At 72.5% G+C, this 56,023-nt stretch carries 59 protein-coding genes and 1 tRNA gene (2 of these 60 only partly in view); 30 read left to right on the forward strand and 30 right to left on the reverse strand.

The annotated features are described in order from the left end of the window. Both G7072_RS19230 and G7072_RS19235 read left to right on the forward strand, forming a co-directional pair. Positions 1-427: the final stretch of a transketolase gene (locus G7072_RS19230; protein ID WP_166089251.1), read on the forward strand. Its footprint begins 473 nt before the window's first position; only the last 427 of its 900 coding nucleotides appear in the window; the start codon falls outside the window, past its left edge; its stop codon occupies positions 425-427. A gap of 91 nt (positions 428-518) precedes the next feature. After that, positions 519-869 (forward strand): metallopeptidase family protein, encoded by a 351-nt coding sequence (locus G7072_RS19235; protein ID WP_166089253.1) that lies wholly within the window; start codon positions 519-521, stop codon positions 867-869. Here the strand turns inward: G7072_RS19235 and G7072_RS19240 are convergent. Both G7072_RS19240 and G7072_RS19245 read right to left on the reverse strand, forming a co-directional pair. Further along, positions 860-1,207, reverse strand: coding sequence for a CrcB family protein (locus G7072_RS19240; RefSeq protein ID WP_166089255.1), 348 nt, complete (start codon positions 1,205-1,207; stop codon positions 860-862). The two genes, G7072_RS19235 and G7072_RS19240, sit on opposite strands and share 10 nt — an antisense overlap. Next, entirely contained in the window at positions 1,204-1,614 is a 411-nt protein-coding gene (locus G7072_RS19245; RefSeq protein ID WP_206063219.1) for a CrcB family protein, read from the reverse strand. The genes G7072_RS19240 and G7072_RS19245 overlap by 4 nt, the downstream gene beginning before the upstream one ends. Before the next feature lie 177 nt (positions 1,615-1,791). Here G7072_RS19245 and G7072_RS19250 point away from each other — a divergent pair, with 177 nt between their 5' ends. After that, complete coding sequence (locus tag G7072_RS19250) at positions 1,792-3,255, forward strand: NAD(P)/FAD-dependent oxidoreductase (RefSeq protein WP_166089257.1); 1,464 nt, start codon at positions 1,792-1,794, stop codon at positions 3,253-3,255. A gap of 76 nt (positions 3,256-3,331) precedes the next feature. On the opposite strand, the gene G7072_RS19255 is transcribed toward G7072_RS19250, so the two are convergent. Then, positions 3,332-4,693 (reverse strand): FAD/NAD(P)-binding protein, encoded by a 1,362-nt coding sequence (locus tag G7072_RS19255; RefSeq protein ID WP_166089260.1) that lies wholly within the window; start codon positions 4,691-4,693, stop codon positions 3,332-3,334. Between the two features lie 100 nt (positions 4,694-4,793). Then, positions 4,794-5,471 (reverse strand): PaaI family thioesterase, encoded by a 678-nt coding sequence (locus tag G7072_RS19260; RefSeq protein ID WP_166089262.1) that lies wholly within the window; start codon positions 5,469-5,471, stop codon positions 4,794-4,796. Positions 5,472-5,574: 103 nt separating this feature from the next. Between G7072_RS19260 and malQ the strand changes: the two genes are divergently transcribed. The 3 genes from malQ (at position 5,575) to G7072_RS19275 (ending at position 9,316) form a co-directional block, all read left to right on the forward strand. Further along, positions 5,575-7,089 (forward strand): 4-alpha-glucanotransferase, encoded by a 1,515-nt coding sequence (gene malQ / locus G7072_RS19265; RefSeq protein ID WP_166089264.1) that lies wholly within the window; start codon positions 5,575-5,577, stop codon positions 7,087-7,089. Between the two features lie 107 nt (positions 7,090-7,196). Continuing rightward, the gene (locus G7072_RS19270; protein WP_166089267.1) at positions 7,197-8,636 is read left to right on the forward strand and encodes a PAS domain-containing sensor histidine kinase; all 1,440 of its coding nucleotides are present in this window, start codon (positions 7,197-7,199) and stop codon (positions 8,634-8,636) included. A 116-nt stretch (positions 8,637-8,752) separates the two neighbouring features. Continuing rightward, complete coding sequence (locus G7072_RS19275) at positions 8,753-9,316, forward strand: type 1 glutamine amidotransferase domain-containing protein (protein ID WP_166089271.1); 564 nt, start codon at positions 8,753-8,755, stop codon at positions 9,314-9,316. Between the two features lie 433 nt (positions 9,317-9,749). Here the strand turns inward: G7072_RS19275 and G7072_RS19280 are convergent, their stop codons facing one another. Further along, positions 9,750-10,697, reverse strand: coding sequence for a TauD/TfdA family dioxygenase (locus G7072_RS19280; protein WP_166089273.1), 948 nt, complete (start codon positions 10,695-10,697; stop codon positions 9,750-9,752). A gap of 186 nt (positions 10,698-10,883) precedes the next feature. Between G7072_RS19280 and G7072_RS19285 the strand changes: the two genes are divergently transcribed. The 9 genes from G7072_RS19285 (at position 10,884) to G7072_RS19325 (ending at position 21,834) form a co-directional block, all read left to right on the forward strand. After that, positions 10,884-12,059: an ROK family protein gene (locus G7072_RS19285; RefSeq protein WP_166089275.1), complete on the forward strand. Its 1,176-nt coding sequence runs from the start codon at positions 10,884-10,886 to the stop codon at positions 12,057-12,059. 110 nt (positions 12,060-12,169) lie between these two features. Next, positions 12,170-13,780, forward strand: a complete 1,611-nt coding sequence (locus G7072_RS19290) for an ABC transporter substrate-binding protein (protein ID WP_166089277.1) — start codon at positions 12,170-12,172, stop codon at positions 13,778-13,780. Positions 13,781-13,799: 19 nt separating this feature from the next. After that, positions 13,800-14,759, forward strand: a complete 960-nt coding sequence (locus G7072_RS19295) for an ABC transporter permease (RefSeq protein ID WP_166089279.1) — start codon at positions 13,800-13,802, stop codon at positions 14,757-14,759. Then, the gene (locus G7072_RS19300; protein WP_166089281.1) at positions 14,756-15,679 is read left to right on the forward strand and encodes an ABC transporter permease; all 924 of its coding nucleotides are present in this window, start codon (positions 14,756-14,758) and stop codon (positions 15,677-15,679) included. The genes G7072_RS19295 and G7072_RS19300 overlap by 4 nt, the downstream gene beginning before the upstream one ends. 67 nt (positions 15,680-15,746) lie before the next feature. Beyond that, positions 15,747-17,462 (forward strand): ABC transporter ATP-binding protein, encoded by a 1,716-nt coding sequence (locus G7072_RS19305; RefSeq protein WP_166089283.1) that lies wholly within the window; start codon positions 15,747-15,749, stop codon positions 17,460-17,462. Further along, the gene (locus G7072_RS19310) at positions 17,459-18,415 is read left to right on the forward strand and encodes a formylglycine-generating enzyme family protein (RefSeq protein ID WP_166089285.1); all 957 of its coding nucleotides are present in this window, start codon (positions 17,459-17,461) and stop codon (positions 18,413-18,415) included. Before G7072_RS19305 ends, G7072_RS19310 begins: the two co-directional genes overlap by 4 nt. A 125-nt stretch (positions 18,416-18,540) precedes the next feature. Then, positions 18,541-20,892 carry an arylsulfatase gene (locus G7072_RS19315; protein ID WP_166089287.1) on the forward strand — a complete coding sequence of 784 codons (2,352 nt, stop codon included), beginning with the start codon at positions 18,541-18,543 and terminating at the stop codon, positions 20,890-20,892. After that, positions 20,889-21,071: a hypothetical protein gene (locus G7072_RS19320; RefSeq protein ID WP_166089289.1), complete on the forward strand. Its 183-nt coding sequence runs from the start codon at positions 20,889-20,891 to the stop codon at positions 21,069-21,071. The genes G7072_RS19315 and G7072_RS19320 overlap by 4 nt, the downstream gene beginning before the upstream one ends. Before the next feature lie 7 nt (positions 21,072-21,078). Then, entirely contained in the window at positions 21,079-21,834 is a 756-nt protein-coding gene (locus G7072_RS19325; protein WP_166089291.1) for a pirin-like bicupin family protein, read from the forward strand. A 5-nt stretch (positions 21,835-21,839) separates the two neighbouring features. Here G7072_RS19325 and G7072_RS19330 read toward each other — a convergent pair whose 3' ends face one another. Next, positions 21,840-22,493, reverse strand: a complete 654-nt coding sequence (locus G7072_RS19330; RefSeq protein WP_166089293.1) for a DUF305 domain-containing protein — start codon at positions 22,491-22,493, stop codon at positions 21,840-21,842. Further along, entirely contained in the window at positions 22,490-23,140 is a 651-nt protein-coding gene (locus G7072_RS19335; RefSeq protein WP_206063220.1) for a DUF3105 domain-containing protein, read from the reverse strand. The genes G7072_RS19330 and G7072_RS19335 overlap by 4 nt, the downstream gene beginning before the upstream one ends. Before the next feature lie 134 nt (positions 23,141-23,274). Here G7072_RS19335 and G7072_RS19340 point away from each other — a divergent pair, with 134 nt between their 5' ends. The 3 genes from G7072_RS19340 (at position 23,275) to G7072_RS19350 (ending at position 26,517) form a co-directional block, all read left to right on the forward strand. Then, entirely contained in the window at positions 23,275-25,086 is a 1,812-nt protein-coding gene (locus tag G7072_RS19340; protein WP_166089295.1) for an ABC transporter ATP-binding protein, read from the forward strand. A gap of 175 nt (positions 25,087-25,261) precedes the next feature. Then, a complete protein-coding gene (locus tag G7072_RS19345; protein WP_166089297.1) occupies positions 25,262-25,972 on the forward strand; it encodes an HAD-IA family hydrolase in 711 nt (236 codons plus the stop codon). Positions 25,973-26,031: 59 nt separating this feature from the next. Further along, positions 26,032-26,517, forward strand: coding sequence for an inorganic diphosphatase (locus G7072_RS19350; RefSeq protein WP_166089299.1), 486 nt, complete (start codon positions 26,032-26,034; stop codon positions 26,515-26,517). A gap of 2 nt (positions 26,518-26,519) precedes the next feature. Here G7072_RS19350 and G7072_RS19355 read toward each other — a convergent pair whose 3' ends face one another. Next, positions 26,520-27,191: a lysophospholipase gene (locus tag G7072_RS19355; protein WP_166089301.1), complete on the reverse strand. Its 672-nt coding sequence runs from the start codon at positions 27,189-27,191 to the stop codon at positions 26,520-26,522. Between the two features lie 55 nt (positions 27,192-27,246). After that, a complete protein-coding gene (locus G7072_RS19360; protein WP_166089303.1) occupies positions 27,247-28,767 on the reverse strand; it encodes a hypothetical protein in 1,521 nt (506 codons plus the stop codon). Between the two features lie 111 nt (positions 28,768-28,878). Here G7072_RS19360 and G7072_RS19365 point away from each other — a divergent pair, with 111 nt between their 5' ends. Further along, positions 28,879-29,325 carry a hypothetical protein gene (locus tag G7072_RS19365; RefSeq protein WP_166089305.1) on the forward strand — a complete coding sequence of 149 codons (447 nt, stop codon included), beginning with the start codon at positions 28,879-28,881 and terminating at the stop codon, positions 29,323-29,325. Positions 29,326-29,394: 69 nt separating this feature from the next. On the opposite strand, the gene G7072_RS19370 is transcribed toward G7072_RS19365, so the two are convergent. From G7072_RS19370 to G7072_RS19390, 5 genes are all read right to left on the reverse strand, one after another. Continuing rightward, the gene (locus G7072_RS19370; protein WP_166089308.1) at positions 29,395-30,138 is read right to left on the reverse strand and encodes a hypothetical protein; all 744 of its coding nucleotides are present in this window, start codon (positions 30,136-30,138) and stop codon (positions 29,395-29,397) included. After that, positions 30,135-30,629, reverse strand: coding sequence for a hypothetical protein (locus tag G7072_RS19375; protein ID WP_166089310.1), 495 nt, complete (start codon positions 30,627-30,629; stop codon positions 30,135-30,137). Before G7072_RS19375 ends, G7072_RS19370 begins: the two co-directional genes overlap by 4 nt. 7 nt (positions 30,630-30,636) lie before the next feature. Further along, positions 30,637-31,974 carry a hypothetical protein gene (locus G7072_RS19380; protein ID WP_166089313.1) on the reverse strand — a complete coding sequence of 446 codons (1,338 nt, stop codon included), beginning with the start codon at positions 31,972-31,974 and terminating at the stop codon, positions 30,637-30,639. Beyond that, positions 31,971-32,267, reverse strand: coding sequence for a hypothetical protein (locus G7072_RS19385; RefSeq protein ID WP_166089315.1), 297 nt, complete (start codon positions 32,265-32,267; stop codon positions 31,971-31,973). The genes G7072_RS19380 and G7072_RS19385 overlap by 4 nt, the downstream gene beginning before the upstream one ends. A 114-nt stretch (positions 32,268-32,381) precedes the next feature. Continuing rightward, positions 32,382-32,615 (reverse strand): hypothetical protein, encoded by a 234-nt coding sequence (locus tag G7072_RS19390; protein ID WP_166089317.1) that lies wholly within the window; start codon positions 32,613-32,615, stop codon positions 32,382-32,384. Between the two features lie 181 nt (positions 32,616-32,796). Here G7072_RS19390 and G7072_RS19395 point away from each other — a divergent pair, with 181 nt between their 5' ends. Then, a complete protein-coding gene (locus G7072_RS19395; RefSeq protein WP_166089319.1) occupies positions 32,797-33,096 on the forward strand; it encodes a hypothetical protein in 300 nt (99 codons plus the stop codon). Between the two features lie 59 nt (positions 33,097-33,155). Here the strand turns inward: G7072_RS19395 and G7072_RS19400 are convergent, their stop codons facing one another. From G7072_RS19400 to G7072_RS19450, 11 genes are all read right to left on the reverse strand, one after another. Continuing rightward, entirely contained in the window at positions 33,156-33,917 is a 762-nt protein-coding gene (locus G7072_RS19400; protein ID WP_166089321.1) for an alpha/beta fold hydrolase, read from the reverse strand. 54 nt (positions 33,918-33,971) lie between these two features. Further along, positions 33,972-34,550 carry a GNAT family N-acetyltransferase gene (locus G7072_RS19405; protein ID WP_206063221.1) on the reverse strand — a complete coding sequence of 193 codons (579 nt, stop codon included), beginning with the start codon at positions 34,548-34,550 and terminating at the stop codon, positions 33,972-33,974. Positions 34,551-34,667: 117 nt separating this feature from the next. Further along, positions 34,668-35,309: a hypothetical protein gene (locus G7072_RS19410; RefSeq protein WP_166089326.1), complete on the reverse strand. Its 642-nt coding sequence runs from the start codon at positions 35,307-35,309 to the stop codon at positions 34,668-34,670. 17 nt (positions 35,310-35,326) lie between these two features. Further along, positions 35,327-35,857: a hypothetical protein gene (locus G7072_RS19415; protein WP_166089328.1), complete on the reverse strand. Its 531-nt coding sequence runs from the start codon at positions 35,855-35,857 to the stop codon at positions 35,327-35,329. A 118-nt stretch (positions 35,858-35,975) separates the two neighbouring features. Beyond that, complete coding sequence (gene ugpC / locus G7072_RS19420) at positions 35,976-37,142, reverse strand: sn-glycerol-3-phosphate ABC transporter ATP-binding protein UgpC (RefSeq protein WP_166089330.1); 1,167 nt, start codon at positions 37,140-37,142, stop codon at positions 35,976-35,978. A gap of 3 nt (positions 37,143-37,145) precedes the next feature. Then, on the reverse strand, positions 37,146-37,976 hold the full coding sequence (locus G7072_RS19425; RefSeq protein ID WP_166089332.1) for a carbohydrate ABC transporter permease: 831 nt from the start codon (positions 37,974-37,976) through the stop codon (positions 37,146-37,148). Then, positions 37,976-38,929: a sugar ABC transporter permease gene (locus G7072_RS19430; RefSeq protein ID WP_166089334.1), complete on the reverse strand. Its 954-nt coding sequence runs from the start codon at positions 38,927-38,929 to the stop codon at positions 37,976-37,978. Before G7072_RS19430 ends, G7072_RS19425 begins: the two co-directional genes overlap by 1 nt. Positions 38,930-38,941: 12 nt before the next feature. After that, complete coding sequence (locus G7072_RS19435; protein WP_166089336.1) at positions 38,942-40,252, reverse strand: extracellular solute-binding protein; 1,311 nt, start codon at positions 40,250-40,252, stop codon at positions 38,942-38,944. Between the two features lie 79 nt (positions 40,253-40,331). Next, a complete protein-coding gene (locus G7072_RS19440; protein WP_240917062.1) occupies positions 40,332-40,859 on the reverse strand; it encodes a gluconokinase in 528 nt (175 codons plus the stop codon). A 1-nt stretch (position 40,860) separates the two neighbouring features. Next, entirely contained in the window at positions 40,861-42,279 is a 1,419-nt protein-coding gene (locus tag G7072_RS19445; protein ID WP_166089338.1) for a GntP family permease, read from the reverse strand. A 96-nt stretch (positions 42,280-42,375) separates the two neighbouring features. Further along, a tRNA-Lys gene (locus tag G7072_RS19450) sits at positions 42,376-42,451 on the reverse strand. A gap of 241 nt (positions 42,452-42,692) precedes the next feature. Here G7072_RS19450 and G7072_RS19455 point away from each other — a divergent pair. Then, positions 42,693-43,760 carry a calcium-binding protein gene (locus G7072_RS19455; protein ID WP_166089340.1) on the forward strand — a complete coding sequence of 356 codons (1,068 nt, stop codon included), beginning with the start codon at positions 42,693-42,695 and terminating at the stop codon, positions 43,758-43,760. A 21-nt stretch (positions 43,761-43,781) separates the two neighbouring features. On the opposite strand, the gene G7072_RS19460 is transcribed toward G7072_RS19455, so the two are convergent. Then, positions 43,782-44,369 carry a hypothetical protein gene (locus G7072_RS19460; protein ID WP_166089343.1) on the reverse strand — a complete coding sequence of 196 codons (588 nt, stop codon included), beginning with the start codon at positions 44,367-44,369 and terminating at the stop codon, positions 43,782-43,784. Positions 44,370-44,440: 71 nt separating this feature from the next. Here G7072_RS19460 and G7072_RS19465 point away from each other — a divergent pair, with 71 nt between their 5' ends. After that, on the forward strand, positions 44,441-45,640 hold the full coding sequence (locus G7072_RS19465; protein ID WP_166089346.1) for a hypothetical protein: 1,200 nt from the start codon (positions 44,441-44,443) through the stop codon (positions 45,638-45,640). A 29-nt stretch (positions 45,641-45,669) separates the two neighbouring features. Continuing rightward, the gene (locus G7072_RS19470; RefSeq protein ID WP_166089348.1) at positions 45,670-46,653 is read left to right on the forward strand and encodes an FAD-dependent oxidoreductase; all 984 of its coding nucleotides are present in this window, start codon (positions 45,670-45,672) and stop codon (positions 46,651-46,653) included. 32 nt (positions 46,654-46,685) lie between these two features. Here G7072_RS19470 and G7072_RS19475 read toward each other — a convergent pair whose 3' ends face one another. Continuing rightward, a complete protein-coding gene (locus G7072_RS19475) occupies positions 46,686-47,546 on the reverse strand; it encodes a metalloregulator ArsR/SmtB family transcription factor (RefSeq protein WP_166089350.1) in 861 nt (286 codons plus the stop codon). 83 nt (positions 47,547-47,629) lie between these two features. On the opposite strand from G7072_RS19475, the gene G7072_RS19480 reads away from it, so the two are divergent. The 3 genes from G7072_RS19480 to G7072_RS19490 all read left to right on the forward strand — a co-directional run bounded on the left by G7072_RS19480 (position 47,630) and on the right by G7072_RS19490 (position 50,915). Then, positions 47,630-48,997 carry an FAD-dependent oxidoreductase gene (locus G7072_RS19480; protein ID WP_166089352.1) on the forward strand — a complete coding sequence of 456 codons (1,368 nt, stop codon included), beginning with the start codon at positions 47,630-47,632 and terminating at the stop codon, positions 48,995-48,997. Positions 48,998-49,022: 25 nt separating this feature from the next. After that, entirely contained in the window at positions 49,023-50,357 is a 1,335-nt protein-coding gene (locus G7072_RS19485; protein ID WP_166089355.1) for an MFS transporter, read from the forward strand. Between the two features lie 114 nt (positions 50,358-50,471). Continuing rightward, positions 50,472-50,915: a low molecular weight phosphatase family protein gene (locus G7072_RS19490; RefSeq protein WP_166089357.1), complete on the forward strand. Its 444-nt coding sequence runs from the start codon at positions 50,472-50,474 to the stop codon at positions 50,913-50,915. Between the two features lie 7 nt (positions 50,916-50,922). Here G7072_RS19490 and G7072_RS19495 read toward each other — a convergent pair whose 3' ends face one another. After that, a complete protein-coding gene (locus G7072_RS19495; RefSeq protein WP_166089359.1) occupies positions 50,923-51,126 on the reverse strand; it encodes a DUF6458 family protein in 204 nt (67 codons plus the stop codon). A 377-nt stretch (positions 51,127-51,503) separates the two neighbouring features. On the opposite strand from G7072_RS19495, the gene G7072_RS19500 reads away from it, so the two are divergent. From G7072_RS19500 to G7072_RS19515, 4 genes are all read left to right on the forward strand, one after another. After that, complete coding sequence (locus G7072_RS19500; protein ID WP_166089361.1) at positions 51,504-51,707, forward strand: cold-shock protein; 204 nt, start codon at positions 51,504-51,506, stop codon at positions 51,705-51,707. A 156-nt stretch (positions 51,708-51,863) separates the two neighbouring features. Beyond that, complete coding sequence (locus G7072_RS19505) at positions 51,864-52,472, forward strand: DUF47 family protein (protein WP_240917063.1); 609 nt, start codon at positions 51,864-51,866, stop codon at positions 52,470-52,472. Between the two features lie 2 nt (positions 52,473-52,474). Next, on the forward strand, positions 52,475-53,476 hold the full coding sequence (locus tag G7072_RS19510; RefSeq protein WP_166089366.1) for an inorganic phosphate transporter: 1,002 nt from the start codon (positions 52,475-52,477) through the stop codon (positions 53,474-53,476). A 175-nt stretch (positions 53,477-53,651) separates the two neighbouring features. Continuing rightward, positions 53,652-54,752, forward strand: coding sequence for an ArsO family NAD(P)H-dependent flavin-containing monooxygenase (locus tag G7072_RS19515; RefSeq protein ID WP_166089369.1), 1,101 nt, complete (start codon positions 53,652-53,654; stop codon positions 54,750-54,752). 128 nt (positions 54,753-54,880) lie between these two features. On the opposite strand, the gene pstB is transcribed toward G7072_RS19515, so the two are convergent. Both pstB and pstA read right to left on the reverse strand, forming a co-directional pair. Next, positions 54,881-55,660, reverse strand: coding sequence for a phosphate ABC transporter ATP-binding protein PstB (gene pstB / locus G7072_RS19520; protein ID WP_166089371.1), 780 nt, complete (start codon positions 55,658-55,660; stop codon positions 54,881-54,883). A gap of 39 nt (positions 55,661-55,699) precedes the next feature. Further along, positions 55,700-56,023 carry the 3' portion of a phosphate ABC transporter permease PstA gene (gene pstA / locus G7072_RS19525; protein ID WP_166089373.1) on the reverse strand. It continues 780 nt past the right edge of the window, so the window shows 324 of its 1,104 coding nt (coding positions 781-1,104); the start codon falls outside the window, past its right edge; the stop codon is at positions 55,700-55,702.

Genomic DNA, 56,023 nt, shown 5'->3' on the forward strand with positions numbered 1-56,023 from the left:
CGTGCGGGTGGTCGAGCAGGTCAACGACGCCGCCTTCCCCGCCGACGGCCACCTGCACGTCGTACGTCGCGGGGCGGGCGCGACCGTGGTGGCCCTCGGACCCGTGCTCGACGCGGTGCTGGCCGCTACCGCCGACCGCGACGTGAGCGTGCTCTACTCCGCCACGGTCCGGCCCCTCGACGTCACCACGCTGGTCTCCGTCGCGGGAGCGCAGCCGGTGCCGGAGGTCGTGCTGGTCGAGCCGTGGTACGCCGGCACGTCGGCCCGGGTGGTCGCCGACGCGCTGCGCGACCGCCCGTCGCGGCTGCTCGCCCTCGGCGTCCGGCGCGAGGAGGTGCGTCGCTACGGCACCCCGGCCGAGCACGTCGCGGCCCACGGCCTCGACGCCCCGGGGCTGCGTGCCTCCCTCGACGCGTTCCTCGGGTGACGGCCGGAAGGACCGGCCGGGAGGACCGGCTGGAAGGACCGCCCGGGTGACGGGTGGCGCGACCGCTGGGGCGACCCGTCATGATGGCGACATGGTCGAGGTCAGCCGCGAGCGGTTCGAGGAGCTGGTCTCCGACGCGCTCGACCTCGTCCCGCCCGAGCTGACCGCCCTCATGGACAACTGCGTGGTGGTCGTCGAGGACGAGGCCCCGGCCGACGACCCCGAGCTGCTGGGGCTCTACGAGGGCATCCCGCTGACCGAGCGCGACAGCACCTACGTGATGGCGCTGCCCGACCGCATCAGCATCTACCGCAACCCGACGCTGGCGATCTGCGAGACCGAGCAGGAGGTCGTCGACGAGGTCGGCATCACGGTCGTGCACGAGATCGCCCACCACTTCGGCATCGACGACGCCCGGCTGCACGACCTCGGCTACGCCTGAACGGCCGCCGTCACGGCGTACCCGAGCGCGCAGGCCAGCAGCGCCGGCGGCAGCGTGAGCAGCACGACCAGCGAGCCGAGCCGCGGGCCGCGGTCGTGGGTCTGCACCGCGAAGGCCGAGTAGGTCGTCAGCCCGCCGCAGAAGCCGGTCGCCAGCGGCACCGCCACCGCCTCGGGCAGCCCGGCACCGGCCACGGCGCCGATGACGAACGACCCGACCACGTTGACGCCGATCGTCCCCCACGGGACGCGGCCATCGAGGTGGTGGCCGGCCAGCAGCCGCAGCACCGAGGCGAGCCCGGCCGCGAGGGCCACCGTGACGGCGGAGAGCGGAGTCACGGGTCCTCCTCCGCCCGGTGCGGCCGCCCCAGGCGCTCGGCCGCGACCACCGCCAGCAGGCAGGCCACCAGCGTCCCTCCCGCGTACGTCGCTGCGGTCACGATTCGCTCGTCGGCCAGCAGCGACCGGGTCTGCTCGGACACCGCCGAGAGGGTGGTGAAGCCGCCCAGCACGCCCGGGCCGAGGAAGGGTGCGAGCAGGGGCGAGCGGCGTACCCGGGGGAGGGTCGGCAGCACACCGAGCAGGAACGAGCCCACCACGTTGATGCCGAAGGTCGTCCACGGGAAGCCGGCTGACGACCCCTCGGACGTCCAGGTGTCGAGGGCGTACCTCAGCAGCGCCCCGGTGGCTCCGCCCAGCGCGACGACGAGCAGCACCGCGGTCGTGGGGCGGGGTCGGGCGGGCACGCGAGCACCCTAGGCGCGGGCCCGGGGCGGGTGTGAGGGGGACGACAGCCTGCGGACGCTACCCACGGGAAACATCGGGGTGCCAGCATGGTTGAGACAATGAGCGGGTAGATCCACCCGTTGTGGGTCGGACGGCGCCGGACCGGTGCCGCCGACATCTGGAAGAGGTGACAGGGCGTGACGGAGAACAAGCACCAGGTGGTCGTGATCGGCTCCGGTTTCGGCGGGCTGTTCGGCACCAAGGCGCTGAGGCGGGCGGACGTCGAGGTGACGATGATCGCCAAGACGACGCACCACCTGTTCCAGCCGCTGCTCTACCAGGTGGCGACCGGCATCCTGTCGCAGGGCGAGATCGCCCCGCCGACCCGCGAGATCCTCGCCGACCAGCGCAACGCCCGCGTCATCCTCGGTGAGGTCTCGCGCATCGACATGGAGCGACGCGTCGTGACCTCCCAGGTGCTCGGACGCGTCACCGAGACGCCGTACGACTCCCTGATCGTGGCTGCCGGCGCCGGTCAGTCCTACTTCGGCAACGACCACTTCGCCGAGCACGCGCCCGGCATGAAGAGCATCGACGACGCCCTCGAGCTGCGCGGGCGCATCTTCGGCGCCTTCGAGCTCGCCGAGCTCGCCGAGACCGAGGAGGAGATCGAGCGTCTGCTCACCTTCGTCGTGGTCGGCGCCGGTCCCACCGGCGTCGAGATGGCCGGACAGATCGCCGAGCTGGCCCACCGCACGCTGCGCAAGGACTTCCGCAGCATCAACACCCGTGCGGCCAAGGTCATCCTGCTCGACGCCGCCGGCCAGGTGCTCCCGCCCTTCGGCGCCAAGCTGGGTGAGAAGACCCGCCAGTCGTTGGAGAAGCGCGGCGTCACCGTCCGCCTCGGCGAGATGGTCACCGACCTCGACGAGTACGGCATCGTCGTCAAGCGCAAGGACGGCTCCTCCGAGCGCATCGAGGCCGTCACCAAGGTGTGGGCCGCGGGCGTGCAGGCGTCGCCGCTGGCCAAGACGCTGGCCGAGCAGTCCGGCGCCCCGCTCGACCGCGCCGGCCGGATCGGCGTCAACCCCGACCTGACGCTGCCGGGTCACCCCGAGGTGTTCGTCGTCGGCGACATGATCTCGCTCGACAACCTGCCCGGCGTCGCGCAGGTCGCGATCCAGGGCGCGAAGTACGCCGCCAAGGAGATCAAGGGCCGCGTCGAGGGCAGCCCGCCGCAGAAGCCGTTCAAGTACTTCGACAAGGGCTCGATGGCGACCATCTCCCGCTTCAGCGCGGTCGCGCTGGTGGGCAAGATCCGCATCACCGGCTTCATCGCGTGGCTGATGTGGTTGGCGGTCCACCTCGTCTACCTGACCGGCTTCAAGAACCGGCTCTCGGCGCTGGGGCACTGGTTCGTCAGCTTCCTCGGCTCGGGGCGCTCCGAGCGGGTGGCCACCGAGCAGCAGATCTTCGGCCGGCTCGCGCTGGACCGTCTCGACCACGGCGCGGCCGACCTGGTCTCCAACCCGGGCGTCTACGACGCGACGCGGGCGATGATCGAGGAGACCCGACGCGCCGAGCTGGTCGAGCGGGCGCTCGAGGAGGCCCGGCTCACCGACGCCGGCGAGCGCGGCCTCAAGGTCGACGCCGCCCCCTGACCACCTCCTGACACGACGTCACGACGGGCCGGCCGCAGCAGCGACCGGCCCTCGTGACGCTCGGACGACGGGGGTCTCAGGCGGTCACGGAGTGCCCGCCGCGCCCCTCGAGGGCCGGCAGGATCTCCTCGGCCACCTCGAGCGCCTGCACCCGCAGGTCGGGCACGGCGGTGACCTCCCAGTCGAGTCCCCGGCGGGCCGGGCCCACGGCGAAGACGTCGGGCAGCGGCTCCCCGGTGCTGTCGACGACGCGGCCCGTCGGGTCGAGGTCGAGGCCCAGCCCGAGCCGGTGGGGCCGGATCGTGCCCCGGTCAAGCAGGGCGTCGACGAGCGGGTTCCAGCCCCGCGTCGTCACCGGGGCGGGGCCGCTGCAGTTCACGACGCGGTCGAAGGCGACCGGGTCGACCTCACCGGGCGTCCTCACCACGAGGCGGCCGGAGGCCTTCAGCTGACGGACGAACTCCGCCTGGGCCGGCGGCATCCGGTGGCGCGCGACCTCCCAGGCGCGGCCGTGGTCGCGCACGAAGGTCGCCTGCTCCTCCTCGTCGAGCCCGCGCCACAACCGGTTGGCCGAGGCCCGCAGGGTGTCGACGACGTCGCGCCAGTCCTCGCCGTCGGTGGCGGCCTGGTCGACGAGCGCCCGCACCTGGGTCACCATCTCCTCCAGCCGGCCGGCCGGCACGTCGACGGTCTGGCGCATCGGGCTCGGGTCGGTGCGGTGGGTCCGCGGCAGCAGGCCGTGGCGCGAGACCAGGGTGAAGCGGGTCATCGGGGTGCTGTCGTGCAGGACCGAGACCACGTCGAGCGCGGTCAGCCCGCTGCCGACCAGGAGCACCTCGGCCGGCTCCCCGACCTGCTCGGCCAGGTCCGGCACCCACGGGTCGGGCAGGTAGCCGGCGTGCGCGGCGTACTTCATGAGGCGGGCGGGCGGCGGGTTGCCGAGCGCGAGCACGACGGCGTCGGCGACCACGCTCCACCCGCCGGTCAGGTGCACGTGCACCCCGTCGTCCTCACGCAGCACGTCGCGCACCGTGCCGCGGACGCGTCCCAGGGCGCTCCCCGTGGGCACGGGTGCGTTCTCCACCAGGTCAGTGAGGTAGTCGCCGTACAGGGTGCGGGGCAGGAAGTCGGTGGGGTCGACGTCGTACCCGGCCGCACGGCACCAGCGCACCAGGTGGTCGGGGTCCTCCGCCACCGCGCTCAGCCGCCCGGCGTAGTTGTTCAGCGTGTGGCGCGGGTGGTCGTGGCGGTAGGCCAGGCCGGGCCCCAGGCGGGCCTCGCGGTCGACCAGGCAGACCTCGACCGGCTGCTCGGGGGTGGCGGCGCGCAGCAGGTGCAGGGCGGTGATGACCCCGGACGCGCCGCCGCCGACGACGGCGACGCGCACCGCCTCGGGGGCGGCGCCGCCGAACGCGCGGGCGCGGCGCAGCGAGGTCACCAGGGAACGGTCGCGGACCACGGGCGTCTCCGAAGCGTCGAACGAATGAAGTCTACCAATGTAGTAGACATTCGTCCGGGACGCGAGGCGCCACGGCCGCTCACTCGAAGCTCTGCTGGCGGCCCTTCCACGCGGGGTGCTCGGCCGCCCACGACGGCAGCACGAACAGGCCCTCGGCCTCGACCGTGACCCGTCCGTCGGGGTCGCGGATCTCGCCGCGGACCACCGACTTGCGGCCCTCGCTGCTCTCCAGCCACCCCTCGAGGTGGAGCGGCCCGAGCGGGGTCGGCCGGCGGTAGTGCAGCGTGAGCCGTGCGGTCATGCCCGGACCCCCGCCCACGGCAGCCGACTCCCCGAGCAGCTGGTCGAGCAGCAGGGCGCTGACCCCGCCGTGGACCAGGCCGGGCGGGCCCTCGTAGAGCGCCCCGAGGTCGACGTCGACGTGCACGTGCTTCTCCTCGTCCACGCGCCGGTGCTCGGCGGTGAACACCGCGATCGGGTTGCGCAGCCCGGTCACCGTGTTGCCGTGGTTGCGGATCGTGGTGCCGTCGGGCCCGAGCTCGGCGCCCAGCGGACCGCCGCGCGCGGACGCCCGCAGCCGCGCCGTCAGCGCCTCGATCTCCTGCGTCACCGCCGCCGCCTCGTCGAGGTCGACCTCGGTGAGCGCCTGGGCCTCGGCCAGCTCGCGGGTGGCCCCCGTGAGGGCGGCCACCACGCGGTCGTGCTCGGCCAGCTCCTCGGCGCTCAGGTGGGCCGGGGTGGGCGTGGCGGGGTCCATGCCGCTCACCCTAGACACCGGCCACGACGCCGCTCCGGGCAGGACTGCAACACGTTCTCGGCGACGATTCGGGTCCGCGGCCCGGGGGTGGCAGGCTGGTGCCATGTCCGTGCTGCCGAAGACCGGGCCCCTGGCGGCACGGCGCGCCGGGGTGCTCCTCCACCTCACCTCCCTGCCCTCGCCGTACGGTCCCGGCGACGTCGGTCCGGCGGCGTACGCGTTCGTCGACTTCCTCGCCTCGGCCGGGTGCAGCGTGTGGCAGGTGCTCCCGCTGGTGCCCGCCCATGCCGGCGAGCCGTCGCCGTACAACGCCCTCTCGGCGATGGCCGGGAACCCCGAGCTGATCAGCCTCGAGCTGCTCCGGGACCAGGGCCTCCTCGACGACGCCGACCTGGCCGCCGTGGCGGACGGGACGCTGACGCGGGGCGCCGCCCGCCAGCGCGCCGCCGACGCCTGGGAGCGCGGCGGCGACGCCGACCCCGAGCGCATCGACGACTTCGAGCTGTGGGCCCGCGAGCACCAGGACTGGCTGACGGCGTACGTCGAGTTCGTCGCGCTGGCCGAGCTGGTCGGCAGCACCGAGTGGCGCACCTGGGACCCGGCGCTGCGCGACCGCGAGCCGACGGCCGTCGCGGAGCTGCTCGCGACCGCCCCGGACCGGGTGCGCTCGCTGCGGTGGGAGCAGTACGCCTTCGACGTGCAGTGGACCGCCCTGCGGGAGTACGCCGAGGAGCGCGGGGTGCTGGTCTTCGGCGACCTCCCCATCTTCGTGTCCTTCGACAGCGCCGACGTCTGGTCGGACCGCGACCTGTTCGAGCTCGACGCCACCGGACGACCGACGACCGTGACCGGCTGCCCGCCGGACTACTTCGCTGCGGACGGCCAGCGGTGGAACAACCCGCACTACGCCTGGCAGCGGATGGCGGCCGACGGCTTCGGCTGGTGGCGCCGGCGCGTGCTGCGGCAGCGTGAGCTGTTCGACCTCGTGCGCATCGACCACTTCCGCGGCTTCGAGGCGGCCTGGCACATCCCCGTCGACGCCCCCACCGCGGCGACCGGCGAGTGGCTCAAGAGTCCGGGGCGTGGCGTGCTGTCCGCCCTGCTCGAGGTCAGCGGCGAGGGGACCCTCGTGGCCGAGGACCTCGGCCTCATCACGCCGGAGGTCGACGAGCTGCGCGAGGAGTTCGGCCTGCCGGGCATGAAGGTGCTGCAGTTCGCCTTCGACGGCAACGACGACAACCCCTACCTGCCTGAGCGGCACGGCGAGCTCAGCGTCGTCTACACCGGCACCCACGACAACGACACCACGCTCGGCTGGTGGCGCACCCTCGACGACGCCAGCCGGCGTCGTGCCCTGGACGTGCTCGCGCACCCGGAGGTGCCCATGCCGTGGTCGCTGGTGCACGAGGCGTTCCGCTCCACCGCCCGCCTCGCGGTCGTGCCCGCGCAGGACCTCCTCGGGCTGGGGTCGGAGGCGCGGATGAACACGCCCGGCACCGCCGTCGGCAACTGGACGTGGCAGGCGCCCGCGGGTGCCTTCCCCGCCGGCGGCGCCCTCGCCGCACGGCTGCGCACGCTGGTGGACAACACCGGCCGCGCGCCCCGCCGGACGGTGTAGCACCGCGCCGTACCCGGGCGTCGTACCCGGGCGTCGTGACCCGGCGTCGTGACCCGGCGTCGTGGAGCGTCGGCCGGGCGCTCGGGCGCCACGGTTACGATCGCGACGTGGCCCGTCGCACGACCCCTCACCGGGCAGCGTCCGAGACCGACCTGGTCGCCCAGGTGGTCGACTACGCCCTGTTCACCCTCGACGTCGAGGGTCACGTGCGGTCGTGGAACGCCGGGGCCGAGCGGCTGAAGGGCTACCGCAGCGACGAGATCCAGGGGCGCAGCTTCCGGACGTTCTACCCGCCGGAGGACCAGGAGTCCGGGCTGCCCGACCGGCTGCTGCAGCAGGCGCGCGACGAGGGTCGCGTCGAGCACGAGGGCTGGCGCGTGCGCCGCGACGGCTCGCGGTTTTGGGGCAACGTCGTCATCACGGCACTGCACGACGAGCACGGCGAGCTGACCGGGTTCCTCAAGGTGACGCGCGACCTGACCGAGCAGCACCGGCTGATCGAGGAGCTGCGCCGCAGCGAGGAGCGGTTCCGGGTGATGGTGTCGCAGGTTGTCGACTACGCCATCGTCGGGCTGGACCCCGACGGGTTCATCGACACCTGGAACGCCGGCGCCGAGCGGCTCAAGGGCTACGCCGCCGACGAGATCGTGGGGCGGCACTTCTCGGTCTTCTACGCGGCCGAGGACCGGGAGGCCGGGCTGCCCGCGACGCTGCTCGGGCGGGCGCTCGAGGTGGGGCGGGTCGAGCACGAGGGCTGGCGCGTCCGGCGCGACGGGTCGCGGTTCTGGGGTGACGTGGTCATCACGGCTCTGCACGACGACGCCGGGGAGGTCCGCGGGTTCGTCAAGGTCACGCGCGACCTCACCGACCGCAAGCTGCTCGAGGAGGCCCAGGACTCCTTCTACGCCACCTTCGAGCACGACTTCCGCAACCCTGTGGCCGCGATCCGGGGTGCCAGCGAGGCGCTCGCGAAGGACCCCGGCGAGGAGCGGCGCGGGGAGCTGCTCGAGCGGATCCGCACCAACGCCGACCGGCTGCTGGCCATGACCGGTGAGCTGGTGGAGTACGCACGGCTGCGCTCCGGCAGCACCACGCTGCACCTGGAGGTCCTCGACCTGGTCGCGCTGGCGACCGAGACCGTCGCGGGCCTCGGCGTCGTCACCGAGGGTGGGCGGGTCCGTCTCGACGGCGGCTGCGAGTCGATCGAGGCCGACCGGGTCAGCGTGGAGCGGATCATCGTCAACCTGGTCGGCAACGCGTTGCGCTACTCCGATCCCGGGACGGTCGTCGAGGTCCGCTGTGACCCCGGGCCGCCCGGCTTCAGCCGGCTCACCGTGCGTGACCGCGGGCGCGGCATCGCGGCGCGCGACCTGCCGCACATCTTCACCGAGTTCGAGCGGGGGCCGCTGGCTCGCGACGACGGCGGCGTGGGGCTCGGCCTGGCCAGCGTCAAGAAGCTGGTGGCGGCCAACGGCGGCCGGATCGTGGTCGAGAGCGAGGTCGGGAGCGGCACCACCGTCGCCGTCGACTTCCCGCACCGGGCCTGAGCGGGGTCGTGGCCGGGCACCGGGAAATACTTGACCTTTCACCCGTCGGGGTGGTTCCTGCCCTGTCGACACCGGGTAGGTGAGGGGTGTCCCCTTGTGTCTCGGAAAGGACCTCCATGTCTGACAGCAAGAAGATCGCCTTCCTCGTCGCCCCCGAGGGCATCGAGCGCGTCGAGCTCACCGACCCCTGGCAGGCGGTGAAGGACGCCGGCCACCAGCCCGTGCTGCTCTCCACCGATAGCGGCGAGGTGCAGACCTTCGACCACCTCGACAAGTCGGAGACGTTCCCGGTCGACGTCGAGGTCTCCTCCGCGAAGGCTGAGGAGTACGACGCCCTGGTGCTGCCCGGTGGCGTGGCCAACCCGGACGCGTTGCGCATGGACGGCGACGCCGTGTCCTTCATCAAGGACTTCGTGGCCTCCGGCAAGCCGGTCGCCGCGATCTGCCACGCGCCCTGGACCCTCATCGAGGCCGACGTGCTGCAGGGCCGCACCGTCACCTCGTGGCCGAGCCTGCAGACCGACCTCCGCAACGCCGGCGCCACCTGGGTCGACGAGAAGAACGTCGTCGACGGCAACCTGATCACCAGCCGCAACCCCGACGACCTGCCGGCCTTCAACAGCGCCCTGCTCGAGGCCATCCAGCACGGCGTCGACTCCGCCGGGTCCGCCCAGGCCTGATCGGGTCGGCCGGTCTGATCACCCGATCCGACCCGGCCCTCGCCGCACGCACGCGGCACGTCGTACGACGAGCGCCCCGGCCTCCCGCGAGGGAGGACCGGGGCGTCGTCGCGTCCGCCCGTCCTGACGTCGTTGACGACCTAAGGCCGAGACGGCGCACGTCCTGGCGTCGTTGACGACGTGGGGCCGGTTCTCGGGGCCCGTGGATCGCCCGGAGGTCGTTGACGACCTGAGGCACCCGTCCTGACGTCGTTGACGACCTGAGGCCGAGGGGCCGCCCGCGTCCGGACGTCGTTGACGACCTGAGGCATCCGTCCTGACGTCGTAGACGACGTGAGGCCGTGGGACGAGCCCGCCCACCGTACGGACGTGGCGACGCCCCGGACTCCTGGGAGAGCCCGGGGCGTCGCTCGCTGGGGAGCGTGCGGGTGGGTCAGCTGATCAGCTCCTCGATCCGGGAGAACGCCTCGGCGTCGCCCTTGACGACCCGGCTGCGCCGGCCGTCGGGGCTGACCGGGACGTCCCCTGCGATGGTGATGCGCCGCACCTCGCGACGCTCCTCGCCGAAGTCCGCGACCGCGTAGTGCTGGGTGGCGCGGTTGTCCCACATCGCCACGTCGCCCTGGCGCCACGACCACCGGGTCGTGTTCTCCAGCTTGGTGACGCGGTTCTGCAGCAGGTTGAACAGTGCGTGCGACTCCGAGGTGTTGAGGCCGGTGAACTTCTTGATGAAGTGGCCCAGCACCAGCACCCGCTTGCCCGTCTCGGGGTGGATGCGCACGACCGGGTGCTCGGTCTCGTAGGGCACCCGCTCGAACTCCGCGCGGCTGAAGACCTGGTCCTCGTCGCGGTCGATGCGGTCCGAGACGGCCGCGTAGTCGTACTCGTTGGTGTGCAGCGCCCACAGGTCGTCGACGAGCGCCTTGAGTGGCGCCGGGAGCAGGTCGTAGGCGGTCTCCGTGTTGGCCCAGACGGTGCTGCCGCCGTACGGCGGGATGACGACGCCGCGCAGGATGCTGATCGCCGGGATCCGGTCCACGAACGTGACGTCGGTGTGCCAGCTGTTGGCCGCCATGCCCTTCGTCGCGTTGAGGCTGAGCACCTGGGCGCTGCCGGTGTTGACGGTCGGGTGCGCGCTGGTGACCTGGCCCATCTGCTCGGCGAAGGCGATGTGGGCGTCGTCGTCGAGGTGCTGGTCGCGGAAGAACACGACCTTGTGCTCGAGGAGGGCGGCGCGGATCTCCGCCACCACCGCGGGGTCGAGACCGGGGCCCAGCCGGACGCCGCTGATGACGGCGCCGATGCGCTCGCCCAGCTTCGTCACGTGGAGGGAGGAGCCGGCGGTGAGGTCGGCGCGGGTGCGCTCGAGCTCGAGGGTCATGGGGAACGCTCCTGACAGGTCGGGGGTGAGTCCACGCCACGATGCGGTCCCGCCCCGGTGGAGGGAAGGTTTTCTCTCGCGCTGAGGGAAACCCCGCCGTCGGGCGTTTCGGATGTGTGTCGTGGGTCGAGTGGCTCTACTGTTCTCTCAATCTCTAGTAAACCACTCAACTTTGTAGGAGTACGGATGATCCTGCTCGCTCGCGGCCGGTTCGGTGCAACCGCCACGAGGGTCATGGAGCCGCTGCGGGTGCACGGACCGATGGCCCGCGAGACCATCGCTGCGCGGAGCGGGCTCAGCCTCGCCACCGTGGCCCGCACCGTCGCCACCCTGCAGGGAGAGCGTCTGGTGCGGGAGCGCCCCGACCTGGTCGAGCCCGGCACCGTCGGCCGGCCCCGGGTGCCGGTCGAGATCGACCCCGACCACTTCGCCGTGCTCGGCGTCCACGTCGGTCGCAAGGCGACCACGGTCTCCCTGGTCGACCTCGCCGGCCGGCCCGCAGCCCACGTGCGGGTCGCGACACCGGCGGGCTCCCGCACCCGCGGGTCGGCGGTCTCGCCGGTCGCGGTCGACGCGCTGGTGGCCACCGTCAGCAAGGCCGCCGCCGGGCTGGTGGCACGTCACAGCCACCGCACCCTGCTCAGCGCGGGCGTGGTGGCGCCGTGGTTCGACCTCGGCCTCGCCCAGGAGGACGTACGCCGACGCGTCGAGCTCGCCACCGGTCTGGAGACCGCGGCCGCCGACCACGTGGCCGCCGTCGCGGCCGCCGAGTACCTCGCCCGCGAGGAGGCGCTCTCGGGCTGCACCATGTACCTCTACGCCCGCGACACCGCCGGCTTCGCGCTCGCCAACGACCTGCCGCGGCGCACCGAGATCTCCCGGGTCGGCCGCCTCAGCCACTTCCCGACCGGCTCCGACGCGCTCTGCCGCTGCGGTGCCACCGGCTGCCTCGAGGCCACCATCAGCGACGAGGCCGTCGCCGCCCAGGCCCGGGTGCTCGGCGTCATCGGCTCCGGCGACATCGACGCGCTCCGCGCCGCGGCGTACGGCGGCAACGGCCGGGCGCACAACCTGCTCGCCGACCGGGCCCGCGTCCTCGGGCGCACCGCCGCCGTGGTGCGCGACATGGTCGACCCGGATCGGGTGGTGCTGGTGGGCCAGGCGTTCACCGGCTACCCGCCGGTGCTCGACGACGTCGTCGCCGCGCTGCACGACCGGTCCGTGCTCGGACCCGTCGACGTGTCGTTCACCCGCTTCGGAGCGGGTGTCCAGGCCGCCGCCGCCGGCGCCGTGGCTCTGGTCCCGGTCTACGAGGACCCGCTCGCGCTCGTCCGCGCCGACGGAGCCGTGGCCAACCTCTGAGCAGCGTCGCTCGGACCCCGGCCGGCACCACCCGGTGCCCACGACCTCTCCCACCCACGCACGTTCCCCCCACGTCACGCACCCGTGACACCCCTCGAAAGGACACACCCATGACCCCCTCGGCCCCCTCGCCGCTCTCGGCGACCCCCCGCCCCCGCACCGGCCCGCGCCGGGTGGTGCGCGCCACCATCACCACCCTGGCCCTCGGCCTCGCCCTGACCGGCTGCAGCTCGGCGGTGGCGGAGAAGGGCACGGCCGACGTCGGCTCGGAGCCCCAGGAGGGCGGCACGCTGCGGCTCGGCATCACCACCGACCTGCTGCCGACCTCGGTGTTCTCCAACGCCAGCGACGGCACGAACACCCTGATCGGCCTCGTCTACGACACCCTCATCGACTACGGCCCCGAGAGCCTGGAGCCCCAGCCGTCGCTGGCCACGTCGTGGGAGCAGTCCGAGGACGGCCGGTCGCTGACGCTCCAGCTGCGCGACGACGTCACCTTCCACAGCGGGCGCGAGTTCACCTCGAAGGACGTCGAGTTCAGCATCAAGAACACGTTCGCGGACCCCGCCTGGGCCGTGCAGCTGCAGCGCACCGCCGCCGCCATCACCGAGTTCGACACCAGCAAGCCGAACGAGATCACGCTGACCTCGGAGCAGCCGCTCAGCAACATCTTCGACCTGCTCGACATGGTGCCGATCGTCGACGAGGAGTCCTTCGCCGGCCTCAAGGACGGCAGCGAGTACGTCGGGACGGGCGCCTTCACCTTCGAGGACTGGCAGCCCGGGGCGTCGATGTCGTTCGCCCGCAACGAGGACTACTGGGACGGCGCGCCCAACCTCGACGGCGTCGAGGTCAGCGTCATCACCGACGCCAACGCCGAGGTCTCGCAGCTCCGCGCCGGCCAGCTCGACGCCATCGTCGGCGGCTCCTTCCGCGACCTGCGCTCGCTGGAGAAGTCCGGCGACTTCGACGTCCAGCCCTACGAGGGCGCCGAGAACCAGTACTACGTCGGCAGCAACGTCGAGCACCCCGTGCTCAAGGACGTGAAGGTGCGCCAGGCCATCGCGTTCGCCGTCGACCGGCAGCGCATCGCCGACGACGTGCTCCAGGGGATCGGCTACCCGACGGTGCTGCCGTGGCCGGAGTACTCCCCGGCGTACGACGAGGGCGTGAACGCGACCTACGACCGCGACGTGGCCGAGGCCGAGAAGCTCGTGTCCGGGGTGGGCAAGATCGACCCGATCCCGCTGCAGTACCAGGCCAGCAACCCCAACAGCGAGGCCATCGCCCAGATCGTGCAGGCCAACCTGGAGGAGATCGGCGTCCCGACGGAGCTGCGCCCGACCGAGCACGCGGAGTTCATCGCCCAGCTCATCGGTGCCGAGTTCGAGGGGCTGTGGATCACCAACCACTCCTACGCGCAGTACAACCCCTCGACGCTCGTCGTCAGCGCCTACCCCTTCAACGCCGAGAAGAACGCCTCGCGCTTCTCCGACGCGGACTACACGAAGAACGCCAACGCCTCCTGGACCCTCGCCGACCCGACCAGCGGTGACGCGGGCGAGGTCTACGACGCGCTGAACAAGGACCTGCTCGACAACGTCTTCCTCACCGAGCTGGCCATCACCTACCAGGTGGTGACCACGAGCACCGCGGTGCAGGACGTCGCGTGGTCCAAGCGCAGCGAGCTCGACCTGACCGACGCCTACCTGGCCGAGTGAGAAGGGCGAGGACCTCCCCGTGACCCGCTACCTGCTGCGTCGCCTGCCCTCTGCGGCCGTGGTGCTGGTGCTGGCCTCGATGGCGATCTTCGGGATGATCCGGCTGGTGCCGGGCGACCCCGCCGCCACCCTGGCCGGCCCGGACGCCACCCCGGAGTCGCTGGCGCAGATCCGGGCCGACCTCGGCCTCGACCAACCCGTGTGGAGCCAGTACGTCGACTGGGTGCAGAGCGTGATGACGCTCGACCTCGGGCGCTCCTACCGGGTCGGCGGCGAGGTCAGCGACCTGCTCGGCGACGCCGCCGTGAACACCCTGGCGCTGACCGGGTTCGCGCTGCTGCTGGCCATCGTGATGGCGCTGACGCTCAGCCTCGTGACCGTGATCGTGAACAAGCCCTGGCTCGACGCCTTCGTGGCCGGCCTCAACACCCTCGCGGTGGCGGTGCCGACGTTCGTCACCGGCTTCGTGCTCGTGCTGCTGCTGGCCGTCCTCGTGCGGGTGCTGCCCGCCGGGGGCACGCCGCCGGACGGCTTCCTGGCCCGGCCCGACATCTCGGTGCAGTACCTCCTGCTGCCCGGGATCTGCCTCGCCCTGCCGGCGGCGGCGGCGCTGGCCCGCTTCCTCACCGACGCGCTGGAGACCCAGCTCGAGCAGCCCTACGTGATGACGGCGCGGGCGCTCGGGATCTCCCGGCGTCGCATCGTGTGGACGCAGGCGCTGCGCAACGCGCTGCCGGCGGCGGTCGCCGTGCTCGGTCTCCAGGTCGGCACCCTGCTCGGGGGTGCGGTGCTGGTCGAGGCGGTCTTCGCCTGGCCGGGGCTGGGGCAGCTCGTGGAGCGCGCCATCTCCAGCCGGGACTACCCGCTCGTGCAGGTGCTGCTGCTGCTCTCGGTGGTCGTCTTCATCGTGACCCAGCTGCTCAGCGACGTCGTGCACGCGTGGCTCGACCCGCGGATCCGGCTCGGAGGTGTGGCATGAGCGGCCTCGAGGGCGTGGGCGCGCCGCAGGTCACCGCAGCGGTGCCCGTCGCCGCCGACGTCGAGGCGGCCCGGGAGGTCCCGGCCGGCGAGCGGCCCCGCCGGCCCCGCCGCTCGGTCGCCCGGGCGCTGGTGCGCGGGCGCGGACTGGTCGGGCTGGTGCTCGTCTCGGTCGTCCTGCTGGCCGGCCTGCTCGCCCCGTGGCTGGCGCCGTACGACCCCACCCAGCAGATCCCCGGCGCGAACCTCGTGCCGCCGGGCGGTGCGCACCTGCTCGGCACCGACGAGGTCAACCGCGACCTGCTCTCGCGCACGCTGTTCGGCATCCGCGTCGACCTGGTGGTCGTGTTCGTGGCGGTGCCGATCGGTGCCCTGCTCGGTGGTCTCGTCGGGCTGCTGTCGACGACGGCGCAGCTGGCGGACGTGGTCGCGCAGCGGCTGTTCGACGTGGTGCTCGCCTTCCCGACGCTCATCCTCGGGATCCTGCTGACCGCCGTCCTCGGGCCGGGGCTGTTCACGATCTCGGTCGTCATCGTCGCCGCCGAGATCCCGGTCTTCGGGCGCCTCATCCGCAGCGCGGTGCTGACGGTGCGCGAGATGCCCTACGTCGAGGCCTCGCGCGTGATCGGGTCCGGACGGCTGTGGGTGCTGCGGCGTCACGTGCTGCCCAACGTGCTCGAGCCGGTGATCGTGCAGGTCGCGATCTCCATGTCGGTGGCCGTGTTCGTCGAGGGCGCGATGAGCTTCCTCGGCATCGGGGTGCGTCCGCCGTCGCCCTCGCTGGGGTCGCTGGTGCGTGACGGCGCCCGCAACATGTACGACGCCCCGTGGTTCGCCGTCGGGCCGCTGGTCGTCGTGGTGGCCCTCGTCCTGGGCTTCCTGCTGATCGCCCAGGCCCTCTCCCGGGCGCGGCTGCGATGACGCCTATCCGTCGGTCGAGCCGCGAGCGAAGCGAGCTGGTCGAGACCCCCCTGCCGAAGGAGCCCCCATGTCCGAACGCCGTCCCGAGGTCTCGACGGGCTCGACCGCCGGAGGTGCCGACCCGGTCCTCGAGATCCGCGACCTGGCCATCGACTTCGCCCAGCCGCGACCGGCGGTGAACCGCATCGACGTCACCGTCGGCCGTGGTGAGGTGGTGGCGCTGGTCGGGGAGTCGGGGTCGGGCAAGTCGATGACCGCCCGCTCCGTCCTCGGCCTGCTGCCGCCCGGGGCTCGGGCCACCGGCTCGGTGAAGGTGCTGGGCCAGGAGGTCCTCAACGCCCCGGATCCGGTGCTGGAGAAGGTCCGCGGCTCGCAGGTGGCGATGGTCTTCCAGGAGCCCCAGACCGCGCTCAACCCGGTGCGCACCGTCGGGTGGCAGATCCGCGAGGCGCTGAAGGCGCACCACCGGATCAGCCGGTCCGACGCCCGCCGGCGGGCCGTCGAGCTCCTCGCCCAGGTCGAGATCGCCGAGCCCGAGCGACGCGTCGACTCCTACCCGCACCAGCTCTCGGGCGGTCAGAAGCAGCGGGTCGTGCTGGCGCTGGCGCTGGCCAACGAGCCCGCGCTGCTGCTGGCCGACGAGCCCACCACCGCGCTCGACGTCACCGTGCAGGCCGAGATCCTCGCCCTGCTCGGGCGGCTGCGCGACCGGGTCGGCACCGCGATCCTGCTCATCACCCACAACATGGGCGTGGTGGCCGAGCTGGCCGACCGCGTCGTGGTGCTCAGGAGCGGCGACGTCGTCGAGGAGGCGAGCACCGCCGCCCTCTTCGGCGACCCGCAGCACGTCTACAGCAAGCAGCTGCTCGGTGCTGTGCCGCGGCTGCCGGCTCCCTCGGCCACGCTCCGTCCCGAGCGACGCGTCGCCGGCGGCGCGGACGGCGGGGACGGGGCCGAGGCGGTCGAGCCGACCCTGGCCTTCGAGGGCGTCGGCGTGACCTACCCCGGCCGGCACGGCAGCAAGCCGTTCACCGCCGTCACCGACGTCACCCTGCGGCTGGCGCCCGGCGAGGTGCTCGGTCTGGTCGGCGAGTCCGGCTCGGGCAAGACCACCCTCGGCCGGGTCGCCGCCGGGCTGGTCCCGGCCGGGACCGGGCGGGTGCTGCTGTCGGGCCAGGACCTGGCCTCGAGCTCGGGTCGGCAGCTGCGGCGGCTGCGCCGCGACCTCGCCTTCGTCCACCAGGACCCGGCGTCGTCCCTCGACCCGCGGCTGAGCGTGGCCGACACCGTGCGGGAGCCCCTCGACGTCCACCGGGTGGGCTCACCGGCCGAGCGGCGGGCCCGGGTGGACGAGCTGCTCGACGCGGTCCGCCTGGGCTCGGCGTACGCCGACCGGCTGCCGCGCGAGCTGTCCGGCGGGCAGCGGCAGCGGGTCGCGCTGGCCCGCGCCCTGGCGCTGCGACCGCGGCTGGTGGTCGCCGACGAGCCGACCAGCGCGCTGGACGTGTCCGTGCAGGCCGACGTGCTCGAGCTGTTCCGGACGTTGCAGGAGCAGCTGCGGTTCAGCTGCCTGTTCATCAGCCACGACCTGGCCGTCGTGCACGAGGTGGCCCACCGCGTGGGCGTGCTGCGTGACGGCGAGCTCGTCGAGGTCGGCGACGCCGGACGGGTGCTGGGGCGGCCCGAGCACCCCTACACGCAGCGCCTGGTCGACGCCGTGCCCGTGCCCGACCCGGGCGCACGTCGGACCCGTGCAAGCTCCGCCCGGGCGATGGCCTCATGAGCGACTGCTGCGCCGGAGGGTCGGTGGCGACCGTCGTGCCGCCCGCGGCGCCGTCGGGGGTTGCCGGCGTCCCCCACCGGCCCGAGCACGCCCACCGGTCGGTCAAGGGCCAGCAGCTGGTGGCCGGTGGCACGTTCGCGATGGGCGACTCCTACGACGAGGGCTACGTCGCCGACGGCGAGACCCCGGTCCACGACGTGCGGCTGCCGGCGTACCTCATCGACGAGACGGCGGTGACCAACGCGCAGTTCGCCCGCTTCGTGCGCGCCACCGACCACGTGACCGAGGCCGAGGAGTTCGGCGTCTCGGCGGTCTTCCACCTCGTCGTCGACGCGCCACGCTCCGACGTGCTGCACCAGGTCGCGGCGGCGCCGTGGTGGGTCGCGGTCAAGGGCGCCAGCTGGCGGCACCCGGAGGGCGCGCGCTCCTCGGTGGCCGACCGCCCCCAGCACCCGGTGGTCCACGTGTCGTGGCACGACGCCCAGGCCTACTGCCGGTGGGCGGGGCGACGGCTGCCGACCGAGGCCGAGTGGGAGCACGCCGCGCGCGGCGGTCTGCGCGGGCGCCGCTACGTGTGGGGCGACGAGCTGACCCCGCAGGGCGTGTGGCGCTGCAACATCTGGCAGGGCGACTTCCCGCACCACAACAGCGGCGAGGACGGCCACCTCACCACGGCGCCGGTGCGCCGCTACCGCCCCAACGGCTACGGGCTGTGGAACATGACCGGCAACGTCTGGGAGTGGTGCGCCGACTGGTTCGACCCCGGCTACTACGCGACCTCGCCCGAGCACGACCCCCGCGGCCCCGAGACCGGCGAGCTGCGCGTGATGCGGGGCGGGTCCTACCTCTGCCACGACTCCTACTGCCACCGCTACCGCGTCGCCGCCCGCTCCGGCAACGACCCGGTCGCCACCTCGGCCAACCTCGGCTTCCGCTGCGCCAACGACGCCTGATCCCGCCCCACACATGTCGTTCAAAAGAACGTTCAGAACCCGTCATCCACCCGACAACCGGACTTCTGAATGTTCTTTTGAACGAAATGTGCAGCCGTATCCGCCCCAACGAGAGGACACCTGACATGACCGACAGCCCCGAGCCGTTGGACCGGCGGCACATCCCGGCGCAGGGACGGCGCGTCCCCGTCGAGCCGGCGTTCGACGTGCGCGACCAGACCGAGGCGTTCCCGCGCCGCGAGCGCCTGACCCCGCCGGCGGGCGCCCCGAACGTGCTGCTCGTCCTCGTCGACGACATGGGGTACGGCGCCCCGTCGGCCTTCGGCGGCCCGTGCCGGATGCCCACCGCCGACCGGCTCGCCGAGGACGGCCTGCGCTACTCGCGCTTCCACGTCGCCGCCCTCTGCTCGCCGACCCGCGCCGCGCTCATGACCGGGCGCAACCACCACAGCGTCGGCATGGGCACGGTGGTCGAGATGGCCACCGACGTCCCCGGGTACGACGGCCTGCGGCCGGCCTCGGCGGGCACGCTCGCCCAGACGCTCGGCCTCAACGGCTACGCCACCGGCGCCTTCGGCAAGTGGCACCAGACGCCGCCGTGGGAGCAGACCGCAGCCGGCCCGTTCGACCACTGGCCGACGCGGGAGGGCTTCGACACCTTCTACGGCTTCCTCGGGGGAGAGGCCGACCAGTTCACCCCGACCCTCGTCGACGGCCTGCGGTTCGTCGACCCGCCGCGGACCGAGGAGGAGGGCTACCACCTGTCGGAGGACCTCGTCGACCGCGCCATCGACTGGGTCGACGGCGTCCGCACGTTCGACCCCGAGAAGCCGTGGTTCACCTACCTCTCCTTCGGGGCCACCCACGCGCCGTTCCACGTCCCGCGCGACTGGCGCGAGAAGTACCGCGGCGAGTTCGCCCACGGGTGGGACGCCCAGCGCGAGCGCACCCTGGCCCGCCAGAAGGAGCTCGGCATCCTCCCCGAGGACACCGAGCTCGGTCCGTGGGCTCCGGGCGTTCCGCACTGGGACGAGCTGAGCGACAACCAGCGCCTCGCGGCCGAGCGGCTCATGGAGGTCTACGCCGCCTTCGCCGAGCACACCGACGCCCAGGTCGGCCGCCTCGTCGAGCACCTGCGTGCCACCGGCCAGCTCGACAACACCGTGGTGCTCTACATCCTCGGCGACAACGGCGCCTCGGCCGAGGGCGGTCTCGAGGGCACCCTGAACGAGACGATCCGGCTCAACGGCCTGCCCGACAGCGCCGATCGCATCGTGACGAAGCTCGACACGATCGGCGGACCGGAGGCCTGGGCCCACTACCCCGTGGGCTGGGCGCTGGCCATGGACACGCCGTACCAGTGGAGCAAGCAGGTCGCCTCCCACTACGGCGGCACCCGCAACGGCCTCGTCGTGCACTGGCCCGACGGCATCGCCGCCCGCGGCGAGGTCCGCCACCAGTGGCACCACGTCATCGACGTCGTCCCCACGTTGCTCGAGCTCATCGGCGTGCCGCAGCCGGACAGCGTCAACGGGGTGCCGCAGGACCCGATCGAGGGTGTCTCGTTCGCCTACTCGCTCGACGAGGCCGATGCCGCCGAGCAGCACACCACGCAGTACTTCGAGATGTTCGGCAACCGCGGCGTCTTCCACCACGGCTGGACCGCGGTCACCAAGCACCGCACGCCCTGGGTCACCGGCGCCCAGGTGACGCCGGCCTTCGACGACGACGTGTGGGAGCTCTACGACACCCACACCGACTGGTCGCAGAGCAAAGACCTCGCCGCCACGCACCCCGAGAAGCTCGCCGAGCTGCAGGCGCTCTTCCTCTCCGAGGCGCGCAAGCACCAGGTGCTGCCGCTCGACGACCGGATGGGCGAGCGCCTCAGCTCCTCGCTGCAGGGCCGCCCCGGCCGCCGACCCGGTACGACGCTGCGGCTCGGTCCGCGCGCCGGTCGCCTGCGCGAGACGGTGGCGCCGAGCCTCAAGAACGTGTCCTACCGGATCACCTCGGCGGTCACGACCGCGTCCGGTGACGACGGCGTGATCGTCAAGCAGGGTTGCCGATTCGCCGGCTGGTCGCTGTTCGTGGCCGACGGTCGGGCGCACTTCGCCTACAACTACGTCGGCCTGGAGACCACGCTGCTGCGCGGTGGTGCACTGCCCGCGGGGGACCACGAGATCGCCGTGGTCTTCGACTACGACGGCGGCGGGCTCGGCAAGGGCGGCACCTTCCGGCTGCTCGTCGACGACGTCGAGGTCGACCTCACCCGGGTCGAGCGCACGGTGCCGTTCTTCTTCTCCCACGACAGCACCCTCGACGTCGGCATCGACCGCAACGCACCCGTCACGACGTACCCCCGGGGGAGGGGGTTCGCCTTCACCGGCGCCATCGAGCACGTCACGATCAGCGTCGGCGACGACGCCGTACCGGTGCCGCAGCGCGACGAGCTCGACGCCGTGCTGGTGGCGCAGTGACCTCGGCGCGGGCGCTGGCGTGGGCGGGCGCGGTCACCGCGTCCGTCCTCGTCCTCGCCGAGCAGTACGCCGAGCTCCCGGCCGCGGCGGTGGCGTTCGCCGCCGCGGCCTGGGTGGTCGGCCGGCTGCCGGGACCCGGGCACGACGGCGGGGAATCATCGGGGGTCCACGCCGGTTGAGCCCGGCATGAACGCGCCGCAGATCGACGTACGCCGTGCCGCCGACCGCTACGCCACCCGGGTCGACTGGCTCGACTCGAAGCACTCGTTCTCGTTCGGGCCGCACTTCGACCCGGGCAACACCCACCACGGGCTGCTGCTGGTCAACAACGACGACGTCGTCGACGCCGGCACCGGCTTCGACACCCACCCGCACCGCGACATGGAGATCGTGACGTGGGTGATGGAGGGGTCGCTCGTGCACCAGGACTCCACCGGCCACAACGGCGTGATCTACCCCGGCCTCGCGCAGCGGATGAGCGCCGGCCGCGGGATCATGCACTCGGAGAAGAACGACTCCTGGCGCCTGGCCGGCGAGGTCCACCGCGACCCGGTGCACTTCGTGCAGATGTGGGTGGTGCCCGACGAGTCCGGCATCGTCCCGGGCTACGAGCAGCTCGAGATCGCCGACGAGCGGCTGGCGAGCGGGCTGGTCCCGGTCGCGTCCGGCATGGCGCAGCACGCCGACGACACCGCGATCCGGATCCGCAACAAGTACGCCGCGCTGCTCGCCGCCCGCCTCCAGCCCGGCCAGAGCGTCGAGCTGCCCGAGGCGCCGTTCCTGCACCTGTTCGTGCCGCGCGGAGCGGTGACGCTCGAGGGAGCCGGCCCGCTGGCGACCGGCGACGCCGTACGCCTCACTGCCACCGGCGGCCAGCGCGTCACCGCCACCGAGCCCGCCGAGGTCCTGGTGTGGGAGATGCACGCCACCGTCGCCGCCTGAGCGGGTCAGGACAGGGTGACCGGGCCGCCGCGCTCGTCGAGCAGGTCGTTGAGCACGGTCAGCTCGGACTGCTGCGCGACCGAGATCGACTCGGCCAGCTGCCGCACCTGCTCGGTCTCCGCGTGCTCGACGGCGTAGTCGGCCATCTCCACCCCGGCCTCGTGGTGCGGGATCATCAGCTGCAGGAAGATCCGGGACGCGCGCTCGCCGCGGGCGCCCTCGAGTGCCTGGAGGTCGGCGTTGCTGGCCATGCCGGGCATGCCCCCGGGCATCGCGGACATCTCTCCGCCGCCCATGTCCATGTCGCTGCTGTGCCCCATCCACGCCATCCGGTCGGCGCTCGACGACTGCGGCAGCCCCCACTGCTCCAGCCAGGAGTACATCTGGCCGACCTGCTGCTGCTGGGTCAGGAGGATGTCGAGGGCGAGCTGGTCGACGTCGGCGTCGTCGGTGGCCTCGCGGACGAGGAAGGACATCTGGACGGCCTGGGAGTGGTGGGCGCGCATGTCGCGGGAGAACCCGGCGTCGACCGAGTCGGCGGCCGGGGTGTCGGGACGCGTCAGCACCGAGCCGAGGAGCAGCGCCCCGGCCAGGGCGGCCGCGACCAGCACGATCAGGCCGGCGACCAGGAACGGCCGCCGGCGCGAGCCGTCGCTCACAGCGGGCTGCCGACCCCGCCCTGGCACGAGGCGCCGGGCTCCTGCGTCTGCGGGCCCTGCTGGTACTCCTCGATGAAGGCCTCGACCGCCGGGTCGTCGACGGTGTCGACGCCGATCTGGAGACCCCACGCGCTGAGCGTGACGGGGGAGTCCATGCCCTCGACGGGGCTCACGAGGACGTAGTCGTTCTGCGAGGCGATGTCCTCGAGCGCCGTGACCTGGTCGTCGGCGAGGTCGGGGGCGTAGCCGATCCACACCGCGCCGTGCTCGAGCGAGTGCGTGGCGTTCTCGGGGGCGACCTCGGAGTCGTAGAAGCCGCAGTTCTGCCAGACCGGGTTGTGGTCGCCGCCCACCGACGGTGTCTGCGGGTACTCCACCGCGGTCTCGACGTGGTCGCGGCCGAGGTCGTCGAAGGTCTCGACCCCCTCGAGCGCCGCCTGGCCGGCCGCGTCGGCCGCCTCGTTCTCCTTGTTCTGGTCGATCACGGCGAACGCCGCCGCACCGATGATGGCCACGCCCACGAGGCCGGTGCCGCCGATGATGAGCAGGCTGCGACGTCGCTCGGCGCGACGCGCCTGCGCCTGCATCTCCGCGGCGCGCTGGCTCCGCTCGGACTGCGTCGTCTTCTTGCTCTTCTTGGTGGCCATGAGGTTCCTTCGGGTTCGTCAGGGCAGGTGGCGCCGGACAGCAGGTGGGACAGGTGGAGCATGTCAATGCGGACTGCGGGTCCAGGGTGACACCACGACCTGAGGAGAACCTGGGACGTGACAGCCTGAGGGACGTGACAGCCGCATCCGCTGACCGGTCGCCGGACCGCGCGACCGCTCCTGACCGTCCCCTGCGCGCCCTGGGCGCGCGCTACCGAACCTATCGCGCCCGCTTCGTCGCCGCGGTCATCGCCTCCACCGTGAACAAGGTCGCCGACGTCGCGCCCGAGCTGCTCATCGGTGCCGCGGTCGACGTGGTTGTCCGCGGGGACGGCTCGTTCGTCGCCGACCTGCTCGGCGTCGAGTCCCGCTACGCCCAGCTGGGCTGGCTGGCTGCGATCAACGTCGTCATCTGGGTGGTCGAGTCCCTCTCGCAGTACGTCGCTGCGGTGCTGTGGCGCGGGCTGGCGCAAGGGGTGGAGCACGACCTGAGGGTCGAGGCCTACGACCACGTCCAGCACCTCGACCTGGCCTGGCACGAGGCGCGCCCCTCCGGCGCGACGCTGGCCACCCTCAACGACGACGTCAACCAGCTCGAGCGCTTCCTCGACGTCGGTGCGCCGACGATCCTGCAGACCACCCTCAACGTGGTGCTGGTCGGGGCCGTCTTCGCCGCCTCGTCGCCGACCCTGCTGGTGCTCGCCTTCCTGCCGATCCCGCTGATCGTGCTCGGCTCCCTGGTCTTCCAGCGCCGGCTCGAGCCGCTCTACGACCGGGTGCGCACCACGGTCGGCGACCTCTCCAGCGCGCTGTCGGCCAACCTCGCCGGCCTGACCACGATCAAGGCGTTCACCGCCGAGGACCGCGAGCGCGACCGCATCGCGGCCGCCTCGCTGGCCTACCGCCACGCCAACACCGAGGCGATCCGCTCCTCGGCGGCCTTCGTGCCGCTGGTGCGCATGGCGATCCTGGCCGGCTTCACCTGCACGCTGCTGCTCGGCGGCTGGCAGACCCTCGACGGCGACCTCGAGGTCGGCCTCTACTCCGTGCTGGTCTTCATGACCCAGCGGCTGCTGTGGCCGCTGACCGAGGTGGCGGAGGTGCTCGACCTCTACCAGCGCGGTCGCGCCTCGGCGGCCCGCATCCTCGGCCTCCTCGCGGTCCCGGTCACGGTGCCCGCCGGCGACCGGTCGCTGGAGCGGCCGGTGCGCGGCCGGCTGGAGCTGCGCGGCGTACGGGCGGGGTACGCCGACGGGCCCGACGTCCTGCACGGCGTCGACCTCGTGGTGCCGGCCGGGGAGACCCACGCCATCGTCGGGGCGACCGGGTCCGGCAAGTCCACGCTGCTGCGGCTCGTGCTGCGCTTCGACGACCCGCGCGCCGGGCAGGTGCTGCTGGACGGCCAGGACGTGCGGGACCTGGACTGGGACTCGTTGCGGGGCTCGATGGGCTACGTCGCCCAGGACGTCTTCATGTTCGCCGGCACGGTCGCGGACAACATCGCCTACGGGCGCGCCGACGCCACCCGCGAGGAGATCCGCGCCGCCGCCGAGGCCGCCGCGGCGTGGGAGTTCGTCGAGGCGCTGCCGGCCGGGCTCGACGCCTTCGTCGGCGAGCGGGGCGTGACGCTGTCCGGGGGCCAGCGCCAGCGCCTCGCCCTCGCCCGGGCGCTGTTGCGGCGGCCCGCCGTGCTCGTGCTCGACGAGGCCACGAGCGCCGTCGACAACGAGACCGAGGCCGCCATCCAGCGCTCGCTGCGGGTCGCGACCGCCGACTGCACCGCGCTGGTGGTGGCGCACCGGCTCTCGACCGTGCGTCACGCCCACCGGATCTGGGTGCTCGACGCCGGCCGGGTGGCCGAGCACGGCACCCACGACGAGCTCGTCGCACGCGGCGGGCTCTACGCCGCGCTGTGGAACGTCCAGACCGGCGAGCACGTGGCCTGACGCCGGCGCGAACGGCCCTGAGCCTGAGCCCGCCTGAGCGGCCTGAGCCGGTGACAGATGCGTGGGAAAAGCACCCTGAAGCAGGTCCACGAGGTGCTTTTCCCACGCATCTGTCAGGCGCCCAGGCGACGGGGAGCGAGCGCCCTGGTGACGGGGAGCGACCTAGGATCTCCGGGTGACCCCGACCTCCACCGCCGCCCGTGACGAGACCCCTGCGGAGGTCGAGCTCGACGCGGCCGCCCTCGTCTTCGACAACGACGGCGTGCTGGTCGACTCGGTCGAGGCCGGCAACGAGGCGTGGACCCGCTGGGCCGAGGAGCACGACCAGGACCCCGCCCACGTGCTGACGGTGATCCACGGCCGTCGTGCCGCCGACACCGTCGCCGACCTGCTGGCGACCGAGGCGCCCGACCGGGTCGCGGCGGCGAGCGCGCGCATCGACGAGCTCGAGCTCGAGACCGCCCACCGGGCCCGTGCCCTGCCGGGCGCCCACGCGCTGCTGACTGCCCTGGCGGCTCTCGCGGACTCCGACGGGCTGCGCTGGGCCGTGGCCACCTCCGGTGGCCGGCCGCTGGCCCGAGCCCGCATCGAGGCGGCCGGGCTGCCGGTGCCCGCGGTGCTGGTGACGGCCGAGGACGTCGAGGCGGGCAAGCCGGCGCCCGACCCCTACGTGACCGCGGCCGCGCGCCTCGGCGTCGACCCGGCCGAATGCGTGGTGTTCGAGGACACCGAGGCCGGCATCGAGGCCGGCCGCGCGGCCGGGGCGACGGTCGTCGGGGTCAACCTGATGGCCGGCCCGGGGGCCGCGGCCCACGTCGTGACCGACCTCGCGTCGGTGTCCTGCCACGCGCAGGACGGCCGCGTCGTCGTACGCCTGGCGACCTGACGGCGGCGGACACCCGGGGGCGGCAGGTTCGGCGGGCCGGGCCTGGGCACGGTGGAACCATGACCGACACCCCCGAACGACCCGACCTCGTCGAGGTGGTCGTCGAGATCCCTCGCGGCAGCCGCAACAAGTACGAGGAGGACGACGACGGCGTCATCTGGTTCGACCGGCGCCTGGGCGGGCCGGTGGGGTTCCCGGGCGACTACGGCTACGTCGTCGGTGTCGAGGGGGAGGACGGCGACGCGCTCGACGCGCTGGTGCTGCTCGACGAGGCCACCTTCCCCGGTGTCCACATCCGCTGCCGGCTCATCGGCGCCTACCTGCTCGAGGTCGGCGACGAGGCGGAGACCAAGCTGATCTGCGTCCCGGAGAAGGACCACCACCAGGACCACCTCCAGGACCTGACCGACCTGCCCGACAACGCCCGCGAGGAGCTCGGCGCCTTCTTCGAGTCCTACCGGATGCTCGAGGCCAAGAGCGTCAGCGTCACCGAGCAGCTCGACCGCGAGCAGACCCTGGCGCGGATGAAGCGGACTGACGCCTGACGTCAGGCGGAGACGTCGGAGGCGCCCCCGAGGACCTGGGCGACCGATCCGCCCACCTCGTGCCCCAGCAGCGTCGCGGTGACGAAGTCGCTGGCGGCGCGGGTGAAGGCGCCGCCGTTGCTCAGCATCGCGTGCTTGCCGCCCTCGACCCGGACGTAGCCGAACACGTCGGCCGTGCGGGCGACGTCGCGCGCCATGCGCTCCGCGCGCGCCGGCGAGGCGATGCGGTCGTCGGTGCCGTGGACCATGAGCACCTGACGCCCGGTGAGGTCGACCCGGTCGTCGGGCGTGACCCACGCGTTGAGGGCCACCACGCTGCGGACACCGTCGGTGTCCCCGGCGAGCAGCGCGGCGCGGCCGCCCAGCGAGTGACCGACGAGCGCGACGGGCACGTCGCCGTACCGCTCCGCGATCTCGCCGAGCGCCCACCGGGCGTCGTCGACGGGGGTGTGGCGGGTGTCCCACCCGCGGGTGGAGTTCAGCAGGCGCAGGACCGCCAGGTCACCCCGGCCGGCGCGCGCGATCCGTTGCGCGATCGGCACCATCCGCAGGACCGAGAGCTGGGCGGGGCTGACGGCCGTGTCGCCGCGGCGGGCGCCGCCACCGTGCAGCACGACCACCGCGCCGCGCGGGCGGTCGGGGGTGCGGGTGGCGACGAGCCGGGGCGAGGACATGACGGAGCACCTCTCGTGGTGGGGATGCTCCCAGTGAACCCGCCCCGCCCAAGCGTCAGGCGGAGTCGCCCCCGGTACGCCGTACGCGGCGGCGCAGCAGGCCGGCGACCAGCAGGGCCGGGCCGACGATGACCGCGCTGCCGACCCACCGGGCCGACGTCTGGGTGGTGTCACCGGACCGCTTGAGGTCGGTCGGGGTCAGGGGCGGTACGTCGCCGATCGGCTTGCCGTTGAAGCGGTAGACGTCGAAGCCGCGGACCAGGTCGTTGCCGTAGCCGAAGAACGAGCCGTCGCGCCGGATCTTGTTGGTCTTGAACGACCAGGTGTCGGAGTCGGGCATCACGTAGTGGCCGACCTCCTTCATCCCCACACCGTCGCCGAGGGCGACCTCGGCCGGCGAGCCCTGGAACCGGGCGAGGCCGGAGATGTCGAGGACCCGGACGCCCTGGCTGTACCAGGCGATCGTCATCAGCTTCTGCTTCGGGTACATGCGCAGCACGTGCGAGGTGCAGGTGGCGCCGCCCTGGGGCTGCACGGCCGGGATGAACCAGGACCCCATCTTCTCCGGGTTGCGCTCCTTGGCGCCCGTGATGTCGAACAGGTGCAGGCCGCCGCCCGGGCACTCGGCGCTGGCGGCGGCGCCGGCCCGCTCGTCGGTGACGACGAGGACGGTGCGCTTGGTGCCGTTCTTGCGGGTCAGCGTCACCGGGTCGGCCTGGTGGACGACGTTGATCGACGGGTCGACGATCTGGCTGACCTGCTTCGGGTTGCGCGGGTCGGTGGTGTCGAGGATCAGCGTCTGCGACAGGGCGCCGGAGTAGGCGCGGGTGCCGGAGGCGTTGAAGGTGATGTCGTGCGACTCCGAGCCGAGGGACGTCGGGACGAACGGGATCTCGTAGTCCTGCACCTTGACCGGCCGGGTCGGACGGCTCACGTCGTAGATCGTGATGATCGGCGCGACGCCACTGGTCAGCAGGTCGGAGTTGGAGTTGTAGAGGTAGCGACCGCTCGGGTGGATCGTCATGTTGTGCGATCCGCGCGGGACGTCGAGGAAGCTCAGCGACGACGGCTGGCTCGGGATGGTCAGGTCGACGATCACCGTGCCTGCGTCGTCGGCCGACAGGTCGAGGTCACGACCGCAGGTGGAGGCGGCGCCGTCCTCGCCGACGGAGCCGTCCGCGGTGTAGCTCGCCAGCACCCGGCCGTCGCGCTTCCAGACCTGGATGTCGCCCTGGCTGATGTCGCAGTCGAACGTCGCCACCTTCCGCGGCTCCCGCGGGTTGGTGATGTTGATGATCTGCATGCCCTTGTCGAGCGTGCCGGCCAGCGCGTACTCCCGGTCGCCGAGGCGCAGGAACTCGATGTCGGAGCCGTTCTGGTTCTCTCCGCTCCGGTCGTACTGGAGGTTGGCGACGAAGCTCATCGCCTTGCCCTCCCCGGAGGTGGCCACGCGGAGAGCACGCGTGTTGGTCGCGGCGTCGCCACCGCCCTCGTGGGCCTGGGCCGGTGCGGCGGGCACGAGCAGCAGTCCGGCGAGGACGGCAGCCGTGGTGCCGAGGACGGGTCGAGCGTTCATGGGTCCACCTTCCGCGTGGGGCGCGTTCACCCCCTCCAACGTGACCAACGCCTCGGGGTTACGACCTGCGCTGACTAGGGTGGTGCCGACGACGCGACCAGGGGAGGACCCGTGACGACCGTGCCGGGCGCCGAGGACTTCGTGACGACGCTGGCTCCGCGGCTCGAGGCCGAGCTCGGCCGGCTGGTCGACGGCGGCTTCGTGCAGGCCTCCTCGCCACCCATGTGGACGCACCGCTCCTCGTTCCTGGTCGTCATCCGCAGCTCACGGGAGGTGCCGGCCGGCGTGCAGGCGATCCGGTTCGACGACACCCTGGTGCTCACCACCTCCGGCGACCGCAGCTTCGGCGGCCCGCTCGACCTGGGCCCGCTCGACGGCGCGTTCCGGTCGGCGGGCTGGTGGGTGGAGCACCCGAGCATCAACCGGCGCCACGAGTACCGGGCCGAGGTCCCCTGGTCCGAGCGGGACCGGGCCGCCGCGCTCATGGCGCGCACGCTCGCGCTGCTCGGGGCCGCCGACGCCTCAGGCGTCGACGTGGAGACCTACCCCGAGGGCTGAGACCGGCTGGGCCGGCTGGGACGGGCCGGGTCGGCCGGGTCGCCTGGCCCGTACGTCGTCGGGCGGGTCTCAGGCAGGGACGCCGGCCGAGCCCTCGCGGACCTCGGTGGGCAGCTCCGCGTCGGTGGGCAGCAGGCGGAGCAGCTCGCGCCACAGGTCGGTGCCCGACGAGGGGGCCAGGGTGACCTCGTCGACGCGCCGCCAGGTGCCGGCGGCCGAGTCGACGACCTGGATCGCGGACCCGTCGACGTCACCCTGCGGCGTCGGCCAGACGCACTCGACGCCCCAGCCCCAGACGGCCTGGGTGTCGATGGCGTCCGCCAGGACGGGGGCCGCCTGGGCCAGCGAGGCGAAGGCGGCGCGACGTACGTCGTCGTCGAGGTCCAGCAGGTCGACGAGCACCTGCGTCTCCACGCCGACCGGCTCGGCGGCGCGGGTCCGGCGCGGTCCGACGCGGGTGGTGGAGGCGAGGAATGCCGGCAGCAGGGTGGTGGGCAGCGTCAGCAGCTCGTGGAGCGTCCCGCGGGTCTGCAGGAGCAGTGCGGTGGTGGCACCGCCGCACCACGCCTGGTGGAACACCGCGTGGTCCTGGTCGGCCACCGTCAGCCGCAGCTGGCAGACGGGGGCGAGCACGGCGCGCAGCGCGGGGACCAGGGTCTCGGCCGGGGTGTCGCCCTCCAGCACGCCGGCGGTGCGCAGCTGCTCGACCGCGGCCGGGTCGGCCTCCGCCTCCGGGGCGAGGTGGTCCACCAGGGCCCCGAACAGCTCCTGCTCGAGCCGGAGGCGTCCGGTCTCGCGGTCGAGGTCGATCACGCCGGCACCTCCGTGACGGTGAACGAGGCGCCGAGAGCCGCGACCTGGTCGGCCAGCCCGTCCCAGGTGGCGGTCGCGGCGGTCACGGACACGGTGAGCCCGGCCTCGCCGCGCAGCACCGCCCACTGCTCCAGGGTCACCGGCGGACCGTCGGGGGCGAGGTACGTCGCCAGGCGCCGCGCGGCGGGGTGCCCGCCGATCTCCAGCCGCTCGAGGTCGAGCAGCACCCACCCCGTGAGGGTCGCGTCGAGGGTCACGTCGACGTTGCGCTGCCAGGCGTTCAGGTCCGGGCCCACACCCTGGTCGTGGCTGACGACCAGGTTGGCGCGGAAGCCCACCGTCGCCGTCCCGGGGGCCTCGGGCTCGATCGCCGCCAGGACCGTGGTCGCGTCCACGTCGGTGACGACGGCCCAGGAGTCCGGGATCGCCACGGCGAAGCCGATCGGGTCGGTGTGCAGCCGGGTGTCCGGCGGCAGGTCCACAGGGGTCACGGTCTCCTCAGTCCCAGAAGCTCAGCTTGTCGCCCACGTCGCTGGCGACGTCGCCCGCGTCCTCCAGCAGGTCGCCGGCGCCCTCGGCCAGGTCGCCGGCGGTCTCCGACGCAGTGTCCCAGGCCTCGCTCGCGGCCCCGGTCGTGGCGTCCCACGCCTCGCCGGCCGCCTCGGTGGTGTTGTTCCACCCGGCGACGACCTGGTCCTGCGCCCAGTGGGCCGCCGCTCCCACCTCGTCCTTGACGAAGTCGCCGATGGCCTCGCCGGCCTTCGACCCCGCGATGCCGCCGATGACGCCGCCGGCCACGGCACCGATCGCGGTGCCCGGGCCCGGGAAGATGCTGCCGACCGCGGCGCCGATCTGCGCGCCGGCGACCGCGCCGCCGTAGGCGCCCAAGCCTGTGGTCACCCCGACGGTGCCGGCGCGTGCGACCCGCTCGGAGCCGTTGAGGGCCGGGTTGTCGGCGTCGGCCTGCCACTGCTCGTAGGCGCTGATGCCGCCCTCGACCACGGCACCGGCGCGAGCCGTCCACTCACCGGCGGTCGACCAGAAGCGGCGCGTGCTGCTCATGTTCGGTGCGGACGTGTAGTTGCCGAGGTTCGAGCGGCGCAGCCAGGAGCGGAACGCCGAGTCGCCGGCGTACGCGCTGCGGGGCATGTGGTTGCCGCCGCCGAACAGCCCCCACGTGGGCTGGTAGCGCGCCAGGCGACCCAGCGTCATCCACGAGGCGGCAGACCCGAACCCGAGGCCCCACAGGGCGGAGAACTGGCCGAGCTGGAAGAACGTGCCGTCGCCCTTGGGCGCCAGGCCGAGGTCCTGCGCCAGCGAGGTCAGGAAGCTGTCGCCGGTCGCGCCGTCGAGGGCGCTCTGCAGCTGCTCGTGCGCCCGGGTCTCGTCGGTCCGCGCGTCCTGCGCGATGGTCAGCGCCCGCTGGTAGGCCCGCACCTTCGCCTCGTGGGCGTCGACCGCCGCCGGTGAGAGCTGCCCCTCGATGGCGTCGACCGAGGCGATCACGTCGCCGGTGATGGTGCAGCCGCCCGCGGCGGCGATGCCCCTCGCCTCGTCCATCGCGGCCTCGACCTGGGTCAGGGAGCCGGCGAAGGTCGTCAGGGCGGAGGACACGTCGGTGAGCTTGCCCGCGATGTCGTCGCACCCCTGCACGAGGTCACCCACGGTCATGAGGAAGGACGCGGCGGCGCCGCCCTCCCACGCGCCGACGGTGCGTGAGCGGCAGCTGGTGAGGGTGGACGAGACCTCGTCGACCGCGGTCTTCACGTCGTCGACCTGACCGGCGGCCTCGCGGCACGCCGAGGGCACGCCGTGCACCTTGAGCTCGATGCTCACTGCGGAACCCTCCCCGGGCCCGACATCGTCTGCTGGGAGCTCAGGTCGCTGGCGTCGTAGCCGTCCGCGTTCTCGCGCACGCCGGAGGCGGCCTCCGTGAGCGCCTGGCCGAGGGCCTGGATCGCCTCGGAGAGCCGGGACAGCGCCTCGCCGACCTCGCCGCTGGACTGCCCGGCGTCGGGACGGACAGCGAGGTCGTCGGTGGCGCCGGTCGCATCGCTCCCGGCGGTCTCGAGGTCACCCGCGATCTGTCGAAGGACGCCGGTGTCGACGTCGAAGAAGCCCCCGCTCATGACCGCCACTCTAGGCGAGAGGACCGGCCAAAGTCACCCGAAAGGGATCAGAATGCCGCGGCCCGGCCGTCGTGGCGGAGGTGTCTCCCCCGGTCGATCAGGTCCTCACGTCCCTCAGGCGGAACGGTCCTTGGGCGGCCACTCGCCGTGCTTGCGCGCGTTGCGGTAGGCCAGCGGCGTCAGGATGCCGATCCAGAGCGCGAACAGGACCGTGCCGACGAGGAAGAACAGCCCGATGTCGGACGAGAACGTCCAGGTGACGGCGGACAGGGCCGCGAGGACGACGACGACCACGACGATCTGCTTGTTCGTGAGCAGCGCCGGTGTCGGGCGCGGGGGCTGGGCCATGGGGTCTCCTGCGGTGTCAGCGGTGCACGTGGGCGGCGGTCGCTGCCAGTGTCACCCATGTCGTCGAGGTCTCACCCTGGGACGGGTGTGAAAGGGCGGGCAGCCGGGGAATAACCAGGTCGACGGGGGACTTGAAGATACAAGGAACCGCCCGCCCCCCGACGAGCGACGAAGGACCCCGATGACCGTCACCGCGCTGCCCCTGACTCCCCCCACCGACCTCTCCCACGACCTGGCGATGCTGCCGGACGTCGACGCCGAGCCGTCCCACCCGGACCCGGCGCTGGCGTGCCTGCCCGCGACCGTCGACGTCGCCCCGACCGCGGCCGAGCGCTGCGACCACGCCGAGGGCGGCCTGCCCTGCGTGCGCCGGCCCCACCCCGAGCACCCCAACGCCCACGTCCGGGTCGCCGGCTCGCGCTGCAACGCGCTCGCCGCCCGCGACGTGCCGCGCATGGAGCGCATGTCGATCGCGTCCTGACGCACCCACGACGAGGCCCGGACCGTGACGGTCCGGGCCTCGCGTGCGTCCGGGACTGATCAGTCCGCGTCGAGGTACTGGTGGGCCCAGGCGCTGATGATCCGGGCCGCCCGGCGCGCCTGCCCGGGAGCGGTCAGCAGGTGGTCGGAGCCCTCGAGGGAGACGAAGCTGCGGGGATGGGGCGCGGCGCGGAAGATGTCGCCGGCGTTCGAGATGTCGACCGTGGCGTCGGTGGGGGAGTGCATGACGAGCAGGGGCACCCCGATCTCGCGGATGTGCGCGCGGAGGTCGGCGCGGCGCACGTCCTCGACGAACGCCCGGCGCAAGGTCAGCGCCCGTCCGCCCACGAGCCACTCCGCCTCGCCCTCGGCCAGCACCCGGTCGACGAGGGCGTCGTAGTGGTGCTCCACGTGGCCCGGCTCGACCGGCGCCGCGATGGAGACCAGGGCCTTGAGGCCGGGGACCTCGTCGGCCGCTGCCAGGGCGGCCGCCCCTCCGAAGGAGTGGCCCACGAGGAGGTCCACGGGGCAGCCGCGCTCGACCATGAACGCGGCGGCGCGCACGGTGTCGGCGACCTTGTGCGTGAACGACCCGTCGCCCCAGTCGCCCTCGGAGTCACCGAGCCCGAGGTTGTCGAAGCGGAGCATGCCGATGCCCTCGGCGGCCAGGCCCTTGCAGATGCGCGCGGCGGCGGGTGACTCCTTGCCGAGGGTGAAGCCGTGGGAGAACACGCCCCATCCCCGCACCTCACCGTCCGGCACGTCGAGCAGCCCGGCGAGTGCCGGGCCGGTGGTGCTGGGGAACCTCACGCGCTCGGCCATGACCTCACCCAAGCGGGCCCTCGGTCGAGCGGCAACCTTGTGAAGGTTTCGGACCTAGCGGTCGCGGGTGGTGACCACTGCGCCGGCCGGACGGATCCAGCCCGAGGCCAGGAGGGCGTAGGAGCAGCCGTCCAGCCAGCCGAGCTCGGCGTGCCACGAGTCGGCGACGCCGTACTCCTCGCGGCGGAAGCCGACCTTCTCCAGCACCCGCACGGAGGCCAGGTTGTCGGCGAAGCACCCGGCGCGCACCCGGCGTACGCCGAGGGTGTCGACGGCGTGCGTGACGAGAGCGGCGACCGCCTCTGTGGCGTAGCCGTGGCCGGCGTACGCGGGGTCGAAGACGTAGCCGAGCTGGCCCTGGGTCCGCCGCGGCATGCCGGGCTGACCCATGCCGTCGACGAGGTCGAGGGACACGGTGCCGACGAGGTGGTCGTCGAGGAGGACGGCGACGCTGGCGTCGTCGGGGTCGTCAGCGACCCCGGCCCACGCCTGGCGGAACGCCGCCGGGTCGACCTCGGTGCTGAGCAGCCAGCGGGTGACGTCGGGGTGTGAGCGGTACTCCAGCATCCGGTCGACGTCGTCGGGGTGGACGGTCCGGAGCTCGAGGCGCTCGGTCTGCAGCTGCGTGATCACGGGGCGTGACCCTAGACCCTCGCCGGTCGAGCTCGTCGAGACCCGGCGCACACGGTCATGTGGTGGATCTGCGGGTCCATGACCTGCAGATCCACCCCACAATCGAGGGAGAGCCGGTCAGCTCTCCTTGCGCTCCTGCTTCTTGGCCTCGGTCAGCTCGCTGAGACGCTCGGCGTCGGCGCGGGCCTCGGCCGCCGCCTCCTGGTCCTTCGACGCGTCCTTCAGCTCGGCAGACGTGCGCTTCTGAGCCGCCTTCTGCTTCGACTCGGCGGCCGCGGTCGCCTGGTCCTTGCGCTTCTCGGCGGCTGCCTTCTTGTCGGCGGCACGCTTCTCGGCGGCGGCCTTCTTCTGCGCCGCGGCCTTGTCGGCCCGCTGCTTGGCCTCGCGCTTCTCACGCTTCTCGGTCTCGTCGGCCTCGGCGATGCCGGCGGCAGCACGGTCCTGGGCTGCCTTGCGCTTGCGCGCGGCCTCGCGGGCGCCGGCGGCCTTCTTCTCGGCGGCGGCCTCACGGCGCGCCTGCGCCTCGGCCTCGAGGCGGGCCGCGGTCATCACCTTGCTGGTGCGCTCGACCCGCTCGGCGCCGCGCTGGGCGATGCCGGGGTTGCGCAGCACGGTGCCGGCGACGCGGTCGGCCGAGCCGAGGGCCCATCCGACCCGGGTCTCCACGGACTCGGGGAGCTTGGGGGTGAGCTTCGCGTCGGCGACGGCGAGCGGCTTGCGCGCCAGCTCGTAGGGCAGGGCGATGACGTTGCTGATCACGTGGGTCATAGTGGTCCTCACTTCGTGGCTTCGTTGCGGAGCTGCGCGGCCCGACGCTCGGCGGCGGCGGCCTCGTTCTCCAGGGAATCGCTCTCGGCATCGGCGCTCAGCCGGGAGACGTCGGCGTCGGTCTCGAGCTTCTCGGCCTCCTGCAGCCGGGTCTCGGCCAGGTCTGCGGCGCGCTCCTCGGCGGCGTCCTGGCCGGCGGCCTCGCGGAGCTTCGCCTCACGCTCGGCGGCCTGCTCGTCCTGCGCCTTCTGGCGGTCGGCGGCCGACTCGTGCTGGTCGGCCTCGGCGCGGGCCTCCTGCTTGAGCTCGGCGGCCTCGCGGGTCTCCTCGCGGTACTCGTCCGCGGCCTCCTTGCGCTTGGCCTCGGCGATCGCCTCCTCGGCGACGGCCTCCTTGCGGTTGCGGGCCTCCTCCTGCTGGAGCTGGCCCTCCTGCACGAGGTCGTCCTTGCCCGTCACGGCTCCAGCCACTTCCTTGGCCTTGCCGGCGAGGTTGTCCATCAGGCCTTCGCGCGCCTCGGATGCTCTGTCGTTGCTCATGGAGTCACCGTGCCCCTCAGGGCCGCGCCCATCCCCTGCGGGCGTGTGTGATGGGTCGCACGCGTACGACGCGCGCGGTCGGCGCCCGACCGGTGGGGCCGCGCGGCGTCGTACGGCGTCAGAGGCCGCGCGTGAGGTTGTCGCCGCTCTCGGGGTCGAAGAGGTGGATCTTCTTCGTGTTCACGAAGATCTCGGCCTCGTCGCCCTCCTTGACGGTGCTGGCGCCCTCGAGGGAGACCACGAGCTGGGTGCGCAGGCCCTCGCCGTCGAGGTCCTTCTCGAGCTCACTGAGACGGTCCTTGACCTCGTCGGGGGCCTCGAAGGGGATGTAGGCGTAGGACTCGTTGCCCAGCCACTCGGTCACCTCGACGGTGGCGCGGAAGGTCGAGCCCTTGGCCACCTTGTCGTCGTCCATGACCGAGGCGTCGTCGAAGTGCTCGGGCCGGATGCCGGCGAGGAGCAGCCCCTTGTCCCGGCCGCGCTCGGCCCGGTCCTCGGGGATCTCGACGGTGCCGAAGGGCAGCTCGAGCTGGGTGCCGGTGACGGTGGCGGGCAGGAAGTTCATCGGCGGGGAGCCGATGAACCCGGCGACGAAGAGGTTGGCGGGGTTCTCGTAGAGGTCGCGCGGGGTGGCGAGCTGCTGCAGCACGCCGCGCTTGAGCACCGCGACCCGATCGCCGAGCGTCATGGCCTCGACCTGGTCGTGAGTGACGTAGACGGTCGTGATCCCGAGGCGCCGCTGGAGACGGTGGATCTCGGTGCGCATCTGGCCGCGGAGCTTGGCGTCGAGGTTCGACAGCGGCTCGTCGAAGAGGAAGGCCTGGGCGTCGCGCACGATCGCGCGGCCCATCGCCACCCGCTGGCGCTGGCCGCCGGAGAGGTTCGCCGGCTTGCGGTCGAGGTGCTCGTCGAGCTCGAGGACCGAGCTGGCCTTGCGGACGCGCTCGTCGATGTCGGAGTCGCTGATCTCCTTGTTGAGACGCAGCGGGAAGGCGATGTTCTCGTAGACCGTGAGGTGCGGGTAGAGCGCGTAGTTCTGGAACACCATGGCGAGGTTGCGCTCGCGCGGGTCCTTGTCGTTGACGCGCTCGTCACCGATGATCATGTCGCCGTCGGTGATGTCCTCCAGCCCGACGATCATGCGCAGCAGCGTCGACTTCCCGCAGCCGGACGGTCCGACGAGGATCACGAACTCCCCGTCGGCGACGTCGATGCTGACGTCGTTGACGGCCTTCGTGCCGTCGCCGTACTCCTTGACGATGTTCTTCATCGAGATGGCAGACATGGATCAACCCTTCACTGCGCCGGAGGTCAGGCCGGCCACGATCTTGCGCTGGAAGATGAGCACGATGACGATGATCGGGATGGTCACCACCACCGCCGCGGCCGACAGCGTCGACGTGGGCGGGTTGAACTGGTCGGGCCCGACGAAGAACGCCAGCGCCGCCGGGACGGGGCGGGCGTCGGTGGTCGAGGTCAGCGAGATGCCGAAGACGAAGTCGTTCCAGGCGAAGAAGAACGTCAGGATCGCCGCGGTGAAGACGCCCGGGGCCGCCAGCGGCACGATCACCTTGCGGAAGGCCTGCCAGGCGGTGGCCCCGTCGACGCGGGCGGCCTGCTCGAGCTCCCAGGGGATCTCGCGGAAGAACGCGGTCAGCGTCCAGATCGCCAGCGGCAGCGTGAAGGACATGTAGGGGATGATCAGGCCCGGCCAGGTGTCGTAGAGCGACAGCGTGCGCCACATGTCGAAGAGCGGTCCGACCAGCGACACGACCGGGAACATCGCGATGGCCAGGGCGATGGACAGCACGATCCGCTTGCCCTTGAAGTCCAGCCGCGCGATCGCGTACGCCGCGAACGTCGCGAACACGACCGAGAGGACGGTGGCGATGAGCGAGATCCCGAACGAGTTGATGAGCGCCTTCTGGAACAGCTCGTCCTTGAGGACCTCGGTGTAGTTGTCGAGGGTGAACGACTTGGGCAGGAACTGCGGGCTGCCCGCGGTCGTCTCCGCCTCCGGCTTCAGCGAGAGCATGATGATCCACACGACGGGCAGCAGGCACCACACCAGGATCGCGATCATCCCGATGATCGTGCTCGGACCGATCTTCGACTTCATCAGCCTTCACCTCTCGCCGACGCCAGGTCGACACGGAACGCCTTGACCAGGAGCCAGGCGATGAGCAGGACCGACAGGAAGAGCAGGACCGACAGCGCCGAGCCCATGCCGAGCTCGAACTGCTCGATGATCTGGCGGTAGGTCAGGAACGAGACGGACTCGGTGTCCTGGGCTCCTCGGGTCATCACGTAGATGTTGTCGAAGATCCGGTAGGCGTCGAGCGCCCGGAAGAGCACGGCGACCATGATGGCGGCCCGCATGTTCGGCAGGATCACCTTCCACAGCCGCTGCCACCAGGTGGCGCCGTCGACCTTCGCCGCCTCGATGGTGTCCTCGGAGACCTGCGCGAGACCGGCCAGCAGCAGCAGCGACATGAACGGCGTGGTCTTCCAGATCTCGGAGACCATGATCGCGACCATCGCCGGCCACTTGTCGCCGAACCAGTTGAAGTCGTCGCCGACGAAGGGCAGCCAGCCGTTGACGAAGCCGTTGTTGAGGCTGAAGGCGAACTGCCAGGCGAAGGCCGAGACGACGGTGATGATGCCGTAGGGGATGAGGATCGAGGTCCGGATGATGCCGCGGGCGAAGACCACCCGGTGCATCACCATCGCGAAGGCGAAGCCGATGACGAGCTCCACCGACACCGTGATCACCATGATGATCAGCGTGTTGAAGACGTCGGTCCACCACAGCGAGTCGCTGAGCACGGTCAGGTAGTTGTTGACGCCGACGAACTCACGGTCGTCGGGGGCGGAGAGGCGGTACTTGAACAGCGACAGGTAGAGCGCCTGGCCCATCGGGTAGGCGGTGACGAGCAGCATCAGGATGACGGCCGGGGCCACGAGCTTCAGCCCGAGCTTGTTCTCGGCCTTCGCGCGCGCGGTGTCGTGGTGCTGGGCCTTCGGGGTCCCCGTCGTCCCGGCCTTCTTCTCGGGTGTCACGGCTGTGCTCATGCGTCCTCCTCCCTAGACCAGCGAGTCGCCGTTGAGGACGCGCTCGAGGAAGGACGCCGACTCGGACGGCGTCTCCTCGGTGACGGCGTCCTGGGGGTGCCACCGGCTGAGCACGGCGTTGACGATCGTCGCCCAGTACTCGGTGGTCGGTCGGGGGCCGCCCTCGTTGCCGCTCTCGCGGAACAGCGCGAGCACCTCCGACGGGTAGAGCTCGGTGAGCTCCTTGGCGTCGTACGCCTCCTCGAGCGTGGGCATGCCGCCGGTCTCGCTCGCGTAGGTCACCTGGTTCTCCAGGCTGGTGATGCACTTGGTGGCCTCGAGCGACTCCTCCTTGTTCTCGCTGAAGGCGCCGATGCCGATGTTGATGCCACCGGTCGGGGGCTTGGACTCCTGGCCCTCGACGGTCTGGGGATAGCGAGCCCAGCCCAGGTCGTCCTTGAGGGTCTCGGCGTAGCCCAGGTAGATGTAGGTCCAGTTGGTCATGAAGCCGCCGGTGTCGCCGCTGAAGCTGGCCTCGGCCGTGCCCTCGTTGGAGACCGGGAGGTCGGGGTCGGCGGCGGAGGAGCCGGCGAGCTTCTCGATGACCGCGGCCGCCGCGTCGCCCGCCTCGGAGTCGAGGCCGACCTCCATCTCCTCGCCCTTCTCGAGCTCGGAGACGATGGCACCGCCGGCGCCCTGGATCAGGGCGTTGACGAGCACGACGTACCCCTCGTACTTGTTGCCCTGGATGCTGACCTTGGTGCCGGTCTCCTCGGCGGCGTCGATGATCTGCTCCCAGGTGACCGGCTTGGTCATGTCGAGCCCGGCCTTCTCGGCCACGGACTTCCGGTACCAGAGCAGCTGGGTGTTCAGCCACTGGGGAGCGACGACCAGCTGGTCCTTCCAGGTCGCCGCGTCGACGGCGCCCTCGACCTTGCCCTCGCTCAGCTCCTCCTGGTCGGACTCGCTGAGCTCGGCGAGGTAGCCGGCCTCGGAGAACTCGGCGGTGAAGATCGGGTCGATGCTCATGAGGTCGATCGAGCTGTCGTTGGCCGCGAGCCGGCGCATCAGCTGGATGCGCTGCTCCGTGGCGGCGGTCGGCAGCTGCTCGGTCTGGATGTCGTAGGCGTCGGTGCTGCAGCGCTCGGCGATGCCCTCGAGCCCGAAGGCACCCTCGAAGTCCGGCGGCGGGTCCGGGTCCGGGTTGATGTACCAGGTCAGGACGGGCTTCTCCGAGCCCCCGCCGCACGCGACCAGCGTGGAGGAGAGCACGGCCAGGGCTGCCGCGGCGGCGACACGGGTGCGCCGTGAGCGGCTCGACCGACGTGCTGCGGAGGGGGCCATGGTGCCTACGTGCCCCGTGTGGGCCGGGTCACACCCATATTGTTGATCTGACTTTGAATCGTGATGCCGGGCCCGGTGGTCAGAGGGTCCGGCGAAGCACGAGCGCTACCACCTCGGCGACGATCTCGTCGATGCTGCGCGCCACGTCGACGACGGTGCCCGGCTCGTCGCCCTCCAACGGCTCGAGGGTGTCCAGCTGGGAGCGCAGCAAGGAGGGCGGCATGAAGTGCTCGCGACCCTCCATGCGCTCGCGCAGCAGGGCTTCGTCACCGGCCAGGCACACGAAGAACGAGTCCGGAGCACCTCGGCGCAGCACGTCGCGGTAGACGCGCTTGAGCGCGGAGCACGTCAGCACCGTGTCGCGCCCCGCCTCCCGACGTTCGGCGGTCCAGCCCGCGAGCGCCGCGAGCCAGGGCCACCGGTCCTCGTCGGTGAGCGGGTCGCCGGCGGACATCTTGGCGATGTTGGCCTCCGGGTGGAAGGCGTCGCCCTCGGCGAGCTCCAGGTCGAGCTCGGCGGCCAGGCGCTCGGCCACGGTCGACTTCCCGACCCCGGAGACGCCCATGACGACCAGGTGCCGGGTGCGGCGTACGGCGTCGGACGGCACGTCAGACCACGGCCCAGACTGCTGCGCTGATGACGAAGACGCTGACGCCCAGCGTGGTCTCCATGACGGTCCAGGTCTTGAGGGTCGTCTTCTCGTCCATGCCGAAGAACCGGCTGACCAGCCAGAAGCCGGAGTCGTTGACGTGGGAGAGCACGGTGGCCCCGGCGGCGATGGCCATCACCAGCAGCACCAGCTGCAGGTCGCCCAGCGACGCGGCCGCGGCTGCAGGAGCGAGCAGCCCGGACGCGGTGGTGAGGGCGACGGTGGCCGAGCCCTGGGCCACGCGTAGGAGCGTGGAGATGAGGAAGGCCTGCAGGATCAGAGAGATGCCAAGGTCGGACAGCGAGGTGCTCAGCGCCTCCCCGATGCCGCTGAGCTCGAGGACGCCGCCGAACATGCCGCCGGCGCCGGTGATGAGGATGATCGAGCAGATCGGTCCGAGGGCCTTGTCGAGGATGGTGCTGACGTCGGCCATCGACCGCTGGCCGCGGCCCAGCACGAAGATCGCCGCCAGCGTGGTGACCAGCAGGGCGACGGTGGTGTCGCCCAGCAGCATCAGGGACTCCGACCAGGTCGCCCCCTCCTCGATCGTGCCGGCGGTGACGAGGGTCGCGAGCACGGTGTTGAAGGAGATCAGCACCAGCGGCAGCAGGAGCAGGCCCAGCACGGTGGTGAAGGCTGGTGCCTTCTGGGTGGTCGTGGTCCCGCCTGCGCCGGACCCCGGCGCGACGTCGTCGCGGCCGTCGTTGATCTCGCCGAAGAGCGCCTCGGGGATGTCGACGTGGATGCGCTTGCCGAGCACGCGCGCCACGAGGACGACGCCGACGTACCAGGCGAGGACCGCGACCGGGACGCCAACGAGGAGCGTCAGGCCGATGTCGGCGTCGAGGGCCTCGGCGGCTGCGACCGGGCCGGGGTGCGGGGGCACGAGCGCGTGCATCGCCGCGAACGCTCCGGCGGCGGGCAGCCCGTAGAGCAGCAGCGAGCCGCCGAAGCGGCGGGCGACGGTCAGGATGATCGGCAGGAACACCATGAGGCCGGCGTCGAAGAAGATCGGGAAGCCGAACAGCAGCGCCGCGACGCCGAGCGCCAGGGGAGCGCGCTTCTCGCCGAACCGGTTGATGAGGGTGTCGGCCAGCACCTGGGCGCCGCCGGTCACCTCGAGCAGGCGGCCGATCATCACGCCGAAGCCGACCAGCAGCGCCACCGATCCGATGGTGTCGGCGAAGCCGTAGATCAGCGCGTCGGGCACGTCCCCGACCGGGATGCCGGCCGCGACCGCCGTGACGACGCTGACCAGGACGAGGGCGACGAAGGCGTGGAGCTTGACCTTCATGATGAGGACGAGCAGGAGGGCCACGGCGAGCGCCGCGATGATCATCAAGGTGGCGGCGCCGTACGCCGGTGCGATCGCTTCCATGGCCAGCCGGTACCCCACCCGCGGTGCTCCCAACCAACGGCAGGCGTGCTCCTGGCCGGAATCGGACTGCCGGCAGCCCGGGTCGCGACCGGACGCTGGTGGGCCCCCAGGGGATCGAACCCTGAACCCGCGGATTAAAAGTCCGCTGCTCTGCCGATTGAGCTAGAGGCCCGCGACTGAGGACCACGACGCACCGTCAGAGCATCCTCATGCGGCTCCATCGTTGCAGACGAGCCGGGCCGGACGAGGTCGGCCCGACGAGGTCGGCCACGTCGACGCGTGACCACCGGGTCTGGTGCCCGCCGTGGGCGGGCGGCATCGTTGGAGCCCACCCGGAGCGGAGAGGGCGGTGAGCGATGGGACGACCTGGTGGCAGTGGATGGTCGGCTGCACGTCGCCGTACGCCCGACGTCGTGGCTCTGGTCGGCCTCGTCGGCCTGGTCGGGCTGACCGCCTGCACCAGCGAGGGGAGGAACGAGCCCTCCCCGACCCCGTCGCCACGTGCGTCCGCCGAGCCGACCGACGCGCGCTGCTTCGGTCGCAAGGTCACGATGTCCGGCACCGAGGGCGACGACGTCCTCGTGGCGCGGGACGGCCGCGACGTGGTCCTCGCGCTGGGGGGTGACGACGTCATCCGCGGTCTGCGCGGTGGGGACCGCGTGTGTGCCGGCACCGGTGACGACACGGTCCCCGACGCCATGGGCACCGCGTGGCGCCAGGTGATGTCCGACCTCGGTCCCGGGGAGGACACCATCACGACGAACTCCTACGTGAAGGCGGGCGCGGGCGACGACGTCGTGCGCGTCCGTCGCGCCGGCGTGCTGGTCGCCCTGGGAGACGGGGACGACCGCATGGAGGTGCTCTCGAGCCGAGGTCCTTCACCCTGCGTCGACTACCGACGCGCGCCCGGGGCGTTGCGTGCCGACCTGGGTGCCGGGTGGGCTCGCGGGCAGGGCAGCGACGAGCTCATCGGTGTGCGTTGTGTGCACAGCGGCGCGTCCGACGACGTGGTCCGGGGCTCGTCATCGGGTGACGTGATGGTCCTGGGTGGGGGAGCGAACCGGGTGCACGCAGGCGGCGGTGACGACGACGTGAGTGCCAGGAACGGGAAGGACGCCTTGTTCCTCGGACCGGGCCGTGACCGCAGCTACGGCGGGGGCGGTCCCGATCTGGTCGTCGGCAGCGACGGTGACGACACGATCTACGGAGCGGGGGGAAGTGACGATCTGCGAGGAGGCTCGGGCGACGACCACGTCCACGGCACGGGGATGTGCGACATCGGCAGCTCGGCGGGCAGCGGGCAGGGCGACCGCTCGTCCAACCGGGTCCGTGGCGGACCGGGCAACGACGAGGTCACCGGCGACCTCGGCGACGACGTCATCGACGGAGGCGACGGCGACGACCGAGGGTACGGCGGACCGCGGGCCCGCCCGGGGCGCGACCGGATGACCTCCGTGGAACGGATCACGCGCTGCCTCTGAGCCGGCGCGGTCCCCCGCCGCTCAGGAGGCGTTGCGCAGCGACGCGACCACGGTGTGGAGCGACAGTCGGTCCCAGAGCTCCGGGGGAGCCGAGATGCTGACCAGCACGGTCGCGTCGTCGACGACGGTGAGGACGTCGACGGTCTGCAGGGGCGTGCCGAGGGCCATGATCGGTCGCGCGACGTAGCTCAGCTGTGTCGCCTCGCCGATCCCGGGCCACGGCACGTCCTCGCGGGTCAGGTCCTCGATCTCGGCCAGGTCGCTCTCGGTGAGGCCCGACTCGTGCCGGTCCCCACGCTCGTCGAGGTCTCCTCCTCCGTCCAACATGCGCACAGCGATCCCGGCCGGCAGGGCTTCGACCTGCTGCGCCGACTCGAGGTAGGCCTTCGGGGGGTCGGAGGCGGAGGTGACGTCCTGCTCCGTCATCTCCTTCGGCGCCAGGAAGGCCACCGGGTCGACCTCGACGAGCCGCATCTCCACGCCGGAGGCAGGGGTCGGCAGCGGTGGGACGCTCGGGACCTCCGAGGACTCGGAGTCGCCGGCCGCACCGCCTCCACAGCCGGCGATCAGCACGAGGGTCATCAGCGCGGGCAGGAGGCGTGTCAGCACCGGCCTAGATTAGGTGTCGCGACCGTGCGCGGGACCGGATCGGCCGCGGTGGTCGGAGATATCGTCGCGGTGTGGCAGCGTCCCGGTCGCCCCGACTGCGCGCGGTGCTGCGTGCAGGGTGCGGCGCGGCCGTGCTGCTCGCGCTCGTCAGCTCCTGCTCCGGTCCCTCGACGGAGTCCGGTGAGCCCGCCGTGCTCGACACCGGCATCGAGCCGGTCCCCCTCGACGTGGCCGGGCCGACGTACGCCGCTGCCGTTCCTGGCGGGCTGCTGGTGCGCGCGGGTGACGAGGAGCGGGTGCTCCCGGAGGCGGACCAGGCTCGCTGGCTGCCGGGCGGGACGGCGATGGTCGACCGCAGCCGTCGCTCGATGTCGCTGGAGCTGCTCGACGTCGCGACGGGTGACCTGGCCCCCGAGGAGCCCGTCCGCATCCGTGGCTTCGACCTCCCCGGTCGGTCGGTGACCCAGGTCAACCTGCTGGACTCGCTGAGGGAGCCGGCGGTGCTGACCGCCTACTCGCCCGGGCTCGAGCGCCTGTGGTCCCTCGACCTGCCGGACACCGACAACCCCGACGCCGCCGAGGTCTCCGAGCTGCGGCGCGGCTACTACAACGTCGCGCCCACCATCGACGGGGTGACCTTCGTGCAGTGGCACGACAGCGCCGAGGACTACGAGGGCGGTGACTACGGCGTCGCGCGCATCGAGGACGGCGCGGTGGTCGAGGACGTCCTGCTGAACGAGCGCATCGTCGCGCTCTACCTCGCAGCCGACGGTGCCGGGCTGCTCGCCCTGCGCCAGGCCGAGGGGGAGCCGTGCGGCGGGTGCGTCGTGGACCAGGAGGTCGTCGAGATCGACCCCGCCACCGGGGAGGTCGCGCGCGACTACGGCATGCCCGAGGAGTACGTCGAGGAGTGGCGCGTCGCCGCCATGGACAAGGTGGGCGACCGGGTCGCCGTACGTTTCACCGAGACCGAGTGGCGCGAGGATCCGAAGGACCCCGACGACGTCGCACCGGTGACGGTGCAGCGCGGCACCTGGGTGTACGACGGCGCGTGGTCGGTGGTCGAGGGCAGCGAGGACGAGCTGACCTGGTGGCAGGGCGAGGACCGCGTGGTCGCCCGTCCGGCGCCGCGCGAAGGTGATGCGCGCGACGGCATGCAGCTGTTCTGGCTGCACGACGGCGTCGAGGAGAGGCTGCCGGGGGACCTGGAGTCGAGCGTCGGTCCGCTGTACCGGACCGGCTCGGTCGCGGGCCAGCTCCTCCCACCCTAGGTGAGCTCGGGCCCACCTAGGGTGGTCGGGTGACCACGTCCCGCTCCTGCCACGTCGTCGTGGTCGGGTCCGGGATCAGCGGCCTCACCTGTGCGGAGGCGCTGCTGCGCGCCGGTCACGACGTGACCGTCGTGTCGGCCGACGCGCTGGCACGCACGACCTCGCACCTCGCGGCTGCCGTCTGGTTCCCCACTGCCGCCGGGCCCCCGGACGCGGTGGCGCGCTGGGGACGCACGACCTTCGACCTGCTGGCCGCGCACGCGGCCACCGGGGTTCCGGGGGTCACGATGCGTGAGTCCCTCGTGCTGTTCCGCCCCGGCGTCGAGGTGCCCGACGAGCTGCCGGCCTGGGCGGCGTCGGTGGGCGACGTGCGACCGGCCCGTGCCGACGAGCTGCCGCCGGGCTACCCCGCCGGCTGGCGTTTCGCCGTACCTCTCGTGGAGATGCCGGTGCACTTGCCGTGGCTGCACGCGCAGGTGGTGGCGGCCGGTGCCCGCGAGGTCGTACGACGCCTCCGCGGCCTCGACGACGTGCTCGACCTCCGACCCGACGTGGTCGTCAACGCCGCCGGGATGGCGGCCGGGGCCCTGGTGGGCGACGACTCGGTCTACCCCGTGCGCGGCCAGATCGTGCGGGTGAGGAACCCCGGTGTCGAGCTGTCGGTGCGCGACGAGCACCACCCGGGCGGCCGCGCCTACGTCCATCCGCGCACGGACGACTGCATCCTCGGGGGCACCCTCGAGCGCGGCAGCTGGAGCACCGAGCCCGACCCGGCCGAGACCGCGGCGATCCTCGAGCGCTGCGCCGACATCGTGCCGGCGCTGGCGGGCGCCGAGGTCCTCGAGAGCGTCGCCGGGCTCCGTCCCGGTCGGTCGGAGGTGCGGATCGAGCGCGACGACACGCTGCTGCCCGTGCCGGTGGTCCACGACTACGGCCACGGCGGTGCCGGCATCACCGTCGGCTGGGGCTGCGCCCAGGACGTGGTGGCGCTGGTGGGCTCCGTCGAGGGCTGACCGGCGACTGACCGGCGACTGACCGGCGACGCTCAGCAGACCTCGCTGCGCCGCTCGAGCAGCACGGTGTCGCGCCACTCGCCGTCGAGGCGCGCGATGCGCGTGCGCACCGCCAGCGTGCGGTAGCCGGCGGCGTGGTGCAGCGCCAGGCTCGCGCGGTTCTCGGGGAAGACCGACGCCTGCAGCGTCCACAGGCCCGCGGCGTCCGCGGCGTTGACCTGGGTGTGCAGCAGGGCCTTGCCGACCCCGCGGCCCCGCGCGGCCTCGGCCACGTAGACCGCCGTCTCGCCGACCCCGGCGTAGCAGTCGCGCGTCGAGGTGGGCATGACCGCCGTCCACCCGACCACCGCGCCGTCGAGCTCGGCCACCCAGGCGAGGTCGGGCAGCCAGCGATCCCGCAGCTCGGCCGCCGACGGCACGACCGTCTCGAAGGTCGCGGTGCGCGTCGCCAGGCCCTCGGCGTAGATCTCCCGCACCCGGGGGAGGTCGGCCTCGTCGACGGGCCGGACGCTCACGTCGGCGGGGAGGTCGGAGGGGCAGCACGGGCGCGACGACAGCGCACCCATGACGACGTCGGCGGCGTGGGGAAGGCCGGTGCAGCAGGCGGCGTTGGCCGAGACGAGGCTCGACGTACCCACCTTGTCGACGACCACGAAGCCCACGCGCTTGAGGAGGTCGACGTGGTGGGAGCACGTCGACTGGCTGATCCCCAGCGTGGCGGCGAGGTCGCCGACGCGCAGCGCGCCGCTCGGGGCGGTGGCGACGGCGTGCAGCAGCCGGACGCGGGTCGGGTCGGCCAGCACGGAGAACCACTCCGCGTACCGCTCGGCCTCGCCGCGGTCCAGCGTGCTGTCCTGGTCCCGGGCCGGGAGGACCTCGCTCGTCGTGGTCATGGTCCGATCGTACCTTGTCTTCATCGACAAGCGTCGATACAGTCGCTCCATCGACACGAGTCGATGGAGCTCCAGGAGGACCCGTGACCCACCCCCTCGCCGTCATCGGCGCCGGCCCCGTCGGCCTGGCCGCCGCCGCCAACGCGGCCCGTCGCGGTCTGCCGTACGTCGTGCTCGAGTCCGGCCCGGCGGCCGGCGCGGCCGTGGCCGACTGGGCGCACGTCCGGCTCTTCTCTGCCTGGCGCGAGCTCGTCGACCCGGTGGCGCGCGAGCTGCTCGAGGAGTCCGGCTGGTCGGCCCCCGACCCCGACGCCTACCCGACCGGAGCCGAGTGGCGCGAGCGCTACCTCGTGCCGCTCGCCGCGCTGCTGGCCGAGCGCCCCGAGGGCCAGGTCCGGTTCAGCACGCGCGTCGTCGGGGTCGCGCGTGCCGGACGCGACCTGCTGGTCGACTCCGGGCGCGACGACGACCCCTTCGCCCTGCACCTGGAGACGTCGGACGGGCCCGAGAGGCTGCTCGCGAGCGCCGTCGTCGACGCCTCCGGCACCTGGTCCGCCCCGAACCCCCTCGGCGCCGACGGCTACCCGGCGCCGGGGGAGCGCGAGCACGCCGACCGCATCGCGTCCGGCGTCCCCGACTTCGCGGACCCGGCCGTGGCGGCGCGCTACGCCGGCAAGCACGTCGTCGTCGCGGGCAAGGGAGCCTCGGCCCAGGGCGTGCTCGTCGGGCTGGCCGCGCTGGCCCGCCGCGACCCGGCCACGCGCGTCTCCTGGCTGCTGCGCCGACCGGGCGTCGGGGACGCCTTCGGCGGCGGCGACAACGACCAGCTCGAGCAGCGCGGCGCCCTGGGCCAGGCGGCGCGGGCGGCGGCCTCGGGCGGCGCGGTCACCCCCGTCACCCACTTCCGCACGGTCGCCGTCGAGGAGCAGGTCGACGGGCGGCTGACGCTGACCTCGACCGACGGCCGCCAGGTCGTCGACGTCGACGAGGTCGTCGTCGTGACCGGCTACCGCCCCGACCTGTCGTTCCTCTCCGAGGTGCGGCTCGACCTCGACCCCGCGCTGCAGGCCGCGCGCGTGCTCGCCGACCAGATCCACCCCGACCACCACAGCTGCGGCGACGTCGCGCCGCACGGGCACCGTGAGCTGTCCCAGCCCGAGCGTGGCCTCTACCTGGTCGGGATGAAGTCCTACGGGCGCGCGCCGTCGTTCCTCGCGATGACCGGCTTCGAGCAGGTCCGCTCGGTGGTGGCCGCCCTCGACGGCGACCTCGAGGCGGCCGACCGGGTCGACCTCGTGCTGCCGGAGACCGGGGTCTGCAACGGCGCCGGGCGCTTCGACGACCCCGACGTCACGTCGTCGCCCGACGGCGGCTGCTGCGCCGCCCCCTCGTCCGTGGCCGGGTCGCCGGTCGGGCTCACCCTGGTCGGTGCCGGTGGCGCGACCTGCTGACGCCGCGACGCGGCAGGGGCCCGGCGTGAGCGAGCCGGGGGCGCTCGACCGGGCCGGGCTGCGCCAGGTCGTGGTCGTGCTCAGCACCGTCCAGATCGTGTCGTGGGGGGTGCTCTACTACGCCTTCGCCGCGCTCCAGGCCCCGATCGTGGCGGACACCGGGTGGTCGCCGATGGCGGTCACCGGCGCCTTCAGCCTGTCCCAGGTCGTCGCCGGCGCCGTCGGGCTGTGGGTCGGGCGCCACCTCGACGAGCACGGCCCGCGCCGCGTCATGACGGCCTCCTCGCTCGTCGCCGTGCCGGGCGTCCTGGTGCTCGCGACGGCGCCGAGCCTGGCGCTGTTCTACCTCGGCTGGCTGCTGGTCGGCGTCGCCATGGCGGGCACGCTCTACCCGCCGGCGTTCGCTGCGCTCACCCGCTGGGGCGGCGCGCTGCGCGTCCGGGCGCTCACCACGCTGACCCTGGTGGCCGGACTCGCCAGCACCGTGTTCGTCCCGCTCGCGACCGCGCTCGACGCATGGCTCGGGTGGCGAGGGGCGTACGGCGTGCTGCTGGTCGCCCTGGCGCTCGTCACGGTCCCTCTGCACTGGTGGGGGCTCGACCAGCCGTGGCGGGGACACCGCGCGGCGGGCCCCGACCCCGACACCGGCTCTGGCACCGGCCATGACACCGGCCATGGCGCCGGCCCGGGGCCCGGCGGGGACGCCGGCCGCGAGGCCGGGTCCACGCGCGCGACCGCCACGGGGTCGGCGTACGACGAGGCGGGGACCGACGTGGCGCGGACCCGGCCGTTCCTGCTGCTGGCGGCGGGCAACGCGCTGGCCGCGCTCGTGGTCTTCGCCGGGCTCGTCAACATGGTCCCGATGCTGCTCGAGCAGGGGCTGAGCGCCTCGGCCGCGGCGCTCGCCCTCGGGCTCGGGGGTGTGGGCCAGGTCGTGGGACGGCTGGGCTACGCGCGGTTCGCGGCGGCCACGTCGGTGACGACCCGCGGGGTGGTGGTGGTCGGCGCCGTGGCCCTCACGACCGGCGTGCTCGCGGTGGTCCCGGCCTCCGGTCCGCTGCTCGTCGGGATCGGCATGGTGCTGGGTCTGGCGCGAGGGATCTTCACGCTGGTGCAGGCGACAGCCGTCACCGACCGCTGGGGGACGGTCGACTACGGCCGGCTCAACGGGGTGCTGACCGCGCCCGCGCTGGCCGCCGCGGCCGCGGCGCCCTTCCTGGGCGCCACGCTCGCGACCGTCCTCGGCTCCTACGGCGACGCCTTCCTGGTGCTCGCCGGCATCGGGCTGGTGGCGGCGACGCTCATGGTCGGCGCGACGCCCCGCCGGCACCCGGGGAGGGCCGATGGCCTCGGGCGCTGACCGCTGTCACCATGGGCGCGCACCGAGGGTGCCTGCGCCGGTCGGTCTCGGCCACCCCGACCACCTCAGGGCACGTCGCCTCCTCCCCGTCACCTCACCCCCAGGAGCACTCCGATGACCGCACCCGAGACCCCGCAGGTCGTCTTCGCCTGCGTCCGCAACGGCGGCCGCTCGGTGATCAGCCGCGTGCTGACCGAGCACTACGCGCGGGGTCGCGTCGTCGCGCGATCGGCCGGCACCCAGCCCGGCGAGCACATCCACCCCGAGGTCGCCGCCGTGCTCGAGCGGCTCGGGCTGGACACCTCGCGGGAGACGCCGACCCTGCTGACGCGCGAGACGATCGCGGCCTCCACGATGGCGATCACGCTGGGCTGCGGCGAGGAGTGCCCCTACGTCCCGGGCGTGCGGTACGTCGACTGGCCGGTCGCCGACCCCGGCGGCCAGGACGACGCCGGCGTGCGCGCCGTCGTGGCCGACCTCGACGTACGGGTGCGGCAGCTGCTGGTCGAGCTGGTGCCCGACCTCGAGCTGCCGCCGTCGGTGCTCGAGGCGGGCTGACCCGGCGTCAGTGGGTGCGGCGCTCCTCGACGTGGGTGGTGCGCGAGCGCTGGGCGGTGGCCACGAGGCCGAGCACGATCGACAGGACGCCCGCCCCGACGAGGATCCAGCCGAGCATGATGTCGTCGACACCGGGGATGTCGTAGCTGATGACCGGCGTGACGAACAGCAGGCCGAGGACGATGAGGACGACTCCGAGTCCGAGACCCATGACGTGCTCCTTCGGTGGTCGCCGCGGGCGGCGGCGGGGGGGGGGGGGAAGGCGGCCGGACAGCCCGGAACCGCAGCACACCTATACCCCGCGGCGACGGCGGTCACTCCTGCGCGCGACCCGAGCCGCGCACGGCGTACGACGACGGGGGCGCCTCTCGCGCCGCACCTGCCCCTTCCGTCACTGGAAATAGTTGGTAGGGTGGAGCACGCACCAGATGCACCAGTTCCGGCAGGTCCCAATCGTCCGCGGAGTGTTGTGAATCCGGCGGCGTTGGCTCACAAGTTGCATTGCTTCTCGGTGGGGTTCAGCGTCACGCATGTGGTGCAGGGGCGTCGAAGACGGCGCGCCTAGCCCCGATAGAGGAGTAACAGAGCATGGCTCAGGGCACTGTCAAGTGGTTCAACGCCGAGAAGGGTTTCGGCTTCATCGCGCAGGAGGGCGGCGGCGACGACGTCTTCGTGCACTTCTCCGCCATCCAGATGCAGGGCTACAAGTCCCTGGAGGAGAACCAGCGCGTGGAGTTCGAGGTCACCCAGGGTCCCAAGGGTCCCCAGGCTGAGAACGTCCGCAACGCCTGATCGTTCCACGCGAGGGCCCCGACCGTCTCTGACGGCCGGGGCCTTCGTGCGTCCCGGCGCGTATTCGCCAGTGCGGCGGCCCAAGCCCTACGATTGCCGACGGCCCACACCCCTTCCCAGGAGTTCACCGTGGCTTTTCGCCTTCGTCTCCGTCCCGTGGACGACACGTTCTTCGATCTGTTCACCGACGCCAGCAAGCACCTGGTCACCGGCGCCGACCTGCTCTCCGAGATGCTCGGCGGCCTGCAGCACGGCGGCGGCGACCGCAACGAGCTGGCCGAGCGGATGCGCGAGGAGGAGCACCGCGCCGACGAGGACACCCACGCGATCATCCGCAAGGTGAACTCGACGTTCGTCACGCCGTTCGACCGCGAGGACATCTACGCGCTCGCCTCGGCCCTCGACGACGTCATGGACTTCATGGAGGAGGCCGTCGACCTCGTCGTCCTCTACGAGATCGAGGCGCTGCCCGAGGGCGTCGCCGACCAGGTCGAGGTGCTGCGCCGCTGCGCCGGCATCTGCGCCGAGGCGATGCCGCACCTGCGGAGCATGAAGGACCTCGACGAGTTCTGGATCGAGATCAACCGCCTCGAGAACGCCGGCGACAAGTCCTACCGGCTGATCCTGGCGCACCTGTTCAGCGGCGCCTACGAGGCGCTCGAGGTGCTCAAGCTCAAGGACGTCGTCGACTCCCTCGAGGCCGCGATCGACGGCTTCGAGAAGGTCGCCAACATCGTCGAGCAGATCGCCGTCAAGGAGTCCTGAGCGTGGACCTCGCGATCATCATCGCGGTCGTCGTCGTCGCTCTCGTCTTCGACTACACCAACGGCTTCCACGACGCCGCCAACGCCATCGCGACCTCGGTCTCGACCCGGGCGCTGACCCCGCGCATCGCCCTGGCGATGGCGGCGGTCATGAACTTCGTGGGCGCCTTCCTCGGTCAGGAGGTCGCCAACACCGTCGGCGGCGTCATCACGCCGTCGCAGACCACCAGCGGCATGGTGGTGGTGATGGCCGGGCTCTTCGGCGCCATCGCCTGGAACCTGCTGACCTGGTACTTCGGCCTGCCCTCGTCGTCCTCCCACGCCCTCATCGGCGGCCTCGTCGGCGCCGCGGTGGCGTCGGGCTCGGGGGTCAAGTGGGACGTCATCCTCGAGAAGATCGTCATCCCGATGGTCGCCTCGCCGCTCTTCGGCTTCGCCGCGGCGGCGCTCGTGATGATCGCGATCATGTGGATCTTCAAGCGCGCGAACCCCAGCAAGGCGCAGCGCGGCTTCCGTGCGGCGCAGACGCTGAGCGCCGCGGCCATGGCGCTGGGCCACGGCCTGCAGGACGCCCAGAAGACGATGGGCGTCATCTTCCTGGCCCTGGTCACCGGCGGCTTCGCCTCGGCCGACGACGACCTGCCGTTCTGGGTCATCCTGTCGGCGGCCGCCGCCATCTCGGCGGGCACCTACGCCGGCGGCTGGCGCATCATGCGCACCCTCGGCCGGCGCATCATCGACCTCGACCCGGCCCGCGGCTTCGCCGCCGAGTCGGTGGCGGCCGGTGTGCTCTACACGACCGCCTTCGCCTTCGAGGCCCCGATCTCGACCACCCACACCATCACCTCCGCCGTCATGGGCGTCGGTGCGACCAAGCGTCTCTCCGCCGTTCGCTGGGGCGTCGCCCGCAGCATCATCGCCGCCTGGGTCCTCACCTTCCCGATGGCCGGCCTCGTCGCCGCCCTCACCTACGAGATCCTCCACAACGTCTTCCAGCTCCCCTGACCCCCCTCCGCGAAGCGTCAGGTGTGTACGCGCGAAGCGTCGTTTGTGCACGCGCGAAGCGTCAGTCGCGCACGCGCGAAACGTCACTCGTGCACGCGCGAAGCGTCAGTTGTGTACGCGCGAAGCGTCAGTTGTGTACGCGCGAAGCGTCAGCTGTGCACGTCGAGGATGACGCGTGAGCGCTGAGGCGTCGTACGACGTGGTGGTGCTCGGGGCGGGCCAGGCCGGCCTGGCCGTGGGCTACCACCTGCAGCGCGCCGGTCTCGTGCCCGGCGACGACTTCGTCCTCGTCGACGCGGCCGACCGGCCGGGCGGCTCCTGGCCGCGGATGTGGGACGGGCTGCGCCTCTTCTCGCCCGCGACGTACTCCTCGCTGCCCGGCTGGCTGATGCCGCCGTGGGACGACGCCGCGCGCGGCTTCCCGCCGCGCGACCACGTGGTGGCCTACCTGCGCGCCTACGAGGAGCGCTACCGGCTCGCCCCGCTGCGCCCCCACCGCGTCCGGGCCGTACGGCGAGCCGACGACGACCCGTCCGGGCCGCTGATCGTCGAGTCGCCCGGTCTGACGCTCGCCGCGCGACACGTCGTGTCGGCCACCGGCACCTGGGACCAGCCGTTCTGGCCGACGTACCCGGGCGCCAACGACTTCCTCGGCACCCAGCTGCACTCGTCGACGTACCGCCGTCCGGAGGAGCTCGCCGGCCAGCGGGTCGTCGTCGTGGGCGGGGGCAACTCGGCGGCGCAGGTGCTCGCCGAGGTCTCGACCGTGGCCGAGGTGACCTGGGTGACCCAGCGGCCGCCGCGGTTCCTGCCCGACGACGTGGACGGGCGGGTGCTGTTCGAGACCGCGACCGCGCGGGTGCAGGCGCAGCGCGAGGGGCGCGCGCACGACGGCGTCGGCGGGCTCGGCGACATCGTGATGGTGGCCTCCGTGCGGGAGGCGCGCGGGCGCGGGGTGCTGGAGGCGGAGCCGATGTTCGAGCGGCTCGTGCCGGACGGGATCGCACGGGCCGACGGGCGCACGCTCTCCTGTGACGCGGTCATCTGGTGCACCGGGTTCCGGCCGGCGCTGCGGCACCTCGCGCCGCTGCACATGCGTGACGACCGCGGGCGCGTCCCGGTGTCGGGGGCAGCCGGCACCCGCAGCGCGCGCGAGCCGCGCGTGCACCTGGTCGGGTACGGCGACTGGGTCGGTGCGGCCTCGGCGACCCTCATCGGGGTGGGGCGCAGCGCGAAAGCCACCGTCGCCGAGATCGTCGACTCGCTGCAGAAGTGACCTCTCGCGCGTACAGAACTGACGCTTCGCGCGTACAGAACTGACGCTTCGCGCGTACAGAACTGACGCTTCGCGCGTACAGGAGTGACGTTTCGCGGGGTGGGGAGGGAGGGGAGGGGAGGGAGGGGTCAGCCGAAGCGGCCGGAGATGTAGGCCTCGGTGGAGTCCATGTCGGGGTTGGAGAAGATCTTGCTCGTCGGGTTCATCTCGACCAGCTGACCGGGCTTGCCGGCTCCGGCGAGGTTGAAGAACCCCGTCTCCTCCGAGACCCGCGCCGCCTGCTGCATGTTGTGGGTCACGATGACGATCGTGTAGTCCGCCTTCAGCTCGTGGATCAGGTCCTCGATGGCCGAGGTGGAGATCGGGTCGAGCGCCGAGCAGGGCTCGTCCATGAGCAGCACCTGCGGTTCGACGGCGATCGCCCGGGCGATGCAGAGCCGCTGCTGCTGGCCGCCGGACAGCCCCATCCCGGGCTTGTTCAGCCGGTCCTTCACCTCGGTCCACAGGTTCGCCCCGCGCAGCGACTTCTCGACGATCCCGTCGGCGGTCGACTTCGACATCTTCTTCGCGTTCAGCTTCGAGCCGGCCAGCACGTTGTCGTAGATCGACATCGTGGGGAAGGGGTTCGGCCGCTGGAAGACCATGCCGATCTGGCGGCGTACGGCGACCGGGTCGACGTCGGGGTCGTAGAGGTTCTGACCGTCGATGACGATCTTGCCCTCGACGCGCGCGCCGGGGATCACCTCGTGCATGCGGTTCAGCGAGCGCAGGAAGGTCGACTTGCCGCACCCGGAGGGGCCGATGAGGGCGGTCACCGAGCGTGCCTGGATCGTCATCGACACCCCCTGCACGGCGAGGAAGTCGCCGTAGTAGATGTCGAGGTCGGAGACGGAGATGCTCTTGGCCATGGTGTGCAAATTCCTTCTGGTCGCTGGGTGGACGACGGCTCAGCGGCCGGTCTTGGGGGAGAAGTAGGCGCCGATGACGCGGGCGAGCAGGTTGAGGATCATGACGATGGAGATCAGCACCAGCGCTGCGCCCCAGGCCCGCTCCTGGCCGAACTCCGGCGGCACGCCCGGCTGCATGTAGGAGTAGTAGATGAACACCGGCAGCGTCGCCATGCGGTCGGCGAAGACGTTCATGTTCAGCGAGTCGGTGTCGCCCGCGATGATCAGCAGCGGCGCGGTCTCGCCGGCGACGCGCGCGATCGCGAGCATGACGCCGGTGACGATGCCCGCGATCGAGGTCGGCAGCACGACCTTGGCGATGGT

The organism is Nocardioides sp. HDW12B, assembly GCF_011299595.1.
In the GTDB taxonomy this organism is placed as follows: domain Bacteria; phylum Actinomycetota; class Actinomycetes; order Propionibacteriales; family Nocardioidaceae; genus Marmoricola_A.

Excerpts from the sequence above, each read along its gene's own strand:
- G7072_RS19285 (WP_166089275.1), top strand. The coding sequence starts at position 10,884 with ATGATCCTGCTCGCTCGCGGCCGGTTCGGTGCAACCGCCACGAGGGTC.
- G7072_RS19475 (WP_166089350.1), bottom strand. The coding sequence starts at position 47,546 with ATGACCACGACGAGCGAGGTCCTCCCGGCCCGGGACCAGGACAGCACG.
- G7072_RS19355 (WP_166089301.1), bottom strand. The coding sequence starts at position 27,191 with ATGTCCTCGCCCCGGCTCGTCGCCACCCGCACCCCCGACCGCCCGCGC.
- G7072_RS19335 (WP_206063220.1), bottom strand. The coding sequence starts at position 23,140 with ATGGCCACCAAGAAGAGCAAGAAGACGACGCAGTCCGAGCGGAGCCAG.
- G7072_RS19435 (WP_166089336.1), bottom strand. The coding sequence starts at position 40,252 with ATGGCCCCCTCCGCAGCACGTCGGTCGAGCCGCTCACGGCGCACCCGT.
- G7072_RS19350 (WP_166089299.1), top strand. The coding sequence starts at position 26,032 with ATGACCGACACCCCCGAACGACCCGACCTCGTCGAGGTGGTCGTCGAG.
- G7072_RS19260 (WP_166089262.1), bottom strand. The coding sequence starts at position 5,471 with ATGGACCCCGCCACGCCCACCCCGGCCCACCTGAGCGCCGAGGAGCTG.
- G7072_RS19385 (WP_166089315.1), bottom strand. The coding sequence starts at position 32,267 with ATGAGCGGGGGCTTCTTCGACGTCGACACCGGCGTCCTTCGACAGATC.
- G7072_RS19390 (WP_166089317.1), bottom strand. The coding sequence starts at position 32,615 with ATGGCCCAGCCCCCGCGCCCGACACCGGCGCTGCTCACGAACAAGCAG.
- G7072_RS19425 (WP_166089332.1), bottom strand. The coding sequence starts at position 37,976 with ATGAAGTCGAAGATCGGTCCGAGCACGATCATCGGGATGATCGCGATC.
- G7072_RS19290 (WP_166089277.1), top strand. The coding sequence starts at position 12,170 with ATGACCCCCTCGGCCCCCTCGCCGCTCTCGGCGACCCCCCGCCCCCGC.
- G7072_RS19235 (WP_166089253.1), top strand. The coding sequence starts at position 519 with ATGGTCGAGGTCAGCCGCGAGCGGTTCGAGGAGCTGGTCTCCGACGCG.
- G7072_RS19300 (WP_166089281.1), top strand. The coding sequence starts at position 14,756 with ATGAGCGGCCTCGAGGGCGTGGGCGCGCCGCAGGTCACCGCAGCGGTG.
- G7072_RS19415 (WP_166089328.1), bottom strand. The coding sequence starts at position 35,857 with ATGAGCAACGACAGAGCATCCGAGGCGCGCGAAGGCCTGATGGACAAC.
- G7072_RS19495 (WP_166089359.1), bottom strand. The coding sequence starts at position 51,126 with ATGGGTCTCGGACTCGGAGTCGTCCTCATCGTCCTCGGCCTGCTGTTC.
- G7072_RS19310 (WP_166089285.1), top strand. The coding sequence starts at position 17,459 with ATGAGCGACTGCTGCGCCGGAGGGTCGGTGGCGACCGTCGTGCCGCCC.
- G7072_RS19325 (WP_166089291.1), top strand. The coding sequence starts at position 21,079 with ATGAACGCGCCGCAGATCGACGTACGCCGTGCCGCCGACCGCTACGCC.
- G7072_RS19400 (WP_166089321.1), bottom strand. The coding sequence starts at position 33,917 with ATGGCCGAGCGCGTGAGGTTCCCCAGCACCACCGGCCCGGCACTCGCC.
- G7072_RS19305 (WP_166089283.1), top strand. The coding sequence starts at position 15,747 with ATGTCCGAACGCCGTCCCGAGGTCTCGACGGGCTCGACCGCCGGAGGT.
- G7072_RS19430 (WP_166089334.1), bottom strand. The coding sequence starts at position 38,929 with ATGAGCACAGCCGTGACACCCGAGAAGAAGGCCGGGACGACGGGGACC.
- G7072_RS19490 (WP_166089357.1), top strand. The coding sequence starts at position 50,472 with ATGACCGCACCCGAGACCCCGCAGGTCGTCTTCGCCTGCGTCCGCAAC.
- G7072_RS19315 (WP_166089287.1), top strand. The coding sequence starts at position 18,541 with ATGACCGACAGCCCCGAGCCGTTGGACCGGCGGCACATCCCGGCGCAG.
- G7072_RS19445 (WP_166089338.1), bottom strand. The coding sequence starts at position 42,279 with ATGGAAGCGATCGCACCGGCGTACGGCGCCGCCACCTTGATGATCATC.
- ugpC (WP_166089330.1), bottom strand. The coding sequence starts at position 37,142 with ATGTCTGCCATCTCGATGAAGAACATCGTCAAGGAGTACGGCGACGGC.
- pstB (WP_166089371.1), bottom strand. The coding sequence starts at position 55,660 with ATGGCCAAGAGCATCTCCGTCTCCGACCTCGACATCTACTACGGCGAC.
- G7072_RS19275 (WP_166089271.1), top strand. The coding sequence starts at position 8,753 with ATGTCTGACAGCAAGAAGATCGCCTTCCTCGTCGCCCCCGAGGGCATC.
- G7072_RS19500 (WP_166089361.1), top strand. The coding sequence starts at position 51,504 with ATGGCTCAGGGCACTGTCAAGTGGTTCAACGCCGAGAAGGGTTTCGGC.
- G7072_RS19280 (WP_166089273.1), bottom strand. The coding sequence starts at position 10,697 with ATGACCCTCGAGCTCGAGCGCACCCGCGCCGACCTCACCGCCGGCTCC.
- G7072_RS19395 (WP_166089319.1), top strand. The coding sequence starts at position 32,797 with ATGACCGTCACCGCGCTGCCCCTGACTCCCCCCACCGACCTCTCCCAC.
- G7072_RS19360 (WP_166089303.1), bottom strand. The coding sequence starts at position 28,767 with ATGAACGCTCGACCCGTCCTCGGCACCACGGCTGCCGTCCTCGCCGGA.
- malQ (WP_166089264.1), top strand. The coding sequence starts at position 5,575 with ATGTCCGTGCTGCCGAAGACCGGGCCCCTGGCGGCACGGCGCGCCGGG.